We start from the raw sequence: 57,671 nt of genomic DNA on the forward strand, positions 1-57,671 counted from the left end.
GTTATAAGAGCGAACCCGGGGAACTGAAACATCTAAGTACCCGGAGGAAAGGAAATCAACAGATACTCCGCTAGTAGTGGCGAGCGAACGCGGACCAGCCGAGCCATGAGAATGACCAGAATGATCTGGAAAGATCAGCCAGAGCGGGTGACAGCCCCGTATGGGAAGTTCAATTGGACGTATTAAGTAGGGCGGGACACGTGTAATCCTGTCTGAAGATCGGGGGACCACCCTCGAAGGCTAAGTACTCCTTACTGACCGATAGCGAACCAGTACCGTGAGGGAAAGGTGAAAAGCACCCCGACGAGGGGAGTGAAACAGTTTCTGAAACCGGACGCCTACAAGCAGTCGGAGGAGCCTTGAGCTCTGACGGCGTACCTTTTGTATAATGGGTCAACGACTTGGTCTATCGAGCAAGCTTAAGCCGTTAGGTGTAGGCGTAGCGAAAGCGAGTCTTAACAGGGCGAATGAGTTCGATGGATCAGACCCGAAACCAGATGATCTAGCCATGTGCAGGCTGAAGGTGAGGTAACACTCACTGGAGGGCCGAACCGACACCCGTTGAAAAGGGTCCGGATGACGTGTGGCTAGGGGTGAAAGGCCAATCAAATCTGGAGATAGCTGGTTCTCCGCGAAAGCTATTTAGGTAGCGCGTCGATTGTATTCTCCCGGGGGTAGAGCACTGCATGGATGATGGGGGCCCACAGCCTTACTGAGTCTAAGCAAACTCCGAATACCGGGAAGAACTGATCGGCAGACACACGGCGGGTGCTAACGTCCGTCGTGGAGAGGGAAACAACCCTGACCAACAGCTAAGGCCCCCAATTCATGGCTAAGTGGGAAAGCATGTGAGACTTCCAAAACAACCAGGAGGTTGGCTTAGAAGCAGCCATCCTTTAAAGATAGCGTAACAGCTCACTGGTCTAGTCAAGAGGTCTTGCGGCGAAGATGTAACGGGGCTCAAGCCATGAGCCGAAGCTTTGGATGCACAGTGATGTGCGTGGTAGCGGAGCGTTCTGTGATATAGAACGCTGCCTCCTTATCTCCTTCGGGAGTATTGGAGGCAATGTTCTGACTGTGAAGCCGGGCTGTAAGGCATCCGGTGGAGTGATCAGAAGTGAGAATGTTGACATGAGTAGCGACAAACAGGGTGAGAGACCCTGTCGCCGAAAGTCCAAGGGTTCCTGCTTAAAGCTAATCTGAGCAGGGTAAGCCGGCCCCTAAGGCGAGGCCGAAAGGCGTAGTCGATGGGAACCAGGTTAATATTCCTGGGCCATGTGGTGGTGACGGATTGCGAGGGTTGTTCACACTTATCGGATTGTGTGGGCCGCTTAGCAGTTCCTGGAAATAGCCCCACTATCGGACCGTACCCGAAACCGACACAGGTGGACTGGTAGAGAATACCAAGGCGCTTGAGAGAACCACGTTTAAGGAACTCGGCAAAATGCCTCCGTAAGTTCGCGAGAAGGAGGCCCCATTCTCACGCAAGTGAGGGTGGGGGGCACAAACTAGGGGGTGGCGACTGTTTACTTAAAACACAGGGCTGTGCGAAGCCGTAAGGCGACGTATACAGTCTGACGCCTGCCCGGTGCCGGAAGGTTAAAAGGAGGAGTGCAAGCTCCGAATTGAAGCCCCGGTAAACGGCGGCCGTAACTATAACGGTCCTAAGGTAGCGAAATTCCTTGTCGGGTAAGTTCCGACCTGCACGAATGGCGTAACGATCTCCCCGCTGTCTCAAACGTGGACTCAGCGAAATTGAACTGTGTGTCAAGATGCACACTACCCGCGGTTAGACGGAAAGACCCCATGAACCTTTACTATAGCTTCGCACTGGCATCAGGCATGTGATGTGCAGGATAGGTGGTAGGCTTTGAAACGGGGACGCCAGTCTTCGTGGAGCCATCCTTGAGATACCACCCTTCGCCTGCTTGATGTCTAACCGCGGTCCCTTATCGGGATCCGGGACCCTGCGTGGTGGGTAGTTTGACTGGGGCGGTCGCCTCCCAAAGTGTAACGGAGGCGCGCGAAGGTTGGCTCAGACCGGTCGGAAATCGGTCGTTGAGTGCAATGGCAGAAGCCAGCCTGACTGCAAGACTGACAAGTCGAGCAGAGACGAAAGTCGGCCATAGTGATCCGGTGGTCCCGAGTGGAAGGGCCATCGCTCAACGGATAAAAGGTACTCTGGGGATAACAGGCTGATGGTGCCCAAGAGTCCATATCGACGGCACCGTTTGGCACCTCGATGTCGGCTCATCTCATCCTGGGGCTGGAGCAGGTCCCAAGGGTACGGCTGTTCGCCGTTTAAAGAGGTACGTGAGCTGGGTTTAGAACGTCGTGAGACAGTTCGGTCCCTATCTGCCGTGGGTGTAGGATACTTGAGAAGAGTTGCCCCTAGTACGAGAGGACCGGGGTGAACGGACCACTGGTGGACCAGTTATCGTGCCAACGGTAGTGCTGGGTAGCTATGTCCGGACAGGATAACCGCTGAAAGCATCTAAGCGGGAAGCCCCCTTCAAAACTAGGTATCCCTTGAGGGCCGTGGAAGACCACCACGTCGATAGGCTGGAGATGTAAGCGCGGCAACGCGTTCAGTTGACCAGTACTAATTGCCCGATTGGCTTGATTTGATCCGGTAGAAGCCAGACCTCTGGCTCCGATCATAATCAAAAGCTGCATAGCAACTTGACTTGAACTTCATCGCTTCTTCCTCGGTTTGGTGGTCATAGCACGAGCAAAACACCCGGCTCCATTCCGAACCCGGCCGTTAAGTGCCGTCGCGCCAATGGTACTGCGTCTTAAGACGTGGGAGAGTAGGTCACCGCCAAACCTAGAAAGAAGCGATAAAACTTCATCTCTCAAACAACGATGACAAACAAAATCCCGATCGCAAAAACATAAAGCCCTCGGGAAACAAACGCGGGATGGAGCAGCCCGCAATCGCTACAAACTCTCCTCGAGAGTTTGCCTAACGCGATCGCCTCGTCAGGCTCATAACCTGACAAAAAGGGCAAACGCTCAACGGACGCGGGATGGAGCAGCCCGGTAGCTCGTCAGGCTCATAACCTGAAGGTCGTAGGTTCAAATCCTACTCCCGCAACCAACGAATTCGACACCCCGCCCAAACCAAGGCGGGGTTTGTCATTTGTGCCATCCCCCAATCCCAGGATCGCACCCAGTTCCCCATAAAGCTCAATCACATGGCCGCCGGGTGCGTCCGCGTCCGGGTGCAGAACAACCTGCTCGATGAGGCCACGCAGGATTGTCGTCGCCTCGCTGCGGCTATCGCTGTCATTGAGCGCAGCTGTCAGATCTTCCACTTTGCTGCGATAGATCTCCGCAACAGCCGGATGGATGATGACGGGATCGGGCGTTGGCGTCGTGGCGAGCTTGTGCCGGAGCTCGGACTTCTCGGACTCTAACGCGTCCATTCGTTCCTTCATGCTCGGGTGGAACATACCGGCGGTGATCGCATTCACGAGATTGGTGATCTCGGCGTCAACTTGTGTAAGGCGCTGTTCCGAAGTCTTGCGAGTGTGCTCTGCTGAGCGTTGCTCCTTGCGCATCTCCTGTTGGAACTCCGCGACAAATTCCGCGATCAGGTCCGGATGCAAAAGATGTGCCTTGAGCCCTTCGAGAACGCGTGCTTCGATCTCTTCCCGACGGATCAGCGCACGGTTGGCGCAGGTTCCCCGGTTGCGGGCGGCGGAGCAGCCATATTTGACCTTGTTGACGAGAATATAGTTCGCGCCGCAGCAGCCGCATTTGAGCAGGCCCGAGAAAAGATGCGTAGGCCGCCTCGCGGCACCGAACGCGTTCGGGCGATCATCGGCTTTGATGGCGGCTCGGACGCCCTCTTGGATCTCTTTCACGCGCCCCCATAGATCGTCATCGATGATCCGCAGATCTGGAACGTCCTCGATGACCCATTGTTGGGGTGGATTAGGCCGTGCCTGCCGCTTCCCTGTCAAAGGATCCTTGATGAACCGTTGCCGGTTCCAGACACGTCGACCGATATAGAGTTCGTTATTGAGGATCCCGGTGCCCCGTTTGCGGTTGCCCGAGATCGTCGAGAATGACCAGGTTCCAGCGGTTTTGCCCTTCGCGGCACGCGGGGCAGAGACGTTGCGCTCATTCAATTCGAATGCGATCGCCCGAGCACTCTCTCCAGAAGCAAAGCGTTCGAAGATATGGCGCACGATGGCAGCCTCGGTCGGCTCGATTACGAGATCGCCCGTGCTCAGAGAGCCATCGGGCAGAGCGTTTCGATCGAGGCGATAGCCGAAGCTGAGGCCTCCCGCTGACTTGCCTTGCCTGACGCGTCCCTCGAGGCCGCGATGGGTCTTCTGGGCGAGCTGGCGCAGAAACAGTGCTGACATCGTTCCGCCAAGGCCGATGTGCATCTCATTGATCTCGCCTTCGGCTTTCGTGTGTATTGCCACGCCGAGAAAGCGCATGCGCTTGTGCAGTCCTGCGATATGTTCTTGGTCGCGCGAAAGGCGGTCGAGGCTTTCCGCAACCAAGATATCGAAACGATCCTGCATTGCTACTTGTTGCAGTTGCTGGAATTGCGGCCTTAGATGAGAGGCCCCGCTCATGGCCTCATCTGAAAAAACCTCAACGACCGTCCAGCCATGTTCCTCGCAAAATCGCCGACAAAGCCGGATCTGGTCGGTGATCGAGGCAGGGGACTGCAAGTCTGATGAATAGCGTGCATAGACGGCTGCACGAAGCGGATCGGATCTGAACATTTATCATTTCTCCGGCTCGGGGGTGGGATACTCCCGTGTCGCTTGCCGCGCGAGAAGACGTGCAATTTCGATGAGTGACGGATGCGGCGAAGAGTGGGGATCAAGCGCAGAAGTCCCACTCGCGGTCGCTTCCCGCTTGATCACCGGTTCTTTTCGCTTCTCCCGTCGTCCCAAAATCTTGATCCATCTGAGCATACTGCCGATGGGAGTAGTCTACTTCGTCGGGAGGAAAGAAGCGCATGGATACCATCTCCCTGCGAGCTAGGAATGTGGATAACCTACTCGAAAGTAGGGAATTTACACTCTTGGCAAGGAACGCGTGAAGCTGCTGGCAGGCGGTGGCATATGACTGCCGAGCGGCTCGATAGACGAAAGTTTTTCCAAGAGTGCGTTTTGCGGGATTTAGCCACGACTAGGACGTCGTCCAATTTATTCAGGTCGCCAGGCGATCGTGCGGTCGAAACGACCGGGTCAGCCCATCTTCTCCAAGCTCACGTTTTTCCATGAGGCAAGCAGCCAGCGCCTCGACTGCTGACGCATTCTCACGGACCAAACCGCATGCGCGTTGCCATGCGGTGTCCAGCCGCTGCCGGACGCGCGAACGAAGCGCGGACGGGCTCCCAACGGTGAGGACATCGTCTGGGCTCCACAGTAACCCTTCGCTCCCCATTCCGTATCTATGCTCAATGGCGGTGCAGAGTTCGGTTGCGAGCGCGAGGTCCGATCGGCTCCCACCTCCGGATCCGTTCGACACTGCGCCGAGAAGGACATGCTCTGCGGCTCGGCCGGCGAGGAGTGCTACGACCTGGTCTTCGATGTCATTTAGCACCATCGAAACAGGAGCAGGCGCACGCTCGATAAAGCCATGACGTGGCGAAACTTGGATCCTGCGAACTGAGCCGGGACGAAGAAGATCGGCGACAACAGCGTGCCCAGCCTCGTGCATGGCGATACGCTTCAGGTCTCCTGATGTCTCTTCGCCATGCCCCAGAAACGTCCGCAGCATCGGTGCATCGAGCATTCGGCCATTGTGCCTAGCTTCGGATTTTGCCGCCCGGATCGCAGCGTCGAGCGAGGCAGGCGTGTGTCCAACGGCGACGCGCGCGATTTCTGCGAAATCCGCGTCGGTTAACATTCCAGCCAGCGCGTCACGTAGCATGGCTTCCAGAAACTGACGATCAGGTAGCGGCACCTCGAGCGACACGTCGAACCGTCCCGGCCTCAAGATCGCTGGATCAATGCGGGCAGGGTAGTTGCAGGCACCGACTAGCAGGACGCCTGGTTCGCGGGAGAGCGCATCGACTTCTTCAAGGAATGCGTTGATGACCTGGTCGCGATAGTTTCTGTTGCGCGGATCACGATCCTCACGACTGCCCACGGCGTCGATCTCGTCGATGAACATGACGCAAGGCGCCGCCGCGCGCGCTTCGGCAAAACTTTTCCGCATAGCGGCCAGCATGTGACCGAGGTGTCCTTCGGCTTGCCATTCCGCGAAACTGGTCTGCACCAAGGCGACGCCGGCGCTTTTGCCCATCGCTTGGGCAATCCAAGTCTTGCCGGTCCCGGGTGCGCCATGAAGGAGAAGCGAGCGTGTAAGTTCCGACCAGTCGACCTCTCCTGCCTTCCAGGCAGCGAGATCTCGCACCATCCGCCACGCTTCCGCGTGAACCGGAGTGCGTTTTGCCATGGCCTCAAGATCAGGTAGGACCCTTCCCGAGAAAGACTTTCCTGCGCGGTTCTCGGTGAAGCCTGCGAACCGCTCAGCGACCGCGTGGGGTGTCAGTGCACGTAGTGCAATCAACCACTGCTCGCGACTGAATTTGGCCATCGCTTCGGGCGAGGGCAGAGTGGCGCGAATTGCCTCTTCGTCGATCGCTTCCATGTCCCCGCGGCTCGCACGAAGCAGAAACATCAAAACATCCGCGTCAGGCGGTAATAGCGTGACCTGTTTGCAGGGCGGACGCAGGTAGGCATTGGGCAAATCGCGGGAGGCGATATGGGCAATGAAGAGCGGCGCACGAAGCGCGAGCCGCTCCGGGAGGAGTGCGGCCCCAACACCGCTTTCCGCGAAGAGAAGCGTTTGGTGCGGCGAGCCGCGAACGACTCTTTCGAGTGCCCAACCCGGTTGCAACATCGCGTCTTCAATGACGGACGTCAGGAATTTGATGTCATCCGTGTGGAGGCCGTGGAGAACGGTGATCGCTCCTTGAGCGAGTTGCTCGCGGAACTCGGTCTCGCTCCCGAATGCGGCCGCAAGTTGCAGAGCGATCAAGAGTTCGTTCGTCGGGATCGCGATGTCGTTCGATTGGTCGTCATGCTCGCCGCTTGGCTCGGCGGCTCTGGCGTCTTGGCGGCTGGCATCGCCGTTCGAGGCCCCTTGGTGGGCGGCAGATGAGCGAGATGAAGCATCTCTTCTTGGGGATTTTCTCACGGTCTCCCAGTCCTCAGCAGACACTGGCCCATTGGGTTCTTCCGCGAAACTGGACTCCCATTCTCCAGGATTTCCGCATGCGCTGTCTGTGGTCAGCGCATGGCGCAACCGAAGCCGGGCAATGACGTTTTCCGCAAAGGGTGCCCAAGGCGGCGCGGGGGTGATTTTGGTTCTCTTCATAAGGCGGCTCCAGGCAGAGAGGAGATGCACCCCGGCAAGAGCCGGGGTGGGAAAGGGAAGAAAGCTAGCTGGAGGTTCTTAGACCTTATCCCCGCCGCCGACCTGCGCGAGCACGACTGCATCGAGAAGGCTCTCGATCTCCGGGCGGGCCCAGGGACGATATACTTCGCCAGTCGTATTCAGGAGATGCCCGAACTCCGTTTGCGGCACGACCGCTTCGGTAAGGTGACGCGTAAGGGTGCCGTGCATTGTCTTCTCTGCGGAGCAGGCAACGCTTCCGGATTTCATTTCGACCTGTCGCAGGATCGTCACCAAAGCATCTTTGGGAATGCCGAGCTGATAGCGGTGGCGGCGCTCGGGGTCATTGCTGTAGCCCAACTTCAACACATGATCCTCGCCGTGTCGGATATCGAGGAGATAAATGACGGAAGATCGCGCAGACCAGGATGCGCCGCAGGCACCACAATCGACATGTCCACTCTGCATGTTGGCGCGTGCAACCCGTTGTTCATGGCCGCATTCGTGCCGATACATGCGGTAATTCGGGTCATTCGCAAGATCCGCGCCGAGCCGCTCCCAACCTCTCTCGATCGCTTCGTCTTCTTCGCGCGCGAGGTGGCAAATCTCGCAGCGCGCTTCCACTTCGCCTCGAGCAGCCCGTCCGACGAACTCGAACTGTCGGCGCAAGGTGTGGCCACAGCTTGCTCCATAGAAACCGTAACTGGCGTCGGTGATGTCGTAGCCGAGGAAATTGAGACCGGCCAACTTCGCTGCTTCGCGTCGCCGAGCATCCTCACACGCTGTGCAGGCGACACTTGCGGTGCGCAGGGTGAAGAGCTTCTGTGCAACATGCGCTCCGCATTCCTCACATTCGAGGACTACGTGATAGCGATCGCGCACTCGGCGATCGATGCGAAAGCCCTTATCCATCGCGATCTCGATCCACTCGTCATGGATTTCGCCGGAAACCTCCTGCCACGCTTCGGCTGGAGCGGAACGCGAACGGCGCGGAATATAGAGACGGGGGTGGTTCCCGGGTGGGATGACAAAGGGCGACTGCGGGGTGGGGGGAGAAACGTTATGAGTCATCGTGACCTCTGAATTAAGCGCATAGGGACACGCGCTGCGTCCAAGAGATGGCGCAGGTCGGTCGCTCTGGGCAGTGATGGAAGAGAAGGGCGCTTAGGCGAGCGAGAGGATGAACGAAGCGTTCTGGTCGAACAGCTCGGTCTTCAGAGGCTGGTGGCGCTCAGGCGCTTTGACGTCACCGTTGAGAGTGGTATTGGCTTGAATAGTCATTGTCTGGTCTCCACGAAAGATCAGGGATTGGCGGTCCTCGTCGATGTTGCAACCATTGGCGAGGACCAGTTTCGGCGTATAGCATTTGTATATACTCCGAATTTTAGAATGTAAAGAGGATGTATATACAAAAATGTCGCGAGAGCCGAAGACCAAACAAGTTAATCTCCGGATCACTCCGACCTTGAAGGATGCGGCGGATCGCGCTGCAGTGGATGATCAACGATCGCTCACATCGTTGATTGAGAAGCTTTTGACGGACTATCTCAAAGAGAATGGCTACTTGCCCAAGTAACGTGAAAGGGCGCGTTGCGCGCAGCGGAAGCTGTGCCGTCTGCAACTTAGATTTCGGCCTTCGGCGTCTTCTCTTCTACCGATCGTTCAGGATCGTTCTGTCCACCATCGACCTCAACGAGCTCGCCCAGCTACGTATGGTCTGGGTTTCCCGCCGTCTGTGGCAGAGAGCGTCCGCCAGCAAGCTCCAAACGGTGGTCTGGTGAGCGCGGCAGGTCGTGAGCAAGGCTGCGAGGCGGGGGTGCTGCTTTCACCAAAACGCACCGTGATCGGCAAGCCGGGTAGGGCTTAGAGCCCCGGCCCCCTGTCGGTCTCGGGCGGCGCCTTATCCGGGCCGCCGCCCATCGCCGTGACGACGCGTTGCAACAGGTCTGCGAAGCGGATGACCATCTTCTGGACAGGGCTGCGTTCGCCAGGCTCTGTAGCTGCGATCTCTTGCAGAAACTTCGGGGCCCGATGGAGGAACTGATCCGGTTCATTCATCTCAAGAAACCGCCCATCCTCGACCATGCCCAGCATGTCGCGCATCGTCCCGAGACCGTCCTCCGACTCCTGAAGCTTCCGCGTCGCGACCTGCTCGCGGCGTTCTGCGGCGCGCTCCCGCTCGGCAACTTCGTTCTCTCGCGCCACGACCTTCTGCTTTCGCTGCGCGAGCTTTTCTCTCTCCGTTTCGACCCAGTCCAAATTCTCATTCAGTTCGCCGACCCGCTCGCCCAACGCCTCTTCAGCTTTCTCCAACGTTTCCGCTTTTTCCTTGTTCGAAAGATCCAATTCCCGCTGTGCGGCTTCAACCTCCGCAATATGGCGTGCATGCGCCTTGCGCTCCGCATATTGCACTGTAGAGAGCCGCTCGTTCCGGGGGCCGTGGCGCAGCAGGCCACAGGGTTTGCCGACGGCCTCGTAATAGTCGTCCTGAAAGGACGCCATCGCGGCCTCATAGGCTGCCTTTTCAGAGTTCTTCTCAGTTTTGTTTTTGCGCGCCTTGAGCAGGTGACGGTCATTCTCGAAGGTCCAAGTCGCGAGTGCCTCGGAGTTTTGCCGCTCGATCTCGGCGCAGCGCTCCTGCCACGCAGCGATCTGCTCCTCATAGTGGCTCATGCGCCGGGCCTGAGTCACACGGTTCTTCGACGGCTTCGGGCGCTTGGGTTTCAACGGCCGCGACAAGGGCTCCGGACGGGGCAGGGAGGTGAGTGCCTCAGCAGGACCATGGGCGGTGCGCCATGCTGCGGCTGCGACCTTGCCCACATGCAGCTTGTTCGCGCTGAGTTTCGGATCTGTCAGATTGATGGCGAGGACATGGATATGGACATATTTCTCGTCGAGATGCATCACCGCCGAGGCGGAGAGGCCTTCAGGCATTCTTGCCCGGAAATCCCTCAGCAGGCGATCGGCCCATGTCTCGATCTCGGCGGTGATCTGTTCCGAGCCGCTAAGATACTCAGCTGAGGTGATCGGGTGGGAATGGATCTCGGTATAGAGCGTCGGTGCGTCCGTCTTCAGCCCCCGCTCGTAGCTGCCACCGCCTTTCTTGCGCACGGTTTCCCGGATCTCGGTCCGATGCGCATCATGGAGACGACGCAGCTCAGCCGGGGCGATCAAGCCGAAGCCAGTCAGGATCTGAGGCGGGCGGGGCGTCGCGATGTGGCTGGAATATCGCTGGTCTCGCAGCGCCTCGCCGAAGACCTGATTAAGGTCGTTGTAGTGATCCTTCGTTCTCTGAACCAAGGTCGGCTTGAGGCTGTAAGTCTGAATATGGACGAACTGGTAGGCCACGGCGCACCTCTTCAATTGCGATCATGGCTGCTCATTTATACAGGCTCAGCGAAAATCCGAAACGGAATCCGGTCATCTTGAAGCGAAGGTGGGGATAACCTAGGATGCTGATAACGTTTGCGAAATTCTATTTCGAAAACGGCCCCGGTGGGGGCTAGATACAGCGACAGACTGTAGGTAGCTAAAGCTACCGTCGTCTGCCCCTTACGCCGGGGAGGCGCTCCGTCGGGTCGAAATCCGCTGGCGCAGGATCTCGACCCAACTGCGCGGATGGCACGCCATCCTTGCCAAAGCGTCGCACCAGCGCGCGACGAGATGCAAACGGCCCGCCCGGGGCACGCCGCAGACGAGGCGATGTGCTGGGATGGGATCGGTGTGCTGGGACCTATTCGGGGCGGGGTGGCTCGAGAGGGGGGCGGTCAGAGCCCCATCGCGATGCCCTCGCACTCGCGCCGGATCTCGAGCAAGGCCGGCAACCCGCCTTCGATCGCGACATCGACCGGCCGCGCGCCCACGAAGAGCGCCCCGGCATTGGCCCGCGTCATCCAGGCACGTGCGATCGGCTCCTCGAAATAGGTGCCGAGTGCCTTGTAGATCCCGAGAAGTGCCGAGAGCCGCAGCACCTGATCTTCGGTGAGGCTAATGGTCTCATCAGGATCGCGCGCTTTGGCCATGTCCGCCTCGCTCAGCCCGACGAGCGCGGCGGCCTCCGGCGCGGACAGCCCCCATTGCGCGATGATGCGACCATAGGCCTTGAGCCCGACAGCTGCCCTCTGATCTGCGGTGAACTCGGTCATGGGGGGGAACTCTCTCGGTAAGCGTGTTGTCGCCTGTGGAATGCGGCGCGGTCTGCGGCAGGTTCGTTGAGCCGCAGTCTGGACCGATCTCCGATCTCACGCAAACTTTGCCGATGCCGCGCCGGTGGTAGCGGCGCGTTTGTGCGCTCAGTCTCCGGCCAACGCATCCAGCCGCGAGATCCGCCAGTCGCCCTCGTGGCCGCGCTTCAGATAGGCCGCGACCAGCTGGAACCCGCTCTGCGGCCAACCGCGTGGCGTGTCGATCAGCAGCAGCTCCGCGATCCCGAAGCCGTGGTCCCGAAGATCCCGCAGCCGGGCCTTGGTCGTGATGTTCACGATCGGCACCAGCCAGACGATATGATCGGCCACCATCATCGCGTGTTGCGTAAACGCTCGGATCTTCGACCAGGGCGGGTTGGTGATGATCCAGTCGACCGCTGTCTCCCAGTCGAGGAAGTCACGCCCGTCTTCCACCTCGCACCAGGAGCGGTCGAGATGCTCGGGCAGTTGATCGTAGAATGCCCCCGCACCCCGCGCCGGATCGAGCATATGTCCCGAGATCCGATCGGCGAAATGCGCGATGATCGTGGCGGCGAGGGCAGGGGGCGTCATCACGCGATCCCGCTCCGGTGCGTTCCGCATGGGCACGAGCCCGGGCTTGCTGGCACGCGGTAGCTCTCTGACCGCTGTTCGAAGACCCAGCACGCCTAAGACCCGTAGCAACGTCTCGATCCGCCCCGTCAGATCGCGTTCTAGCACATGGATGGTCGGCCGCGAGCACCCGACCCGAATAGCCAGCGCGCTCTGGCTCAGACCGGCGGCGCGCCGCCGCTCCGCCAGCGCCGGGCCGACAGCTGCACTGTCCACCCAAGACCAGCGCAGTTCGAGAACCGGCAACACCCGCGCAAGCGAGCCGATCGCGCCGCGGCCGGTCTCTAGATTGCGCAAGGCCGGGATGCTGATGCCCGCTGATGAGGCGACAGCGGCTTGAGTGTGGCCGAGTGCGCGGCGGCGGGCGCGTAGAGGGAGGGCGGGGAGTGTCAAACTATGTTTCTGAAAGTGACGTTGGAAATGAAACGATGGTTTTACATGGATCGATTGCCGTTCGCCAGATCGTAAGACGTTGGTGACGAGTCGGATACGATAGCCGTTGGTGAGTAGAACTGCAGCGCGAGGCTGTTCTCGGCCCGAACCGGACGTTAGTGCCAAGTGTAGCGAAAGTCCGGTGTCAGACCGTGGTGAAAGTCGAAAGTGACTTCGAATACTGCCTTAAGCCTGTATCAAGCAGGCGATAGGCATCGGGCTGCAAGATTGGTGAGCGTGAGGGAGGGGCGGGCGCTCCTCTGTCTTTTTGCGCACGCCCGCCCCCAATTCTAAGGCTCAAACCGTTTCACTCCGCTGGATGTGGAAACGCACTCTCCGCAAGACGTCCGCTCAACCGGGTCAGCGCCAGACCGCCCAGCACGACGACCGCGCCGAGGAAGGGCGTGACCGACAGGCCGAGCTGGTCGACCGCGAGACCGCCGATCCAGGCGCCGCCCGCGATGCCGAGGTTGAAGGCGCCGATATTGAGGCCCGAGGCCACATCGACCGCCCCCGGCGCAACGCTGCGCGCGATATCGACAACATAGGCCTGCAGGGGCGGCACGTTGCCGAAGGCGAAACCACCCCAGAACAGCACCACCGCGATGGCGGCCCAGGGCGTGGCGAGGCTCAGCCCCAGCAGCGCGAATTGCCGCAAACCCGCGATCTGGCGACCTTCGTGGGCGTCGTCGAGGCGGGCGGTTTCGCCGAAGCCGCCCGGCGCTGGGGCGTGGCGCCCTCAACGCTGAGCCGCGCGGTGAGCCGGATTGGAGGAGCAGCTTTCGGTGGTCCTTCTGCGCCGCACGACGCGGGCGCTGGAACTGACCCCGGAGGGGCGCGATCTGCTCGAAGCCGCGCGCGAGATCGTCGACCGGACCGAGGCGCTGGCCGATCTCGCGACGCAAGGGGGCACACCGCGCGGGCCGCTTCGGATCAACGCGCCGGTGCCTTGGGTGCTGCATGTGCTCGCCCCCGCTCTGCCCGATTTCACCGCGCGCTATCCCGAAATCGAGATCAGCATCGAGATGACCGACAGCGTCGTCGACCTGATTGGCGCACAGGCCGATGTCGCGATCCGGATGGGCACGCTGGGCGACAGCGAGTTGCTACGCCGTCCCCTGGGCCATGCGGTGTGGCGGCTCGTGGCCGCGCCGGATTATCTCGCGCGCATGGGCAGGCCCGAGGCGCCGCAAGATCTGACGCGGCTGCGGCAGGTGCGCTTCCAAAGCCCCGCCCATATAAACGAGCTGCGTTTCGATGACGACGCCGAGCCGATCACGCTCGCGCCTTCGATCACCGCCGGGAATGGCGAGGCGGCCCGCGCGCTCGTCTGCGCCGGTCTCGGGATCGCGCGGTTTTCCGATTTCATGGTGGCGCGCGACATTGCCGAGGGGCGGCTGGTCGAGCTGTTTCCGGGCAGGCTCAGCGTCGAGCCGCTGCCGGTTCAGGCCGTCTACATGACCCGCGCGGCCGGGCTTCGAAGACTTGGGGCATTTCTCGACTGGCTGAATGAGGTCTGCGGAACGCGATAACGGGATCAATCCGCAGAGCGCTTGAATAAGCCTGCCAATAATGCCTATCCACTTCCCGGCCCTAAGCCGCCGATCACCCGGGCAGCCATTGATGACCTGCATCTTCTCGAAAGCGGACACTCACATCCGCTTCCGGCACTCCACGAAACGCCCAACTTTTGCCAGCTTCGCCGTCGATATCTTAACCACACCGCAAGGAGGAGTGACGACATGTCAAACGAAGCAACGAAAAAATGGGCTGACGAACAGCGCAGACAAGAGGAGATCAATAGACGAAAGAATGCTCCAAAGTGCCTGCATTGCGGCGGCCCCGCCCCGCACGGGGCAGTGCTTTGCGATGCGTGCGACTGAGCGAGACTGACCACCTCGGCCCTGAGCCGACCTTGGCATCACGGTCCGAATGCTGCTGTGCGGCCCCTCGATGCAGCCGTTCACGCGTCGAGCAGCACTTTTCGATTAAAACGTCGGTGTGCGAGACGAAGCCGACGGTCGCGCCCTTGTCGTCTGGTTGTTGTCCGAGATGCATTATTGGCGCGACCGTTCAGCCGGGAAGCCCGTCGATCCCCTCGATGGAGGCCAGGTCGTTGTCCCAGGTCGCGCGACTGGAACAGCAGATATGCGCGTTGGGTCGTATGTCGATCCGGCTGTCAAGCGATCCTGCTGGCACCACAAGCAAATCAACCTCCGGTTGGGAAACAGGCAGCGCGGCTCCGCAGTCGGAGCAAAAGCTCTTCACGTGGCGTGAACCGGGGAGCCGGAACGTCTTGATGTTTTCCTCACCTGAGATCCATGTAATTTTGGCCGTGGACGAAAACAGGTTTGCCGAGTGGGCCGACCCGCTGTCCTTGCGGCAACGGGCGCAGTGACACAGGAAAAAGCTCTCGAACTTTCCGGATATGCGGAATTTCACGGCGCCGCACAGGCATTGTCCGATGGCTGGATTGTCGTCCATTCACACACCTCCCGACAGGCACGCCCCGCAGCCAGTCGAATGCATTTTCGTTACCTCCCTTTATCCGCGTATTGGATCACGGTCAAAAGGGGCTCGAACCGGTCATAGAGCGCTGCGGGGATCAGCCCACCTGGGCGAGGCGATCATCTGGCGAGGACGGCCAGAAGACGTCGTTCGTGCGTCTTGCCGCATTTTTGGGTTGGATAGCGCCACAAGTCGGACCTTCCTGCAATTCGCAGCTCGCACGACATCAGGTTCGGCGCAACGATGCTGTGCGCACAGAGCCGTTCGACGGCTCATAGCCGATGAAAACGCATTCACACATGCCATTAGAGGGATGCACAGTCGGCGCAAAGGTGTCTGGCCGACTGTGCTATCGTGTCTCAGAACTTGATGCTCCAGTTCGCGGCGATCCACGCATCTGCCGCTTCACCTTTGGTGGTGCCGTTAGCAATGATGCTGAGCTTCGATCCACCAAGATCCGCAGAAATACCCAGGCCTGCGCGCAGCCAGTCCTGTTGGTAATCCGGCGCACCCAGGTCGAAGGCGCCGATGCCGATCACTTCGCCCGTCACGTTAGAGCCGCTGTCCTGAAAACGGTGGACCCCTTCAAGCGTCCCAAGCAGGTTGATCCGGTTGGACAAAGGCACTTCCGCATCGAAACCGAGCCGAAGTTCCGTTGCCTCCTCGCAGAGCCGGTTGAAGGTGGCCGGGAATGCGCCCCCGCTTTCGCTATATGCGCCAAGACATGACTTGGAGTGCGAAAGCTCGCCATAGGGAGAGATCATCGGCACGATGTTCTCGTATTGGAGGCGTGCGCGGATTCCGTAGGCTTCGACATCCGTTTTGCCTCGAGACGTGTCGAGCGCGCCGCCGCCCACGAGATAGCCGCGCGTAAGCTCGGCCGTGCCCCACAGACCCGAGGCCGTGAACGCCGCCCAAAGCCCGCGGTCGTCCGTGCCGCTCAACTGGCGCAGAGCTTCGAGCTTGACATAGGTGGCGCGGGTTTCGGTTTTCCCGCCAAGGATCGCGTCTTGATCATTGGCAATCGTGCCGACCACGCCGTTCAGCTGAAACGCGCCGAAGTTATGGCCAAAGCCGACCTCACCAAGACCAAAGCGACCGTCCTTGCCGTCGATCTGGTCCGTTCCCCAATCGCCGCCCGTCCAGAAGATGGAGCGCCCCTGTTCGACACGTCGGTCAAGCGGACGCGAGCCTGCGCCATTGACGATGACACCGAGGCTGCGGGTCGTCGTCGTATTTGCGGCACCGGTCGTCGCGAGGCTGGAACCCAGGCTGGAAACCGTAATGATGCCCACGCCGCCGCCGGTATTGCCGCCTCCGGTATTGCCTCCGCCGGTATCGCCTCCGCCAGTGTCGCCTCCGCCAGTGTCGCCGCCGCCGGTATTGCCTCCGCCAGTGTCGCCGCTGCCGGTATCACCGCCGCCGGTGTCGCCGCCGCCGGTGTCACCTCCGCCGGTGTCGCCAGAGCCGGGCAGGGCGGCAGAGCCTGTTCCGTTACCACGGGCGATATAGGTCTCGCTGTCGCGGGTGATCCCGACGACGACCGATCCGTCCGCATTGGTCGAGACTGCCGTCAGCGTGATTTCGGAGCGGCCGGGAACTGATGCGTCAATCGTCGCGCCACTGTCGCGTAGCCAGTCCTCGACAGTCTGCATCCCGCCGTCTTCGGTCCAGCGGAAGCCATGGGTGCGGCTGTCGAAGCCATTCACCAAGCCGACGATGACGTCGCCATTGCCGGACACACCGAGCGCTTCGGAGATGTCCGCCGCCTGGGCCGCCTCTACCTCGGGCAGCGTGCCCAGCAAGGCCATGGTGCCGTCGGTCCAGCGCACGGCGCGATGACCATAGACGCCGCCCGGCTGCATCGCGCCGACGATCACGCGCCCGTCCCACGACACGTCGCTGGCGTAACCTGTATCGAGCGCGTAGGGGTTGTTGCCTGCCGGGATCGACAACTGTTCCATCCCCGTTGCCTCGGTCCAGCGGAACGGTTTCAGGGCGCTGGCGCCAAAGGAGCCCTCGGGGGCGCCGGTTGCCTGTCCGACAATCACGCTGCCATCCCAAGACGCGCCACGCGCCCAGTCATTTCCGGAAGAGGTGCGTCCGGGTAGAAAACCAAGGCTGACCATGCCGGTTTCTTGCGTCCATCGAAAAGCCGTTTCGCTGCCATTTAGCGCGCGGTCATAGCCGACGACGGTGCGGCCGTCGCCGGAAACGGCGCGGGCATCGGACTGGCCGAACGTGGCCGTCCGATCCACGGTGCCAAGATCCTGATACCCTTCCGCAGCCGTCCATCGATAGGCGCGCTGAACCCCTGGATGATTTGAAATGCCGCCTGCGGCCTTGCCGACGATAACGGATCCGTCTGCCGAAATGTCGTTCGCCGTGAAGTAGTAATAGGCCTCGGAGGGGGTCGTGGCGGCGGCATTTCCCGCAGGCCCGACGCCGCCCGTCTCGGTCCATTCGAACCCGGCGTAGATGGCGTTCGAGTAGTTGCGGTAAACGGTTCCCACGAACGCGTTGCCGTCCGCTGTCATCCCGCCCACGACGGCCTCGTGGGTCAACCTGTAGCTGTAGTTCTCGTCCCGTGGATCAGGCGTGTCCCCGTAGTAGGCGCGCGTATCCTCCGCCGGGGTGATGGTTTCGAGTTGCGTGTTCACGTCTGCAAACGCCGGATTGCAGAAAGGAAGACACACGGACAGAAGCGCCGAAGTCCCCATGAACCGGCGCCGTTTACCGATGGTTGTCATTTTATTTCGTCCCGTATTCAAATCCCTTGCTAAGGCGACACTAAGTTTGTTTGGTTGGTGTGGGTATCACTTGAACAGGTGAGAAGCCTCTGGCGAGCTTGTCTTTTTCAAGTGCAACTTCATGAGGCGCGGACGGCGGAGAACGACTTGGCACGACGATTTACGCCGGTCAGGATTTTGATCGGCACTGCGGTTCTGTGCGCTTTGATCGCGGCGCTCACGGTTTTCGTGGCTCTGGCGCAGCCATGGATGGGCCTGCGCCTTTCAGCTGAGCCGGAAACGGGAGCCGAGGCGCGTGCGGTGATGATCCGGGCCATCGCCCCGGACGGACCGGCGTCACAGGTTCTTCCACCAAGTCTCGTCGGGGCGCCCCTCGTGGCGCTTTCGGGCATGCCACTGGTTGCCTTCGACATGGTCGAGGAGCCGGACGTGGCGGAGGACTTCGTCGCGATGCGGATGTTCCTCGACCGCCAGCAGAAGCTGAACACGCTTATCCGCGCACCGCAGGTCATTCTTGAAACCGGCGGAGACGATGCGGCGCGTTTCACCGTCGTGCCCCGGTCAAGCCGCCCGATCACCAGCCTTCCGCCCGTGTTCTGGGTGCAGATCCTGTCGGGCATGGTCAGCGCGATGATCGGGGTCTGGGTGCTGAGCCTGCGCCGGGGCCAGTTGCCCGCGCGGCTGCTTGCCATCGCGGGGGGCGGGGTCATGCTGTCCGCCTTTGCGGCGGCGCTTTATTCGACACGGGAACTGGCCCTTCCGGGGGCCCTGTTCCGGTGGCTTGGCGCCCTCAACCACGCCGGGGCCCTGATGTTCGGGGTTGCGATGCTGTCTTTGCTGCTCGTCTACCCGGTCAGGCTGGTGTCCATGCGGCTGTTGTGGGGGCTTACCGTCGTCTTCGCCGGGGTCTGGGTGGTGGAGACGGCACGCGCCCTCCCGCTTGGACCAGCAGAACTTTTTCATCTTCCGGCGGTTCTGCTGATGCTGGCCATCCTGCTGGCGGGCATCGCTCAATTCGTAAAGACCGCCGGAGACCCGGCCGCGCGGGCTGCCGTGCGTTGGTTCGCACTGTCGGTCGGAGCGGGGGCGGGGGGCTTCGTCCTGTTTATTCTCGTGCCGCCCCTGTTCTCCGCCGAACCGGTCGTGTCGCAAGGCTATGCCTTTGCCCTCTTCGCGCTTCTATTCATGGGCGTCGCGGCAGGCGTGGCCCGGTATCAGCTTTTCGATCTCGATCGCGTGACGTTTCGGTTGGTGTTCTATTTCGGTGCCGTGGCGCTTTTGGTGACGATCGATGCGTTGCTGATCTACGTTGTCTCGCTTAGCCGTCCGGCGGCCTTCGCGCTGTCGCTGGCGGCGATTGCGTGGATCTATCTACCGTTGCGCGAAAGGCTCGCGGTCTGGCTTGCGCCAAAAAGCCGGGTGCCACGCGATGCAATCTTCAACAGGATCGTGGACGTGGCGCTCGCGCCCCACGAGCTGCGGCAGGGCAAATGGCAACAGGTTCTGCGCGACTGCTTCGCACCGCTTGAAATCGCCATAGATACCAGCCCGGAACAATCGCATCCGCGGCTGCTCGATGAAGGCGTCTCGCTGATCATTCCGGGGATCTCCGAGCTTGCTCCGCTGCGCCTGTCCTATGCAAGGACCGGACGCGCCCTTTTCAATCTGGAAGACCAGCGTTTCGCCACCGAAATCCACACCATGCTGGCCCATGCGATCAGCAGCCGGAATGCCTATAGCAGCGGAATGCAAGACGAACGCATCCGCATCGCGCGTGACTTGCACGACAATCTCGGGGCGCAATTGCTTTCGGCGCTGCACAGCAAGACGGACCAGCGCAAGGATACGCTTATTCGAGACACGATTGCCGACATGCGCGACATCGTGAAGAACGCGGCGCGCGGCGGCCTGAGCATCGGGGATCTGCTCGCGGATTTGCGGCTGGAAACCTCTGAGCGTCTGGAATTTGCCAATATCCAGCTGACATGGAACGCGACCTGTGACGACGAGGCCGCCTTTGTCGCCTCCGTCGCGGCGCATGGCTTTCGGTCTGTTCTGCGGGAGTTGGTGAGCAATGCCCTACGCCATTCGAAGGGCCGCAGCCTCGATGTGCGACTTGCGTATCGAAACGGCACACTTCGGTTCACGGTGCGCGATGATGGGGTCGGCCTGCCGGCCAAGACGCCGGATCAGGGCCACGGGCTTGCCAATATCCACGCTCGGATCCTGGCCCTGGGGGGGCATATCGCTTTCGAGGATGCGGCACCGGGGCTCAAGGCTTCGGGGCAGCTCGAACTTGTGGGGGAGATTTGAATCATGCGCGCTCTGATCCTTGAAGATTTGGCGGAGGCGCGGACGTGGCTGCACGACATCGCACAGGCCGCCTTTCCCGGCCCGCTTAAGATCGACCTCGCCGCAACCTGCCAGGCGGGGTTGTCGGCGGCAGTTCAGAATGACTATGATCTGGCCCTGATCGACCTGAAGCTGCCTGACGGGAGCGGCATTGACGTGTTGCGCGCCCTGCGGGCTCGGTCCACGCGGGGGCTCTATGTCGTCACCACCGTTCTGGGAGGTGACGAAAACATCGTTGCGGCGCTCTCTGCGGGGGCGGATGGCTACATTCTCAAGGAACAACCCGCCGAGCTGGTCATCCTCCAGCTGTCGCAACTGTCTCAGGGCATTCCGGCGCTTTCGCCGCCGGTAGCACGTCGCATCATCGAGCATTTTCGACGCACGGGTCCAGCTGTCGGCGACGAAGAAGTCTTGACGGCGCGCGAAAGAGAGGTTCTTGGCCTCATTGGGCGTGGCATGCGCAATTCCGATGTTTCGGCCCTGTTGGGCTTGTCCGGCAATACGGTCGCCACCCACATCAAGTCCATTTACAAGAAACTCGGCATTTCCTCTCGGGCGGAGGCGGCGTGGCATGCGACGATGCTCGGCTTGACCAGTGGCGTTCCGGGCGAGAGTTGAGCTTTTGATCTGCTCTCGTGGGTCTATGCGCGAAGAGTGTTCCGGGCAGCGAAGTCTATTTTATGAAATCACGTTTACAGAGTTTGGCTGGCTCGGCTGATATCTCTCGACCTGAGCGATCGGCAGGGCTGCCCATCAAATCTCTGACTTGAAATGGCTGGGATGGAGCTCCGCGCCCAACGCCTTGCCGCGGCGCGACGCAATTTCGGGAAATGGTTCGAGTTGAACGTCCTCTTTCGATCTGGCGGCTAAAGCGGTTTGCGTCTGCAGCGAACGACCGGAATCCGCCCTCTCTGTCAGGGCGCCCTATCGGGCGTCTCGGTCGGCCCCGAGAGGAGCTCGCTCCCTCGAGGCCATTCAGTCCGAGGATCTTCGCGAGGCGCCCCCAAGGGTCAGAACTTCAGTCTCGTCGCGCTTAATTGCAAGACTTGGGACGTGACTAACTGAGTTCGTTCAGCCCCAATCAGACAAGAAGAGGGCCTTCCCGGCCCAATCTTTCTACGAGATCGGCGGGTCTCGCCGCGGAGGGATCCGAGCCCCGCAGGCCCGGCAATAGGCGGCCCGTTCAGCACGTCGAATCTCCACGGGCTGGTGGCAACGCGGGCAGAGGATACTCTGAGAGGCATTCTCGTCCTCACGAGGCCTGAACCTGCTGGCGAGATCTCCGCCCCACAAGAGCACAGCCATGCACAGATAGGTAAACCCTGTTACGGCGACGGCAATAGCGTGTGGAACCTGAAGATGCCCCAAAAAAGAGGAGAGCCCAAGGCCCGCGAGGGAGGCGAGACCCAAGATGGTCCCCGCCGCTGCAAGCACTCGTAAGATTGACATCCGTCCTCCAAGGAAATCCTGACGTAGTCGACACTCATCAAGTCACGCTAGTTCTTCTCTACTTTTGCGCGAGAAGCTTTCCGCCCGCCGAAGGCTTAGGTCAAGCACACATGTTCGAGGCCGATTGCCGCTGTGCTCAAGACAAAAGAACGGGGGACGCGGCAGGTCGCGCGCCTCTCAGGCGTCTCGGAACTGTCGGAAGGTCGCCCAATTTCTCAATGTCGTTAAACATTTCGCATCCACCTCCGTGGCGCGGCGACCCTCGCATGAGGCGCGCTACTCCGAAGCCTCCAGCATATCTTTGAGCTTGTCGACCCGACCCTGGCTAATCGAGACAGCATCGGGAAACGCGATCTCTGCATCACGCTTCAGCGCCGCGCCCAGATCGAAGGCATCTGCCTTGCTGACTTTCTTCAGCTCGTCCCACGAAACTGGTATCGCGACCGGCGCTCCGGGCCGTGCGCGCAGCGAATAGGGCGCGATTGCCGTGGCTCCCTCGCCGTTGCGCAGCCAGTCGACAAAAATCCGCCCCTTCCGCTTCGCCTTCGACATTTCGGCGGTGTAGCGCTTGGGCGACCGCGCCACGAGCAGATGCGAGAAGACCTGCGCGAAAAGCTTCACCGTGTCCCACCCCGCGCTGCGCCGAAGCTGGACGGTGACATGAATACCTTTGCCACCGGACAGAAGCGGCCAGCTTGGCATGTCAAGTTCGCCCAGAAAATCGCGGATTTCGAAGGCAGCATCCTTGACCCCGGCGAAATCCAGCCCCTCGTCGGGATCGAGATCGAAGACCAGACGGTCGGGCCGCTCCAGCCGGTCGACGCGGCTGCCCCAGATATGGAACTCGATCGTGCCCATCTGCGCCGCCGCGACCAGACCTTCCGCCTTTCGGATCACCATGTATTGCGCGGTTTTGCCGTCGCTCTCCGTGATCTCGACATTCTCGATCCCGTCAGGAAAGCCGCGCCCCGCGTGTTTCTGGAAGAAGCGCTCGCCGCCCAGACCTTCCGGCAGCCGCAGCAGCGACACCTGGTGCTCGGCAAGATGCGGAAGGATGCGATCGGCCATTGCCTCGTAGTAGCGCGCCACGTCCAGCTTGGTATAGCCCCCGCCTTCGAAGACCACTCGATCGGACGAGGAAATCCCGATCCCCGCAACGTTCGGGCGCTCCTCAGAGGCTACGTCATTGTCCAGCCGCACCGTGCGCGCTGGCTTGTCCTCGCGCAGCCCGAGGAAGACCGCGTGCCGCAGCCGGTCGCCCTCGGTGCGCTCGGCATAGCGAATTTCGGCGACCAGCTCGGGCGTGATCCAGTGCATGCCCTTGCCCTCCGACGCCTCGACATTGGTGGGCGCGGTCTTGCGGGCAAGCGGTTTCATCGCCTTGGCCAACGCCTCGGCCTGATTCTCGTCGAAGCCGGTGCCGACCTTGCCGACATAGCGCCAGCCGTCGCCCTCGGCGGCCCCCAGCGCCAGCGAGGCGAAGGGCCGACCGCGCTTGTCGCTTTCCTGCCAGCCAAGGATGACGAACTCGTCGCGGCGCTCGCATTTGACCTTCATCCACGCCTTAGAGCGCGCGCCGCGATAGGGCGCGTCAATGCGCTTTGCGATCAGCCCCTCGCCGCCCGCCTTGCAGATTGTGTTGAATGCGTCCTCGGGATCTTTCGAGATCACCGGAGAGAGCTGCGCGGGCCCAAGCGCGGGGAGCGGCTTCATCACATCTTCCAAAACCTCGCGGCGTTCGGAGAGCGGCGCCTTGCGCAGGTCGTTACCGTCGCGCGACAGGATGTCGAAGCCGTAGAAGCGGAACGGTCCACCTGCGGTGATCGCCTTTTGCAGCTCCGAAAACCCGTCGAGCCCTGCGCCTGCGACGATCTCGCCGTCGATCAGGGCGCTGTCGCAGTCGACCTCGGCCAGCGCGGGCAGCAGGCCGTTGAAGCGATCCGTCCAATCCTTGCCGTTGCGGGTAAAGACGCGCGGACCGCCTTTGCCAAGCGCGATCAGCGCGCGGTAGCCGTCGAATTTCAGCTCGTGCCACCACCCGTCGCCTGCGACCATCTTGTCGGAGAGCGTCGCGAGCTGCGGTTTGGAGAAGCCGGGGCGCTTGCCCGCCTGTGTCTCGACGGGCGGCTTGTCAGCGGCGATTTCGCGCATCATGCGCTGGCTCAGGACAGAGCGGCGATAGCGCGCCACCGGATCGCGCGCGCCGCTCGCCGCGTCCTCCGCCTTCGTGAGCAGCCAGTTTTCGCGTTTGCTTTCGGTTTTCATGCGGATCAGGTGCCACTCGCCGGTGAGCCGTGCGCCATGCAGGCGCAAATGCAGATGCCCTTTCTTGAGCGCTTTGCCGACCGGGATCAGCGGCTGCCAATGCCCCAGATCCCAGAGCATCACCGTGCCCGCGCCGTAGTTGTCCTTCGGGATCGTGCCCTCGAAGGTGAGGTAATCCAGCGGGTGATCCTCGGTCCGCACCGCGAGCCGCTTTTCACCCGGATCGAAAGACGGTCCCTTGGTGATCGCCCAGGACAGCAGCACGTCCTCCCATTCGAGGCGCAGATCGAAATGGGTGCGGGTCGCGTCGTGTTTTTGGATCGAATAGCGCGGCGCGAGATGGCCCGAGGCAGTGCCGCCATCGGGCTCTGGCGTCTGCGAGAAGTCGCGCATCTCGAGATAACGGTCGAGGCTTCCCATCACGCGGACTTCTTGGTTGAAGACTTCGCGCCGGAGGATCTGCTGGATTTCGACGCGGACGACTTCGAACCGGAGGTTTTCGATGACGATTTCCGACCCGTCGATTTGCCGCCGGACTTCGAGCCGGATTTGCCGCCGCCATCGGCCTTGAGGCTGTCCTGCAGCGCGGACATCAGGTCGACCACGTTATCGCCGCCTCTGCTGCTGTCGTCCTCTCCCGTCTTGGCGCGGGGCGTCTTCTTCGACTTGCGCTTGCGGTCGATCAGATCGCGCAGCGCCGCATCGTAGTGATCGGTGAAGGCGGAGGCGTCGAAACTGTCGGTCTTGCGGTCTATCAGCTGCGTGGCGACCTCCAACAGCTCCTTGTCCGCCGGCTCGTCCTCGATGTCGGAAAACAGCGGATCGGCCTCGCGAATTTCATCGGCGTAATGCAGCGTCTCCAGCAGGATACCGTCGCCGCAGGGTCGCAGTGCGCAGAGATATTCCTTGCCGCGCATCACCAGTTGCCCAAGCCCGACCTTCTTCGATTGCCGTAGCGCATCGCGCACCACCCGGTAGGCATCCTGCGCGAGATCGTCGGTCGGCACGACGTAATAGGGTCGATCGTAATAGAGCGGCGGGATTTCGGACGCGTCGACGAACTGCACGAGTTCGAGCGTCTTCTTGGTCTCGAGCTTGATCGCGTCGATCTCCTCGGGTTCGAGCAGCAGATACTCGTCATCGCCGATCTCGTAGCCCTTGAGGATCTCGTCGGCATCTATGGGTCCGATACCGGAGACGGTTTTCTCGTAATGGACGCGCTTGCCGGAGGGGCCGTGGATTTGCCGGAACGAGAGCCGCGCGCCCGTTTTGGTCGCGGAGTGGATTTCGACGGGGATGCTGACCAGCGACAGTCGCAGCTGGCCTTTCCAGATCGCGCGTGAGGCCATGGGCGGCTCCTTATGCTTGACCTCGGGGGAACGCCCTCTGCCGCGCCAGGTTCCGGTGGGCGACGAACGCTTGGATTGGGTGGCGTTGGGGCGGGGGGCAGACTTAGTGCGAGGTGCGAAGAGGGGCCCTTTCTGACATGCTCGAAACCACCAACCCCTCACCCTTTAAGGATCAAGCGGAACCTCCCTCCAAACTTGAGAGGTGTCACCCGATCGCGAGAGCTGGGCTCTGTCCGCTTTGTTTGATGAGCGCTATGTTAGCTATGTCGGCAAGATGCTGATTTCGGTCGCACCCTCGACGAGAAGGGCATTCCCATCTTCTGGGTTACGGGTGCAAAGGTTTTCCATCAATAACATGCGCATTGCATGCCGATGGAATGCAGGCCCCAAGCTTTTCGTCTGATGGACTCAACGAGAACACGCCGAACGGCATTCGTATCCTGCGCGAACCCGACGAGATGGATTATGCGCTTTGCTCCCAAATGGAAGACATGCCCTACGCGACGACGTGCCGCGTGATCGACAAGCTCGCCCCCTCGCATACGAAAACGAAAGGCGCAGCCCGGGTGGCCGAGGTTGAGAGAGCGCAGCGCGCCTTTCTCTTGCCTGCGGCAGAGTGATCGGTAGAAGGTCCGGAAAGAAGCAACGGTGCAGTCTTCGTGGCTACGCCGTTGTTTGTTTGAAGCGGGTGAGCGCTCTTAGGCTTGGCTGCAGAACGCGATTGCATCGGCGATGTTCTGCGCGGCGCGCCGCCCCAACGCTTCGGCATTTTCCAGCCCCTGCACGAAGGGGTTGTGTTTCAGCACTACCGGGATCGCCACGCAGGTTATCGTTCCGGCTGGTTGATGCGGGCCGCCGACCAGTAGGGTCTCCGGATCGAGATCGGCCGCATCGCGGAGCGTCGGGAACATCAACTCGGTGAGGTCGGCAGGCCTTTGGCCGCGCGCATCGATCAAGTGCTCGACCGTGATCGTGCCAGAAGCACCGGTGATTTTTACCGTCTGTCCCTCCGCCGCGATCGTATAGTCCTCCCCAAGCCGCACGAGTTCGAGCACGCCAGCGTCGTGCAGCGCAAGCATGCGTTCGATTGAGCGATGCGGCACCGATGCATACACATCGGAGAAAACCGGAAACAAATCACGATCGAACAGTGCGCGGTCTTCCGGTGTCAGATGCTGAACGATGCCCTGATAAACTTCATGTGCTGCCAACAAGGCGACGCGCCATGGTTCGCTGATCTTTGCGGCGCGGTTCGCCTTCGCGAGACCCAAATCGGAACGCACATCCTCCCAAGAGTTTTTTGACAGCCGATCGGCAAAATGGCGCTGCGCAAACCCTTCAAGCTGCGCGGGGCGCGTGCGTGCGGCATATGCGGGATCCAGTGCCTCCAGTTCTTTCGCAAGAACCGATTGGCAATTGATTAGGAAGTTGTCGTGCTTAGCGAGCTCTGAAAGCGCTTCGTGGGTAAACAGCGAAAGTGGCGGAAGCGGGTGAGGGTAATACCAGTCTGCATCGGGTAAGACACCACGGCGCGACATCATTACCATCGTGAACCCGGCGTCGGGAGTGTGGGGGACCCAGCGCACCTCGTTCTCATCCTCTTCAAATCGCCCGTGGAAAGACGCCAGGGCGACAGCGGCATCAATCGCAGAAAGAGAACTGCCAAGGAGTCCTACTGCGCTGCCAATGAAGCGTCGCAACGATTCCGCGGGCCACGGCGAATGGAGCTGAACTCCCGAGTTATCAGTCCGATCGCGCCATTGGTGCCCGGTCGCCAGGATGACGTGGTTGAAACTTTCCGTGCCTCTTTCGTGCGGTGTCTCCCACTTCACACGCGTCCCGAGCTTGGTCGGCTCTACGTCCAAGACAGTATGGCGCGAGCGGACCTCTACACTATGTCCGCGGCCACGCGCTTTCGCTATGAGAGCTGCTATTTGAGCGATAAAGTAGCGGCCGAGGACGAGGCGAGGATAGAAGGCCTCTGGCCCAATTTCCGCACGAGTGATCCCGAATTCTGCGAGTGTTGCCGCATTGCTATTCAGTAAAAACACTTCCAGGCTCTCCACCACGGGCGGGATCTCTCGACTGCCTATATTGGCGAGCATCTGCGGGTGGTTAACCCCATTTCGATAGGGCATCCCGGACCCGATCTCGCGCTCGCGCTCAAAGATATGGATTGTGAGCGGGGAGGAGATCTCAATCAGGTGCTTGAGCGCGTAAATGGCTGTAGCTCCGCTCCCGACAAGCGCGACCGATTGTGGCGCATTTGCGCTTTTGCGGGAGGAGAGACCGGCCGCCGGGCTGGCTATCGGCGTGCCATGTAATGGGCGCGGAGTGGGGCGTCTCACGATCCGACCTTTCGAAAGACTTCGCAGGGCTAACAAGTTTGAAAAAGTAGGAGTTTCTGCGCGATTGGCCGCGCATTATCGAAACAAGCATCGATAGGGTTGGTTCCTCCCGAGACAACTTTTAGGTCTCTTTCTTGCAGATCTATCCGTCATTACCCGGAGCAACCTTCGCTCTGGAAAGAAACCTCCGATGCACGTTGCTACTATCTTTCGTATTCGACATCGCATCTCCGCGCCGTCCATGCTTGCGTTGGAGGCGCACTCCCACAACTTCGCAAAAAGCCCTGTCGCGCGTAGGCATAAGGTGACGTCTTTGCTTCAAGCGACAGTCATTCGCCTGGAGGTATGGTGTCGCGTCAAATTTCGGCGGCCGATTTCCGTGACCTTCAGACGGTCAGCGTCCCTCTCGATCGTCGTTTCGTAGGCATTTTGCCAGAACCGAACGCTGACCTGCCGCCGATCTCAAGGCCACCCCCGGAGGCCATTGCCGCCGCCATCTGAAAAGCCGCATCGACGATCTCCGGTCCTGCAACTTCATACCGCCACGCTTAACCCCGGGCAGGGAGGCAGCAGCGGGTTACGGTCGTTGAAGCTTTCTAAGAAACCGAGTTTCGCATCGGCATGCACCGCTCGTTAAGGCCCTTCGATCGTATATCATTCGGGCAGCTACCCCGTTCACGCGCCTGTGTTATCCTGTTCATTAAGGCCTGGGGAGGCAAACATTGGAGGGGATATGAATACGCACAATAGGGCGGATTTTAGCGGGGTGTCTCGAGCTGCGCCACGGCGCAAGAGTGATGCGTGCATTTGTTTAGTAGGGCAGCGAGAGATTTTCGGCGATGCGATCATCCGGACGATAGAGAGCGAAGTGCCGGAGGTCTCGGTGGACCGCGTAGACTATCTGGAGGAAATCTCTCAACGCATTGATGAGAATGGCCGCCTTGCGAATGGCGAAAGGGTTTGCGCTTTGATCGTGGATGAAGGCAACGCCGCGGGACTAAGAGCGTTCATCGCGGCGCGCGGAGAAGCCCTTTCGCGCATGCGTGTCGCGATTGCCTACAGCGAGGACACGCCCGAAATGGAGGCAATGGATTTCCTTCGATCGGGCGCCTTGCTCAAGCAGGTGAGTTTCCTTCCGATGAGCATCAATATCACGACTTGGATGCTGACATTGCGCCTCATTCTGTCGGGGGGGCAGTTTGTCCCGCCAGCGCTTCTTGAGACCGGATTGACGGTCTCGAAAACGAGCTCGAAAAAGCTTGCCGAGCCGGGCTTTGATCTGGTGGCTGCGACGGGCATGATCGAAACCCTGACGCGGCGCGAACGGGAGGTCTTGCAACTCTTGGCATCCGGTCAGCAAAACAAGATCATCGCGGATCGACTTCGGGTCTCCGAGCACACCGCGAAAATCCATATCCATCGGATCATCAACAAGCTCGGCGTGAGTAACCGCACAGCGGCGGCCGTCTGGTATCACCGTCACGAGGCAGCAGCCGCTATTCAGTGAAAAAGTATCAAACACCCCGCCACGCCGAATTGGCGGGCGGGGTTTAGGTATGGTTTTGCGAGTTGTCTGTTCAGGCTACTTGCGCGGCAAGCTCGCGCGGAGCGCAGCACGCACATTGCCATCGGCAAATCGTTGCAAGTTCGTCGAGGTCGAAAGCAACAACCTCGATGGCACCGCCTGGCTGATATTTGTGCGATGACCTGAAACACGTCGCTATACACCTTTCTTATTTCCTGCGTCCGTCGGCAGACAGCCTCAATAGAGCGCTTACTCTTGGACAGGATCTGGCGTGAATTACGAGACGCGTTGCACCTAATGATCGTGTTGGTTGAGATCATTTCTTTGCCAATAGACTAGCGTATGTGGCTTGCCGCCGGGGCTACGCGAGGGCCCTGGTATTTGTAGAAGGCCATCCATTCCCGTTGGTCGCTTACGTCTCCGATCCGATCTCCCAAGCGTTTAGGTAGCTGTAATTGTATTTCAGGATTCGCCAAAGATGCTCGATGAAGACGTTGTCGAGGAACCGGCCTTCACGATCCATCAAGATGTGCACGCCGGATTGACGCTGCCCGCAGAAAGGATGCTCTGTGACCTCATCCTCACCTAAGGTGATCCATTATGCCGGAGGTGCTAAGTAGACATTCGTGAACAATGCAGCGAATGGCTGCTTTCCGCCCTTCCTGCTTCGGCGCAGTGAACGGCCGAGGCTGTGTGGAAACTGAAGTCCATGGTATATTTCCGCAAGGCAGCGGGAGGCACGGATGGCGGGTTTCATTGATGGCATCGACCGGGAGCAAGCCACGCTTTTCCCCGAGCGTCTCGAAGATTGGATTGGGGAGGATCATCTGGTCCGTGTCGTCGACCTCTTCGTCGATGAGCTCGATCTTCTCGCGCTCGGGTTCGGACGCTGTGTGCCTGCTCGAACCGGTCGCCCGGGCTACCATCCATCCGTCCTCCTGAAGCTCTTCATCTATGGCTACCTGAACCGGATCCCGTCCAGCCGCCGCCTGGAACGCGAAGCCGGTCGCAATGTCGAGCTGATGTGGCTAACCGGTCGCTTGGTGCCCGACCACAAGACCATCTCCGACTTCCGGCGGGACAATGGCCCGGCCATCCGCAGGACCTGCGCACAGTTTGTGGAACTATGCCGCCGGATTGGCGTGCTGAAGGGGGATTGCGTTGCCATCGACGGCAGCAAGTTCAAGGCAGTGAATAACCGCGACCACAACTTCACGAAGAACAAGATCGCCAGCCGTCTGGCACATCTCGAGCGCGATGTTGAGCGCTACATCGATGAGATGGTGCGCATAGACCGTCAGGAGGAGGGTAAGGCCCGGGCCGAAAAGGTTGCCCATCTCGCCCGTCGCTATGGCCGCATCCGGCAGGAGATCGCGCGGGTGAAGTCAATGGAGAAGGCTTTGGCCGATGCGCCCGACGTGCAGATATCGCTGACCGATCCCGATGCCCGCGCCATGTCGACCAGCGCCCGGCACAGCGGCATGGTCGGCTACAATGTGCAGACAGCGGTCGATACCGAGACGCATCTGGTCGTGGTGCACGACGTTACCAATCAAGGTTTCGATCGAGACCAGCTCAGCCCAATGGCGACCGCCGCCAAGGAAGCCCTGCGGCGCGACGACCTGCACGCCGTCGCCGACAAGGGATATTTCAGTGGGGCTCAAATCCTGGCTTGCCATCAAGCGGGGATCACCACGACCGTGTCGCGCCCGGAAACCTCGGGCAACCGGGCCAAAGGTATGTATGTGAAGGCCGATTTTGCCTATGACCCGGCACGCGATGTCTAAACCTGCCCCGCGGGTGAAGAGTTGACCTACCGCTACACGCGCGAGGAAGACGGGCTGCAGGTCGGTCGCTACTGGACCAATGCCTGTCAGCATTGTCCGGTCCGGCACCGCTGCACCAGTGGTAAGGAACGCCGGATCACGCGATGGGAGCATGAGCATCTGGTCGATGCGATGCGCGAAAGGCTGAGCGGGGACGCGGACCCGATGACCCTGCGCCGCTGCACGGTCGAACACCCGTTCGGCACGATCAAGGCTTGGATGGGGCACACCCATTTCCTGACGCGGAGGCTGAAGAATGTCAGCACCGAAATGGCGCTCAATGTTTTGGCCTATAATATCAAGCGAGTGATCGCGCTGATTGGCCTCCGGCGCCTGATGCAGGCCATTCCGGCCTGATCGGGCAGCCGCCCCGGGCTCAGTCGTCATGCTCTGCCCAGCAAGGGCTCACCAGGCCGCGATGCGCGCGAAGGAATGGTCGAAGGCCGCGAAAAACGAGCCGTGCGGAAAACTTGCATCAGAAAGCCCTCGTCGACGGGTTTCCACACAGCCTCGGCCCATTCCCGCCCTTTGGGGCAGAAGAATGTTCTCGCCTTCAGCCGACTCGGATTTGTCCTCACATTTGAATGATCCGGCGATATCTCCATTGATTGAACATTTCTCGCAGATATCGATGCTAACATCGTTATTATCGGCGGGTCTCACCATGGCAATCACGTCACCGCTCGTTTTCGAACCGTGAATCACGCAACAGACCTGAAATCAATGGGTCCTGACCCTAATCATGAGGCATATCCCTTTCTCTTCGGAGAACTGACGGCGCGTGAACACTGCCATGATATGCCGCCCCTCATGGGCCATCACCGACTTTCAGCTATATCTCTTCACTGGGTCAATACATCCGGTTCAATGCGCGGTGGCCATGGTCCGGCGAAACCGCTTGATCGCCACCACGAAGAACGCCGCGCTCAGCACTGACATGATCACCATGTTGGGCCAGACGATCGAAAGCCCTGCGCCGCGATAGAGGATTGCCTGCGAGAACGCGACGAAATGGGTCGAGGGGGATATCTGCATCACGTTCTGCAACCAGACCGGCATCGATTCCATCGGCGTCGTGCTGCCGGACAGGAGGTTCATGACGACCAGAACGGGCAAGGCCAGAAGTCCGAACTGGGGCATCGACGTGGTAAAGGTCGCCAGCAGGATGCCCAGCCCCGTGACCGACACGAGATAGAGCGCCGCCCCCAGAATGAAGAGCGGGATCGAGCCCGCAACCGGCACGCCCAAAAGCAGCTGCACTACCAGAAAGATCGACAGGATCGCCGCGACAATGATCGCAAGGCCGTTGGCCCAGATCTTGGCGACCATGATCTCTGAGGGCGTGACGGGCATGACCAGAAGATGCTCTATCGTGCCATGCTCGCGCTCGCGGATCAGCGCGGCGCCGGTCAGGAGAACCGACAGGATGGTGATATTGTTGATGACCTGCATCACCGAGGAAAACCAGACCGTGTTGCGGTTGGGATTGAACAAGGTGCGCACCACAAGATTGATGGGAAGCGCGCTGGTGCTGTCATCGCCGGAGACGAATTTCGTGACCTCTGCGAGGATGATCTCTTGCAGGAAGACCGAGCCATTGCCCGCCTGCACCATTGCCGTGGCATCGACATCGAGCAGGATTTCCGGCTGGAATCCGGCCAGAACATCGGCTTCGAAATGGGGCGGAATTGTCAGGACGAAGACATATTTTCCGCGATCCATCACCTCTTGGACCTGATTGGCCGATATCTCTTCTGGCGGATTGAATTCCGGGGGAAGAATCGCGCTCAGGATACGTCCGCTAAGGGCGGAGCGGTCCTGATCGACATAGGCGACCGAGGCATGGAGCACTTCGAGTTTGGCGCCCGTCGCCACCGAGTAGACCGCGAAGCTGAAGATATAGACGATCAGCACGATCAGCACGGGGTCGGCGCGCAGGCTGCTGAGCTCTTTCAGACCGAGCCGGAAGACATTGCTGAGCCAAGTTTTCATCTCAGCGCTCCTGCTTTCGAAGGGCCAGGATCGCCACGGCGACGAAGAACAGCGCGAACCCCGCCAGCATGAGGAGGTTCTGCCATAGCTCAGCGAAGCCCAGGGCCTTAGTGAATGTGCCGACGCTGATCTGCTGATACCAGGCCGACGGGAAGGCGAGACCGATGAGCCTCCCGCTGCCCGAGAGCGACGAGACGGGCACCAACAGCCCCGAGAAGTTGACCGCAGGAATGATTGAGATCACGGCTGCGGCGAAGGTCGCGGCCACCTGCGTGCGCGTGAAAGCGGAGATCAGCACGCCAAAGCCAGTCGCCGCCATTACGTAGAGCAACGTCCCGAGCAGGAGGGTGCCGACAGAGCCCTTGGGCGTCACGCCGAATACGCCATAAGCCATCATCATCAGCGTGACGAAACTGAGCAGCGCGATCACGACATAGGGGAGTTGCTTGCCCAGAATGAATTCGGTCCGCGTCACCGGGGTGGAGCGGAAATTGGCGATCGAGCCGGTCTCTTTTTCGCGCACCACCCCCATCGCCGACATCATCGAGGGGATCAGGATCAGCATCAGCATGATCACCGAGGGGATCATCGCATAGACGCTTTCGAAGGACTGGTTGTAGTGAAACCGGGTCTCGATGCTGGCGGCCGATGTGTCAATCACGCGTCCATAAGTGCGCTCGATTTGATCTGACATGTAAGAGGCCGCAAGGCCCGAGAGATAGCCGCGCGCGGTTTCGGCACGGAAGGGCATCGCGCCATCGATCAGGACCCGCACCTCGGGATCTTCGCCCTGCAAAAGGTCTTTGCCGAAATCGGGCGGGATCTCGATGCCGATGACGATCTCCGCGTTCTTCAGGCGGGCGTTCAGATTGTTGGCGCTGGTCGCGGGGGGCTGTTCGGAAAACCAGCGCGAGCCGGAGAAACTTTCCATCAGCTCGCGGCTCTCGGCGCTCTGGTCCTGATCGAACACTGCGTAGGGCAGGTCCTGAACATCGAAGGAAATGCCGTATCCGAAGGTCAGCATCAGGATGAGCGGGCCGAAAAACGCGAAGCTCAAGCGGATCTTGTCGCGCAGCAGTTCGAGGCTTTCGCGCCGCGTAAAGGCCCATAGCCGGGCAGGGTCGAATATGCGATTTCGCGATGCGGCGCCTTGGGTCTCGGCATGGAAGGCGGGGGGCTGGGGTGCGTGATCGGAACTCGTATCGGCCTCGCGCAGATAGCTGACGAAGGCGTCTTCCAGATTGTCCGTGCCCTTGCTCCGCGCCAGATCCTTCGGGGAGCCCACCGCCAGAACCCGCCCCGCATGCATCAGCGAGATCCGGTCACAGCGTTCCGCCTCATTCATGAAATGCGTCGAGACAAAGATCGTGACGCCGTGATTGCGCGACAGGTCGATCAGGTATTGCCAGAAACTGTCGCGTGCCACCGGATCGACGCCCGATGTCGGCTCGTCGAGGATGAGCACCTCTGGCGAATGGATCAGCGCCACGGCGAGTTGAAGGCGTTGACGAATGCCCAGCGGCAGACCATCGGGGCTCTTCTCGGCCTCTTCCGAGAGGTCGAAAGTCTCGAGCATGTCGCGAACCCGCTGGGCGCGGGTTTCCACGGGCAGCTGGTAAAGCTCGGCGTGAAGTTCGAGGTTCCTGCGGACACTGAGCTCAGTGTAGAGCGAGAAGGATTGCGACATGTAACCAACACGTCGCCGTGTCGCCATGTCGCCAGTATCCAGCTCTTCGCCAAAAAGCAGCGCCTTGCCTTCGCTGCTCGGCTGCAGGCCGGTGAGCATCTTCATGGTCGTGGTCTTGCCGCATCCATTCGAACCAAGGAAGCCGAAGATCTCGCCGCGCTCGATCTTGAAATCCACATGATCGACGGCGGTGAAGTCTCCGAAACGGCATGTGAGGCCCTGCGCCTCGATTGCGGGCGGGCCGTCAGTGAGCGTGCGCGGGGGCACGATCACCTCGTGATGGCCTGCGCGTTCGGCTTCGGGCAGAAGCTTGATGAAAGCCTGCTCCAGCGTAGCTTCGCCAGCCTGTGCACGGATCTCTGCGGGTGCTCCGGTGGCGATAACCTGACCGTTCGACATCGCCGCAAGCCAGTCGAAACGCTCTGCCTCGTCCATGTAGGCTGTGGCGACGATCACGCTCATCGTGGGGCGCACGCTGCGGATGCGTTCGATGAGTTCCCAGAATTGCTGGCGTGAGAGAGGATCGACGCCAGTGGTCGGCTCGTCGAGGATCATCAGGTCGGGATCGTGGATCAGTGCAGAGCAAAGCGAAAGCTTTTGCTTCATCCCGCCCGAGAGCTTACCCGCGGCCCGGTCGGGAAACGGGGCGAGGCCCGTCGACTGCAACAGATCGTCGATGCGTGCGCGCCGTTCGTCTTCGGGCTGCCCGAAGAGGCGGCCAAAGAAATCGAGGTTCTCGCGCACGCTCAGCGTCGGGTAGAGATTGCGCCCCAGACCTTGTGGCATGTAGGCGATGCGGTGATTGCAACTCCGCAAATGGGCGTGGTCGCGAATATCGCCGCCCAGCACCGTTGCCTCGCCTGTCTGCAGCTTGCGGACCCCGGCGACCAGGGCCAGCAGCGAGGATTTACCCACCCCGTCCGGCCCGATCAGCCCAGCCATGCAACCCGCCGGAATATCAAGGCTTACATTGTCCAGCGCGCAAGTGGTGCCGTAGCGGTGGGTGATGCCCGACAGGCTTGCGACCAGAGCGCGCGTCATTGTGGCAGCTTCACCTGAAGTGTCTCGGGCCACTGCGCGGTATCATCCACACGCACATAGCCGATCCCGGCCACGCCCGCCTTCGCCTGTTGCTGATATTTTTCCAGCAGCTCGGGGGAGATCGACAGTTTTACGCGGAACATCAGCTGTTCGCGTTCATCCGAAGTCTCGACCGATTTCGGCGTGAATTGCGCTGTGCTGGCGACGAAAGTCACCGTTGCGGGGATGACGTATTCGGGGATCGGATCGAGGATCAGCCGTGCTTGCGCCCCGATCGACAGCCGCCCGGCATCGGCCGCGGGCAGAAAGATCGTCATGTAGATATCGGTCAGATCGGCGAGCGTTACGACAGTGCCACCCGCGGCGACGATCTCGCCGCTCTTGATCAGGATATATTGCACGCGCCCGTCATGGGGCGCCTTGAGCTCCATGTCGGACTGGACGCTCTTGAGTTGCTCGACCGAGGCATTCGCAGCTGCGATCGTTGCGCTGGCGAGATCGATGCCCGCAGCAGCCGAGGCGACCGCGGCCTGCGCGGTGGTCAGGGAGTTGCGCACGGTATCGAGCTGCTCCTGTGTCGCGTGGCCGTTCGCGGCCAGCTTCGCCGTGCGGTCGAATTCGCTCTGGACATACTGCTCTTCGGAGAGGCGCTGCCTCGACAGGGCCTCTGCCTGGATCTTCTGTTGTTGGGCCTGAAGCACGGCGGCCTCGGCGGCGCGGAGCTGGGCGTCGATCTCCGCGGAATCCATCCGGGCGACCGTCTCTCCCGCCTTCACCCAATTCCCTTCAGAGACGAGAACTTCGGAAATCCGGCCCGCCATCTTGGCGGAAACATCGATACGCTCGGCCTCGATGCGCCCGTTGCTCATCGCAAAGCCTGCGGGCAGGGCAGGGGTCTTCGTTTCCATCCAGTAGTAATATCCGCCCCCTGCGATCACCAGTATGGCCGCGAGGATGAGATATACAGGTTTCCATCGCATGGGGTCGGTCTCCAGTTCTCGCGGGGCGCAACCGGGCGAAGGGTCGCCGGGCGGTCATCCTGCAGGGCAGCGCTTTTCTGCGCTGCGGCGAAGCATATGCCTTTGGCATAGCAGTAGCGAGTTATTGAAGTCAACGAGAGCGAGACGGCATAACGGCCATGCGCAGGCGTCACGATCGTCCAAGCTTGCCGGACCGTTTCTGATACACCGCTATATCTTTGCAGTGCAAAGCGGGTGAATGCGGATTTTCGCCTTTGCGGTTCCCGGTTTTCGACCTTTTGCTATAGTCGGCACTTCGCAAAAAATACAATAAATCCCTCACACATCACAAAAACCTGTTGATCGAAGTCAAAGTGCGAAGCAAGCTTGTGAACGATATGGTTCACTTTGGGGCACGGAAGAGATTGCCCCGGCATAAGGAGATGACACATGAACAAAACGATCGCGAACAAGGCAGTGCTGGCGCTGTTCGTATCCTTCGCGCTGGGCGCGCTGGCGGCATGCGACCAGACGCAAGAGGCTGCGGCGGTTGCTGGTGCGGACAACGTTCCCAACATGACTGCCCATATCGAAAACCCGATGTAAGGGCCTCCGCGTCCTGGAACCAGAATTGGCCTCGTTCTCTTGCGCCCGTTGACATCTCTCGCCGGTTCTAGTGCAAGGCGCAATTGGGTGCGTGTCCGGGGCATGGCGCGGCGCGGGGCTTTTTAGATCAACTGCAAGCTTCTCATTTTGTGTGATTTTGTCTGACCGTTTTTTCAGGTCCGCTTTCCATACTGAGGACACCATCAAGTGAACCCGCGTGCCGGGTATGCCATGTCCAAGGAGAAGCGCAGATGAAGGACACAGAAGTTGAATGTGAGGTCACAGACAAGCGCAAGCGGCGCGAGATTCGGGCGACGGATGCCGAATGGGCCGGGATCAAGAACTCAGCTTCGGCGGCTGATCTCTCAATCTCCGACTATGTCTGTCGATGCGCTCTCGCGGTAGACAACTCCCCGCGCGGCAAGCCGTCGCCTGCAATCATAATCAGGATCGAATGGGCGCTCTGTGAGCTCAACGATATCCTTCGCGGCATTGCGCGGGAATTGGTCTCGACGGGCAAGATTGCACCGAAGGCTCTGAATGTTCTCATACAATGCGAAGGCATGCTGATCAAAATTGAAAGCGCGCTGCACAAAGGCGGGCCGTCGCGATGATCATCGGTTGGACGACATTCAAGGGGCACAGCCTCGGCGACTATCAGCGGCTGGTCAATTATTTCGCCGCAGAAACGGCCGAAAAGCGGGTGAACACCTCGTTCATTTTGGTGCGGCGGCATCCGTCACCGGAGCTGCTGCGCGGCACTCCTGCGCAGGTCTTGACCACGCTTGAGGCCCTGGACCATAAGCACCGCCTCTCGGCCTTCACGCTTACATTCTCGGAGACCGATATCTCGGTCCAGGCGTTCAATGCGGGCGATCCGGATGTGCGCGACACGGTGCGGCGCATTGTCGATCTGGCCCTGGAGGTCGCGTTTCCCGCTGTGCCCTACAACCGCCGGCCCGCAGCTCTTGTAACGACGCATACGCATGCAGGAAGGCTCGAGTTGAACTTCGCGCTCCCGCGATGCGTGATCCGCGCGGATGGCCGGGTGCGTGCGCACAATCCTTCCCCACCGGGCGAGCGCGCGCATGACCTTTGGTGGGCTTTCGTCGACACCGTCAACGCGCATTTCGGCTTCGATGACCCCGGGAATCTGGATCATGCCCGGCTCATCAAGCTGCCGAATGACATCGTCAAGCAGCTTGCTGAAGCGCGGCGAAACCTGCGGAGTTCTCCCTACGAAGTTCTGGAAGGGTTCATCCCCGCAGTCATCAACGAAGCGTCGAGCATTCTCGCCGAGCGCGGGGCTCTGACCCGCCAGGATTTGAAAAAGGCGATCATGCCAGTCGTAAAAAACATCGGCCTGACGTTCAAGGAAAGCTCGGACTTCGGAACAACCTTTGTCTTTCGCTCCGAGGGGATTGAACGGCCGGTGACCTTTCGGGGCCCGCTGATGAGCGCGGAATGCGATGAAACCGTCTCACGCTGGCCGAGCTGGAACGAAGAACGCCAGAAGATATTGAGAGCCGCCCCTGAGAGGCTCGCCTCGCGCTGGCTCGAGATGGCAGACGATGTTTCCAAGCGGCACAAATTCGCGAAGCCCGACAGCTTCGAAGGGCTATCTGAATTTCTCGCGCCCGCGCCCAAGCCAGCGTCCCGCGCTTTTCGTCAGAAGGACAGGGGGCTACGGCCGATGGCCGGCCTCCTCCATCGTCTTGTAACCGGGTGTCTGATGGGCGGGCTCGTCGCGCGTCTCGTCACCGCACTGCCCGAGAACATCTTTACTAAACCCCGCAAAAAATTGGAGGCCCTCAATGGCCGATACACAAAGCAACTCGAACCAAGTGAAACGTCAGGACATCCTGGATCTGATCGAGTCGAACCGACGTATCGCGGAACTCATTCCAGATCTCCAGGCGCTCCTGGCAATCGAGAAGGAGCGCGGGGTGGTCGAGCGACTGGATCAGATGATCGAGGATCTCGGCGCGATCTCGCAGCAGCTCGTGAAAGCCGCGAGTATGATGGGCGACGCGATCGAAGCGTTTCGCAAGGAAGCGCAGAAACGCGAAAAGCGCGAGCAGGAGATCGTCGATCTGATGGCCCTCGTTCACGAACGCTTGCGGCGTTTGGGCTGAATGAACTGGACGCAAGTATCAAAGCGCTGCTCGAACGCCTCGGAGCGACTCAGGGACAAGGGGGCGGAAAGTTTGAAGACGCGCTGGAGCCGGCAGAGATCGGCGCGCCCGAGGAGAACGACGAAATTCTCCCCTACGGGCCGTGAACGCTTCGGGCGTCACAAGCTCAATAGACGATCGGCAACCTCTCGATCGCGTATTGCAGCAATTCGATTTCGCTTGTTACTCGTCCCTACGCTTGAGTAGGAACTCTTGTGCGGCAGTGTTTCAAGCCTACGAAATTAATCCTTTTAGTTGAACGCACGAATGCATCGTAGAGTTCGGCGGTTGCGCCCTCCCGCAACCAAATCTTCTAAAGCATATCAAACGCTTAGCCTCGCTCCCCGCGAGGCTCTTTGCGTTGCGATAAACACAGTGGAAGCAACAGAGCGCGCCAATGAAAAAGGCGGCCATGGGGCCGCCCTTTCCGATATCCGCAAAGCTTCGGCTCGGTTCACGAGGCCAGAAGCGCTTTCAGCTTGTCGTCGATGAACTTGACGTCGTCGGGGTTGGTGCCGGGGCCGCCGGCGAAATGGCCCCAGATCGACGGCACCGGCACGAATTCGGCGTTGGGCATGTTGGCGACCTCGATCTCGCTGTCTTCGGGCGGGAAATAGAGGTCGGTCTGGCCGGGCATGACATAGGCTTTCGCCTTGATCGCGCCGAGTGCCGCTTTGAAGTCGCCGTTATACAGCTCGTTCGCGCTGATATCGCCATTCTGCCAGGTCCAGGCCATCGTCAGCAGGTTGTTGGCGTCTTTCGGCAGGAAGAACCCTTCCCAGAACCCGATCAGGAAATCCTCGAGCGAGGCGTAGCCGAGGGACTTCAGGTCGAGCTCTTCTCGATAGAAGCTCTGTGAGAAGCCCCAGCCTGCGTAGACGCGGCCAACTGCGCGCAGGCCTTTTTCGGGCTTAGAGGTGTAGCGCCCGTTTTCCCACGCGGCGTCGGCCCGCAGCGCCGCCTTCACCCCTTCGAGGAAGACATAGTTGTGGCGTGAACATTTCGCCGACCCGCAGAACGGGGCGATCAGATCCATCATCTCGGGATACATCGCCCCCCAGTGGAAGGTCTGCAGCGCGCCCATCGACCAGCCTGTCACCATGCGGATCTTCTCGATGCCGAACTTCTCGGTCACCAGACGATGCTGCGCCTTGACGTTGTCATAGGCGGTCACGTTCGGGAAACGGTCCGCGTTATAGGGCTCCGGCGTGTTCGAGGGCGAGGTGGAGAGCCCGTTGCCGAACATGTTCGGAATGATGATGAAGTATTTCTCGGGGTCGAGCGCCATACCGGGCCCGATCAGCCATTCATTGTCGTAATGCTGCCCGGAATACCACGTCGGGTAGACGATCACGTTGTCCTTGGCCGCGTTCAGCTTTCCGAAGGTCTTGTAGGCGAGGCGGGCGTTGGGCACGGCTAGGCCGCATTGGAACTCGAAGGTGCCAAGCTCGAAGATTTCATAATCAAGGGTCATGGTTTTTCCTCATGTCAAACATGGTTTTTCCTCATGTCAAAATGGAGCGACGCCCTATCTCAGGCGACGCTCCGGAAGATCGTTGCGGATCAGGCAGTCGCGGTTTTCCCGCTCAGCGTGGAGATCAGGTAGTAAGCGACGCCGCCGACAAGTCCGGCCGAGATGGCGGTCGACAGATGGGGCAGATACCACTCGACGACGAAGGCCACCGCGGAGCCACAGGCCCAGGCGATGAAGGCCGTGCCGCGCCAATCGCGGTCGATCTCGGAGTTCTTCCGCACGAGGAACTGATCCACGAGGATGATCGCGCCGATCGGCGGCACGAGGATCCCCAGCAGCGACAGCCACTGGATGAAGAAGGCCCAGACATTGGTAGCCGCGATCACGATGCCGATGGCACCGAGGATCACCGCGAAAAGACGCATGTGGCTGCGCAGGATGCGCGACCAGCCGGTGGCGGCGTTATAGAGGCAGTGGGCACAGACCGAGCCAAGGTTCACGTAGAGGAACAGGAAGGCGAGGACGCTCAGCCAAGTCATCTGCATGTTGTTCATGTAGCCGAACATGTTGTCGGTGCCGAAGGGGTTGGCATCCGGAACGGCCAGGGCTGCGGTCATGATGCCGCCGACCAGCATCGCGGCGAGGTTGGCGAAGGGGAAGGCGCTGAAGGTCGCGACCCAGGAGCTTTTCGTGTCCTTGGCCCAGCGGTTGAAGTCGGCGCTCACGGTGCCGGCGTCGATGAAGAGCGCGATGACCACGGTCAGGCCGACGCCCATCGACATCGTCGCGACGCCATTATTGCCCGGGTAGGACATGATCGCGTCCCAGCTGGTCGTCGAAGCCGCGTCGCCGACGACGAAGAGACCCAGAATGACGAAGAGCGGCACCGAGATCATGCCGATCAGGTGCAGGCCTTTCACGCCCACGAAGGTGACGCCGATGTAGAGCGCACCGGCGATGAGCGTCATGACGACGTAGTTCAGGTCATAGGTGGAACTGACGAGCGCGCCGGTGATCCCGGTTTGCACCGCGTACCAGCCGAGTAGAAGCGTCGAGAGCAGGCCGGAGGCGAAGACATAGCCCTTCCGGCCGAAGACGATGCTGGCGAGCAGGGCGAAGTTCATCCCTTTCGTCGCGCCGAGCTGACCGAGCAGACCGACATAGACCAGCATGATCAGGTTGCCGATGATCATCGCCGTCAGTGCCGAGCTGAACCCCATGCCGAGCACGAGGATCGAGCCGGTCATCGCGCCGGTGATGATCATCGGGAAACCCATCCAGACCATCGTGACGGAGAACATGCTCCGCCGGGCTTTTGCCGGAACCGGTTCATGTTCGTATTCATCGCCGAGCGCGTGATCGATCTCTTCTTCGATATGTTCGAGCGCTTCTGGCTCTAGATGCTTTTCCGTCGTGGTCATGATGTTCCTCGTTGTTGGACTGTTTCTGATGTTCTTGTTTTTGCAGGCATGCGAAGGCCGGGCGCTTGCCGTGGGCAAACGCTGACGAAAGTCTCGCCGGGGCGGAGTGGATAAGGGGTCGATCAGTTCGGCAGCTTGATCCTGCCGTCGTTTGTGACCGGTTATACTGATCTCAGAGTTTTTGGGCGCGTGCGCCGATCGGGTTAGGGCTCTGTGGTCTCTCCATTTGGGGCGGCAAATCGCCGGGCCGAAAACGCAAAAGCCCCTCACGAATCCATTCACATGGTTCGTAAGGGGCTTTCATTGCCAGATGCGGCGCTCTTCGTTGAACGCTACGTCAACACGATGGCGTGATTCGTTTCAATATGCAAATGTTTTGATGTAACGATGTAAGGCGCTGAAAATAATGCGAAAAAAATTTCATCGCATGATTTCAGATGCGTTTTGCAATGCGTCGAGCTTGCCGCCACGTCAGTCATTTGCTATTCGATTCGTATGTGACCGTTCCCCCGGACTCCGCATTCGCGGGAGTTCTCGTTGAAAGATATGGAACCGTATTAATGGCTTTTGACAACGAGCCGGTCGCAGTTGGCCTCCTTTTTTCCCAAACCGGTGTAACGTCGGTGATCGAGCGCACGCAGCGTCAGGCTGCACTGCTGGCGATCGAAGAAATCAACAATGCAGGCGGTATCGATGGTCGTGAACTTCTGATCGAAGACAGCGACCCGGCTTCCGATCCGTTGCGCTTCAAGAGCGAGGCGGAGCGCCTCATCGATGTCGGCGCAAAGACCATCTTCGGCTGCTACATGTCCTCCGCGCGCAAGGCCGTTTTGCCTGTGGTCGAGCAACGCCGCGCGCTGCTGTTCTACCCCACGCTCTACGAAGGTTTCGAGTTTTCGAGCAGCTGCGTCTATTCGGGCGCTGCCCCGAACCAGAACTCGCGTTGGCTGGCGGATTATCTCACCCAGACTTATGGCGACCGGTTTGTCTTCGTCGGGTCGAACTACGTTTTCCCCTATGAATCCAATCGGATCATGCGGGATCTGCTGATGCATCGCGGGGCGAAGGTCGTCGACGAAATCTACATCCCCCTGCGCCATAACGAGGAATATATCGAGCGGGCGATCTCGCGCATCAAGGCTGCGGGGCCTGCGGTCGTGTTCTCGACGGTCGTGGGCGAAGGGTCGGTCCGCTTCTACCAAGCCTACGACCGCGCGGGCTTCGATCGCAGCAAACAGCCCATCGCAAGCCTGACCTCGGGCGAGCCCGAACTGCTCGCGGTCGGCAAGGATGCCTCGATCGGCAACGTGACGGCCGCGCCCTATTTCAGCGTGCTCGATACCGAGGCGAACCGTCGCTTCGTCACCGCTTATGCGCGCCGGTTCGGGCCGGATCAGCCGATTTCGGCGGGGACGGAAGCCGCCTATTTCCAAGTCTATCTCTTCGCGGAAGCCGTGCGCCGGTCCGGGGCGACCGATCGCGATAGCGTCTTGCGCACCTTGCCGAATTTCAGCTTCGAGGCGCCGCAGGGCCCCGTGCAGGTCGAAGGGGACACCCATCACACGAGCCTCTGGCCCCGGGTTGCCGTCGTCGGCGAAAGCGGGGCTTTCGAGATCGTGCGCGAAGCGCAGGCACCGGTGCGGCCCGACCCTTATCTCGTTGAATATGATGAAGACTTGCAGATGACGTCTCCGCAATTCGGAGCCGGAGGGGGCGGAAGCTGATGCCCCGGCTGCGTCTCAAGGATTTGCGCGACCTCTCGGTCATCGTCGTCCACCCGCCGGACGCAGATGGCAAGGCGCTCATGGATCAGCTCAAACGCATCGGCTGCCGCGCGGAACTGATGTGGCCCCCCGCCAAGGCGCTGCCGAGCGGGACGGATGTCGTTTTCGCAGGCGTCTTCTTCGAGAGCCAGAGTGCCCTGAGCAGCATGCTGCGGAAGTCCGAGAAACCCGGTCCGACGGTGATCGGCATCGTGAATTACGAGAACCCGGCGATGATCGAACTGGTGCTCGACATCAACGCATTCGCGGTGATTTCGAAGCCGGTCCGGACTTTCGGTATGCTGACAAATCTTGTCGTCGCACGCTCCAATTGGATGCAGGCGGCGGATTTCCACGACAAGATCGGCAAGCTCGAAAAGAAGATTTCCGGTCAGAAGAAGATCTCGAAGGCGAAGTCTATCCTCATGGAAATGCACAAGATTTCCGAGAGGGAAGCCTATGGCACCATTCGTGCGCAGGCGATGGGTAAGCGGATTTCCGTAGAGGAAATGGCGGTCGCGATCATCAACGCAAACGAATTGTTGTCATCAAGACCGGATGATGTATAGTCGAATCAGATCGATGGCCAATGATGTCCATCGGTTCGGCACAGAAAGCCCGCTGAAGACACTGTAGTGTCTTCGCGGGCTTTTTTGGTTTTCAGGATGGTGCAAAGGCCGCGCCATCGCTGCGGGCGTACCAGAGCGCACGCAACCCCGCCCTCGTGGCGGCGCTGAATGGCAACGATGCCAATCGCTCCGAACACCCGGAGCCCCCTTCGCCAAAATGATCCGGACCCCCGCGGCCCGGTCACGGCACCTCACACAATCGGTCACATACCAAACGCTCGTGCACGGGAGTCCTCCCTGCGCATTCACGGCCTGAAAAATCAAAACAAAACCTCAACACGGGAGACAGAAATGAAAACGAACCGGAGAAACTTCCTAAAACACACGACCGCTTTCGGCGCCGCAGCCGCGCTCGGCCCGTCGATGATCGCGAGCCCTGCCCGCGCCTCGGGTGAAATTGAAGTGGGTGTCCTGTTCTCGCTTACCGGCGGCCTTTCGATCATCGAGAAATCGCTCGCCGACGCCACGATGATGGCGATCGACGAGATCAACGCCGCAGGCGGCGTGAACGGGATGATGATCAAGCCAATCCTCGAAGACGGCGCATCCGATCCGAAGACCTATAACGAGAAGGCCTCGAAGCTGGTGATCCGCGATCGCCTGCAGACCGTGTTCGGCTCCTACACCTCGGCGAGCCGCAAGGCCGTTCTGCCGGTCTTCGAGAAGCGCAACAGCCTCTACTTCTACCCGACCTATTACGAAGGCTTCGAGTGCTCCAAGAACGTGGTCTACACGGGCGCGGTGCCGAACCAGCAGCTGTCGAACTTCATCCCGTGGATCACCAACACGCTAGGCAAGAAGAAGTTCTTCATCGTCGGCTCGAACTACATTTACCCGCGCGAGATGGCGAAAGTGTCGAAGATCCTCATCGAGCAGAATGGCGGCGAGTGGGTCGCGGACGAATATCTCGAGCTCGGCCATTCCGAATGGGGCGCGATGGTCTCCAAGATCAAGGAAAGCGGCTGCGACGTGGTTCTGTCGAATGTCGTGGGCGACTCGGTCGTGGCCTTCTACCGCGAGTTCAAGAACCAGGGCCTCACCCACGACAAACTGCCGATCTGCGCGACCGTCACCTCGGAAATCGAGATCGCCGCGATGGGTCCGGAATTCGCCGAAGGCAGCTACACCTCCTTCCCGTATTTCCAGGCCATCGACACCGATCGCAACCGCGATTTCATCGAGCGCTACCGCAAATATGTCAACGATCCCAAAGCTGTGACGCACCACGCGCTCGAGAGCAGCTACTTCCAGGTCTATCTTTGGAAGCAGGCGGTCGAGAAGGCTGGCGACATCTCGGCAGATGCGGTGCGCGAAGGCATCAAGGGTCAGGTCTTCGAGGCCCCGAACGGCACCGTCACCGTCGATCCGGAAAACCTGCACACCTATCTCACGCCGCGCATCGCGCAGTGGGGCGCCGATGGTCAGGGCACGATCGTCAACGCCTATGACGCGCCGACCAAGCCGCTGCCCTACGTCGCTTACGGCGAGACGGCAGAGAACCTGTTCTGCACCGGCGCCGGTCTCGACACCACCAAGCTGTGACGCAAACCGGGCACCGGGCTGATGTCCGGTGCCCATCCGAGCGAGGCGGAATTCCCTATGTCTGACATCATCTTCATCGGCCTGTCCCTGTCTTCGATCCTGCTGCTGATCGCGCTTGGCCTGTCGATCACCTACGGCGCGATGGGCGTCATCAACATGGCGCATGGCGAGCTGGTCATGATCGGGGCCTATACGGCGGTGCTCGCCGGGCTCCATCTCGGGCTCAACCTGTTCTTCGCGCTGCCTCTGGCCTTCGTGACCTCCGGGCTCGTGGGACTCGTGATCGAGCGATTGGTGATCCGAAGGCTCTACGGACGGATCATCGACACGCTGCTCGCGACTTGGGGCGTGGCAATCCTGCTGCAACAGCTGATCCGCCTCGAATTCGGCCTGAGCTTCTTCGGCATCCATATCGACGGGCTCGGCCCGGGGCTTCAGAACATGACGGTCCCGGCCTTCCTCACCCAGCCGATCGACGTGGCGGGCATGACGATCCAGCCCTATCGCACATTCATCATCGTCGTGACGCTGATGCTCGCGGGGCTGACCTGGTGGCTGATGTATCGCACCCCGATGGGCGTGCAGGTGCGCGCGATCATGCGCAATCCCCAGATCGCGGCGGCCTGCGGCATCGACGTGCGCCGCGTCTCGGCGCTGACCTTCGCCTATGGCTCGGGCCTTGCCGGGATCGCCGGCGTGCTGCTCGCGGGCTTCAAAACGGTCATGCCCGAAATGGGCGCATCCGTCGTGGTCGATGGCTTCCTCGTCGTCGTCGTCGGAGGGGTCGGCAGCCTTCTCGGAACGATCCTCGCCGCGGGCATTCTCGGACAGATCAACGGCATCGTCGCCTTGGCGTCCAACGACATCATCGCCCGCGCCGTCGTCTTCGCGGTGGTCATCGCCCTGATCCTGTGGCGCCCGCGCGGCCTGTTCTCCTTCAAGTCGAGGTAAGCGATGTCCAGCGAAACGTCTTCCACACTTCCCAGCTCCACGAGCCGCCTTCAGCGTCATGCCGACTGGGCCGTCTATGCCCTCTTCATCGTGATGGTTCTCGGCGCACCCCTGGTGATCGACGATGTGTTCTGGCTCAACCGCATCGCCAAATATCTCGTCTTCGGCATGCTCGGCATCGCGATCGCGCTGTCCTGGGGCTACGCCGGGATCCTCAATCTGGGGCAGGGGCTCTTCTTCGGCCTCGGCGCCTATATGACGGCGATGTCGCTCAAGCTGATGAGCGCTACGAGCCTGCAGCAGGGCTCGGACAAACCGGTGCCGGACTTCATGCTCTGGAATGCAGAGCCTGGGGCCGTCACCGATCTGTGCTGCATCAACAAGGGCTCGTTCCTCTGGATCCCGTTCCAGTCGCAATGGTTCGGCATGGCGATGTCGATCGTGATCCCGCTGATCGTCGCCTTCGTGCTGTCCTCGTCGATCTTCCGGCTGCGCGTCTCGGGCGTCTATGTCGCGATCATCACGCTGGCGCTCGTGCTTCTGGTGCGGCTGCTGCTCATCGACGCGCAGCCGATCACCAACGGGTTCAACGGGCTGACCGATCTGGGCTGGCTGACCATCGGCGGGTTCGAATTCGACCCCTATATGGTCGAGACCTATTACGTGGTCGCCGTCTCGCTCACGGTGGTTTTGCTGTTGGGTCGCTGGCTTGTCTCGACACGGGCCGGGCTGATCCTGCAGTCGACGCGCGATGATCCGACCCGGGCGCGCTATCTCGGCTACGACGTCGCGGCCTATCAGATCTTCTTCTTCACGATCTCGGCCGGGATCGCGGGCTTCGCGGGGCTTCTCTATGTGGTCGCCGCCGAATTCGCCTCGCCGAGCTTCATGGATATCGGCTTCTCGATCTCGATGGTCGTCTGGGCCGCGGTGGGCGGGCGCAACTCGCTGCTCGGCGCCTGTATCGGGGCGATCCTGATCAACACGGTCGAGGCCACGGTCAGCGAGACCGAAATCTTCAAGGAAGCGTGGAAGCTGATCATCGGCGGGATCTTCGTCCTCGTCGTTCTCTACCTGCCGAACGGGCTTGCAGGCATCGCGCGCGATCTTCTGGGGCGGTTCGAACGCCGCCGGAAGGGCACGCCCGCAGAGACGGCCCCGAAAGCCGCGGAATAGGAGGGACGGACATGAATGAAGCACTCACGATAGACGGGCTGACGGTGGATTTCGGCGGGTTCAAGGCCGTGGACGGGTTCACCACCGTGGTTCAGAAAGGCGAGTTGCGGGTCATCCTAGGCCCCAACGGCGCCGGGAAGACCACGCTGATGGATCTCGTCAGCGGCAAAACCGCCTCCACCCAAGGCAGCGTCCATCTCTTTGGCGAGAACATCACCAACCGCCCCGAGCACATCATCGCGCGGCACGGGATCGGGCGGAAGTTCCAGATCCCGAGCGTCTTCCGCGATCTGACCGTGCGGCAGAACCTCGAAGTCGCGGCCTCGGGAGAGCCCGGCGTGTTCCGCAACCTTCGCCTGCACATGGTGGCGGAGGACCGGGCGCGGGTCGAGGACGTGATCGCGATGACGCGGCTCGAGCCGGTGCTCGATACGGTCGCGGGCGAGTTGTCCCACGGCCAGATGCAATGGCTGGAACTGGGGATGCTGATCACGCAGCAGGCGAAGGTGATCCTTCTCGATGAACCCACCGCGGGCATGACCCATGCGGAGACCTTCCGCACCGCCGAAATCATCAACGAAATGAAGGGCAGCCACACGATCCTCGTGGTCGAGCATGACATGGCTTTCGTGCGCAAGATCGCCGAGCGGATCACGGTCATGCACATGGGCAAGCTGCTCGCGGAGGGGCCGATGGAAAAGATCGAGACCGATCCAAAGGTGCGCGAAGCCTATCTCGGTTCGGGAGGGATTCACTGATGCTTTCTCTGAGCAACCTCGACAGCTTCTACGGTCGCAGCCAGGCGTTGCACGACGTCTCGATGAGCGCGCCGAGCGGCACGATCCTCGCCGTTCTGGGCCGCAACGGCGTGGGCAAGACCACGCTTCTGCGCTCCATCCTCGGGCTGACCGACCGCCAGAGCGGCGACGTCGTGCTCGACGGGCAGAACATCTCCGCCGACGCCACCTACCGACGCGCGCGGGCGGGGATCGCCTATGTGCCGCAGGGCCGGATGATCATCCCCGATTTCACGATCCGCGAGAACATCCTGATGGGCGGCTTCGCGGCCCAGGGTCCGCGCGCCATTCCCGAAATCGTCCCGAAGATCTTCCCCTATCTGATGGAAAATCTCGACCGGCCCGGCGGCGTGCTTTCGGGCGGTCAGCAACAGCAGCTTGCGATCGCCCGCGCGCTCGCAAGCGGCCCCAAGGTCCTCCTGATGGACGAGCCGACCGAGGGCATCCAGCCCAATATCGTCGAGCAGATCGAGGACATCATCATCCGCCTCAATGCCGAACTCGGACTGACGATCCTCCTTGTCGAGCAAAACGTGAAATTCGCGCGCCGTGCCGCGCAGAACTTCACGATGCTCGAGAACGGTCGCGTCGTGGCCGATGGCGCGATCGCGGATCTCACCGAGGAAACGGTCACCAAGCACATGGCGATCTGACCCCATAAACCCGCCTTCCCGGATCAACCGGAAAGGCATTCGACAACTCCACCAACAGCAGAGGTAACAACATGTATCATGGAGATATTTCGAGCAGCGCCGATACCGTGGGCGTCGCCGTCGTCAACTACAAGATGCCGCGTCTTCACACGAAGGCCGAGGTTCTCGAGAACTGCCACAAGATCGCCGACATGGTGAAAGGCATGAAGAAGGGCCTGCCGGGCATGGATCTGGTGATCTTCCCCGAATACTCGACCCACGGCATCATGTATGACGAGACCGAGATGTACGAGACCGCCTCGTCGGTGCCGGGCGAAGAGACCGAAATCTTCGCCGCCGCCTGCCGCGAGGCCAATGTCTGGGGCGTGTTCTCGCTGACCGGCGAGCGCCACGAAGAGCACCCGAAGAAAGCGCCCTACAACACGCTCATCTTGATGAACAACGAGGGCGAGATCGTTCAGAAATACCGCAAGATCATGCCCTGGGTTCCGATCGAAGGCTGGTATCCGGGCAACTGCACCTATGTCTCGGAAGGCCCGAAGGGCATGAAGATGAGCCTGATCATCTGTGATGACGGCAACTATCCCGAGATCTGGCGCGACTGCGCGATGAAGGGCGCCGAGCTGATCATCCGCTGCCAGGGCTACATGTATCCGGCCAAGGACCAGCAGGTGATCATGGCCAAGGCGATGGCCTGGGCGAACAACTCCTATGTCGCGGTCGCCAATGCGGCGGGCTTCGACGGCGTCTATTCCTATTTCGGCCACTCGGCCATCGTCGGCTTCGACGGGCGCACGCTGGGCGAATGCGGCGAAGAGGAATACGGCATCCAATACGGCCAACTCTCGGTCTCGGCGATCCGCGATGCGCGCAAGAACATGCAGAGCCAGAACCACCTCTTCAAGCTCGTGCACCGTGGCTATACCGGCATGATCAACTCGGGTGACGACACCAACGGTCTCGCCGAGTGCCCCTACGACTTCTACACCAAATGGGCGGAAGATCCGGAAGGCACGCGCGAGATGGTCGAGGCGATGACCCGCTCGACCGTCGGCACCGAGGAATGCCCGATCGACGGTATCCCCAACGAAAAGTCCGACCCCACTCACCGGTGAGGCAGGCGAGCAGGGCCGGCGGAGACATCCGCCGGCCAATCAAACGCGAGGATCTTCTATGACGATCGATCAGTACCGGCTTGACGAAGAGCCGACCTACCACCCGAGCGGCGACGAGGTGGCCTTCTACGAATCCGCCTATGCGGCGCGGTTGCCGGTGATGCTCAAGGGGCCGACCGGCTGCGGCAAGACCCGCTTTGTCGAGCATATGGCCTGGCGTCTGGGCAAGCCGCTCATCACGGTGTCTTGCCACGAGGACATGACCGCTTCGGATCTTGTCGGGCGCTTCCTGCTCGGCCCCGAGGGCACGCATTGGCAGGACGGGCCGCTCACGATGGCGGTGCGTCACGGGGCGATCTGCTATCTCGACGAGGTGGTCGAGGCGCGTCAGGACACGACGGTGGTGATCCATTCGCTGACCGATGATCGCCGGATATTGCCGCTCGAGAAAAAGGGCGAACTGGTCCATGCGCATCCCGATTTCCAGCTCGTGATCTCCTACAATCCCGGCTACCAGAGCGTTCTCAAAGACCTCAAGGAATCCACGAAGCAACGCTTCAGCGCGGTCGATTTCACCTATCCGATGGCCTCGGTCGAGGCTTCCATCGTGGCGTCCGAGGCGGATATCGCTGCCGACATCGCCGACAAGCTGGTGAAGATCGCCGAGAAGTCGCGGCATCTGCGCGGGCAGGGGCTCGAGGAAGGGGCCTCCACGCGGATGCTCATCCATGCCGGTCGCCTTATCAAGACGGGCATGACGCTGACCGACGCCTGCAAACATGCGATCATCGTTCCCATCACGGATGACCCGGACATGCGCGGCGCGCTCGATGCGGTCGTCGATGCCTGTGCCTGACAGCATGAATGTCGAAGCCACCCCTGACCTGCCGGGCGCGATCCGCAGCGCCTTCTCGGCGCCCGAGATAGCCGACTGGCTGCGGGCGCGCGAACGGCTGCGGGGCGCGGGATACGGGCGGACGGTCCCCCGCGCCTATGAGCGCAGTTCGCTGGCTCTTGCGCCGAAACTCGGGGCGGCGCCGACGATCGCCTTGGCAAAGCTCGTGTCCCATGTCGCGATCCGGGTCTCGCCCCGCGCGGCGGAGCGCGTCTGCACTACGGCGGACACGGTCGCGCAGAGATACGAGCCGCAGGAATTTACCGCGTGGCTCGCGCTGATGACGCGGATTACCACGCAAGCGCCGGAATCCGTCTACCCCTTTCTGGACAATATGGAGCGGCTCGTCGGGCGGCTCTCCGAACAGGCGCTCGAGGACTGGGTCGCGACCGGATTGCGTCTGGCGGGGCGCGATGCCGACAAGCGAAACGCCTATTTCTCCTTGCAGACCGCCGAGGCGCAGCGCGCGCTCGAACACGAAAGCGGCGAGCGGAGCTTCTACGATCACGAGCGCCGGTTGCGGGCCTATCTCACGGCGATTTCCGGCACGACCCCGCCGCTGCGTGTCGCGCCCACGGGCATGGGAGAGAAAGCCGCGCGGCGGGTGTCCTTCGCGAGCAATGTCATTCTCGTGCCGCCCAGTTTGCCCGGCTATCGCGGCGAGACGGAGCCCCTGTTTCGCGCCGCGCTCGCCCATATCGGGGCGCATATCAACTTCACCAAAACCCGCTTTGATATCGGGCAGCTCAAGCCGCTGCAGATGGCGGTCGTGTCCCTGATCGAGGATGCGCGGGTCGAGGAACTGGCGGCGCAGGAAATGCCCGGATTGCGCAGGCTCTGGCAAGGTTTTCACGTCGCCCAACCCGGCGGTCTTCCGACCGCGCCCAGCCTGTTCGCGCGGCTGGCGCGGGCACTGATCGATCCTGAGTTCGACGACCCCGACGGATGGGTTCAAAAAGGCCGCCGGATGTTCATGGAGGCGCGCGAGCGCTGGGACGATCCGGCGATCAGCCGCGAGATCGGCAACCTGCTGGGCAACGATCTCGGGCAGCTTCGCGTGCAGTTCAATGCGAAGGATTACGTGGTTCAGCCCGCCTATCGCGACGACAATCTCGGGCTCTGGGCTCTCGACGAACCACCCCCGGAAGAGGCGCAGACCCTGGAGGTTCAGGTCGACACCGTGCAACTGCGTCGCTCCGAGCCGACCCCGGGCGCGGGCAAGCAATCGCAACAGCAGGAGCAGACCGAAAGCGACAGGGTCGAGAAAGTCGCCCCCGTCACCGAGGCGGCCGAAGAGGGGCGGGCGGTCGCCTCCTATCCCGAATACGACTACGAGATCGGCCGGGAACGCGCGAACTGGACGGTGGTCAAGGAATACCCCGCGACGCCGGGAAATCGCCGCTTCTGGCAGGAGTTGCAGGACGCGCAGGGGCCGCTTCTGTCGCGCATCACCGGCCTCGTGCGCTCGGCGCAGATCGGGCGCGCGCGCCGGGAGAAGCGGCAGGCGGAGGGAGAAGTTCTCGATCTCGACGCCTGTATCGAGGCGGCGACGGCTCTGCGTGCTGGCGAGTTTCCCGATCATCGCCTCTACGAGCGGCAGGCCCCGCCGACGCGCGATCTCGCGGTCAGCCTGCTCCTTGATATCTCGCAATCGACGGCCGATCTCGTCCCCGGAACACAGCACCGCATTCTGGACATGGAGCGCGATGCGACGGCGGTTCTCGCCCATGCGATGAACGAAATCGGCGACCCTTTCGCGATCAACGCCTTCTGCTCGGCCGGGCGCGAAGACGTGCGCGTCGTTGCGGTGAAACGGTTCTCGGACGCGTTGGATGAAGAGACGGGTTCGGCGCTGTCGGGCCTGAAGCCGGGCTATTCGACGCGGCTCGGGGCCGCCCTGCGCCATGCCGGGAAGGACCTCGCGCAGGTGCCGCGGCATCGTCGTCTGCTGCTGTTGATCACCGACGGGGAGCCCTCGGATATCGACTCGCCCGATCCCGACTATCTTGTCCGCGACGCGCAGCGCGCCGTTCGCAGCCTGAGCGCGCTGGGGATCGATGTCTTCTGCGTGGGGCTCGGGCCGCGAAACAAGGAGCAAGAGGCCGCGATTTTCGGGCGCAACGGGTTCATCCAGATCGACGAGCTGAGCACGCTGCCGGACAAGCTTTTGTCGCTCTATCTCCGGCTGACCCGGTAACGGGGCGCTGACCCCGGCGCTTCTGAGAGCATATGAAAAAGGCCCGCATCGCTGCGGGCCTTTTGCAAATCATACCATCACTTGCGCGGCTTCTTCGGACCGCCGGGCTTGGGCTTCCCGCCTTTGCCCGGATGCGGTCCTTTGCCGGGGCCTGCATATTTCGCGCGGGGCTTTTTGCCCTTCGGGGCGGCACCGCCTTCGGGCTTGGGCTTGCGCTTCTTCGGCGGGATGTCCGCGAGGGCTGCGAACACGGCCTCGTCGTCGGGGCTCCAGCCGCTGGTCTTCGCGCTCTCCTCCGGGGCGTCGTCGCGCGGTGCCTTGGGCGGGCCTTTGCGATGGGGCGCCTTGGCCGGACGCTCGCCACGGTCGCCGCGATCCGGTTTGCCATGCGGCTTGTCTGCGCGGCGTTTTTTCGGCGGCGGACCAAAATCGGGTTCGCCGTTCAGGGCACGAGCCTTGATCTCATCGGAGAGCTCGCCATCGGGACCAAGCGAGGCCGCGAATTTCGCGACGCTCTTCTCGGCGATCTCGACGAAGGTCTCGTCATCGCGCACGCGGATCGCACCGATCGAGGATTTGTCGAGATCGGCATGGCGGCGCAGCAAGGGCAGCAGCCAGCGCGGCTCGGCCCGGTCATTGCGCCCGACCGAGAGCGTGAACCAACGGCTCGGGCCGAATTCCTGACGTTCCGATTGCCCCTTGGTGTCCGGCGGCAGAAGGTCTTCGGGCGGGGCGTTGCGCGATTGCTGCAGCCGCAGGAAGGCGGCGGCGACAGCCTCGGCCCCGTGCCGGTCGAGCAGCTTGCGCGCAAACGCCGCCTGATCCTCGCTGACCGGCTCGCGCCAATCGGGATCGGTCAGCAGACGCTCTTCATCGCGCGCGATGATCGACTCGGCAGACGGCGGGACGCTCCATTCGGCGTTGATCTTCGCGAATTTCAGCAGACGTTCGGCACGTTTGACCATGCGCGGCGGCACGATCAGCGCGGACATGCCCTTGCGCCCGGCACGGCCCGTCCGGCCCGACCGGTGCAGCAGGCTTTCGGGGTTCTGCGGCAGATCGGCATGGATCACGAGGCTCAGGTTCGGCAGGTCGATCCCGCGCGCGGCCACATCGGTCGCCACGCAGACGCGCGCGCGCCCGTCGCGCATCGCCTGCAGCGCGTGGCTGCGTTCGGCCTGCGACAGCTCGCCCGACAGCGTCACGACCGAGAGGCCGCGATTGCCGAGACGTGCGCTGAGATGGTTCACCGCGGCACGGGTGTTGGCGAAAACGATGGCGCTTTCGTCATGGTGGAAGCGCAGCAGGTTGAAGATCGCATGATCGCTATCCGAGGCCGCAACCTTCAGCGCCTTGTAGGCGATGTCGGAGTGCTGCTGCGCGGTGTTGATCGTCGAAATGCGCTGCGCGTCGTTTTGGAACTGCTCGGCCAGCTTCGCGATCATCGGCGACACGGTGGCCGAGAACAGCAGCGTGCGCCGCTCTTCCGTGGCGGAGCCGAGGATGAATTCGAGGTCTTCGCGGAAGCCCAGATCGAGCATCTCATCGGCCTCGTCGAGCACGACGGCGCGAATATCGCTGAGATCGAGCGCGCCGCGGCGGATATGGTCGCTCAGGCGACCGGGCGTGCCGACCACGATATGCGTGCCGCGTTCGAGGGCGCGGCGTTCCTGGCGCGGATCCATGCCGCCGACGCAGGAGCTGACGATGGCGCCGGTCTTGGCGTAGAGCCAGCGCAATTCCTGCATGACCTGAAAGGCGAGTTCCCGCGTGGGGGCCACGACGAGTGCAAGCGGCGTGCCAGCCGGGCCGAAGCTTTCGGCCTCGCCCAGGAGGGTCGGCGCGATCGCGAGACCGAAGCCGACCGTTTTACCCGAGCCGGTCTGGGCAGAGACCAGCAGGTCCTTGCCCTCCAGCGCGGGATCGGTCACCGCGTCCTGCACGGGAGTGAGAGTGTCGTAGCCGCGCTCGGCGAGCGCTGCGGAAAGGGAGGGGATCATCGGAAAGTCGTCCAAGCAATGACGTAAGGGACGGGCGGCTCTGCTCTGGCAGCCCGTGCGGAAGGCGCCTGCATAACGGTCCCTGCGGCAAATGTATATTGCCTATTTGGGGAATCCGCCCGCTATGGGCAATAATTCTTGGTCAGGCGAGGACTTGCAGCACCACCGCGGAGCCGTAGATCGCGACCAGCAGGAGGCTCTCGATCCCGATCCGCGCTGGCCCGTCCTTTTGGCGCAGGATCAACCCGCCGAGCAGCACGCCCGTCATCATCAGCCCTGTCGCCAGCCAGTAGAGGTCCGACATCGAGACCGCGTGATACAGCGAGCCGTCGCGATAGGCCCCGTCCGAGAAGACGAGGAACAGCGTGTCGAAAGTGTTGCCGCCAATGATTCCGCCGATCGCCAGTTGCAATGCACCGCGACGGACCGCCGTCAGCGTCGTCACCAGTTCGGGCAGCGAGGTCACGACAGCTGTCAGCAGCGCGCCCACCAGCGACGAACTGAGACTGAAGCGGGTGACGAATTCCTGCCCGGCTTGCGAAATGACCCATCCGCTGAGGCCCATGATGACCACGAGGCCCATGAAGACGATAATCGGCCCGCGCGGCGAGCGGTTCGCCTCCTCTTCGTCTTCGGGTTCGTCATGGCGCGTCTCGCGAGTCTCGACCGGTTTCCACATCGGCGTCTCCGACACCTGGGTCGCGAGTTTCGTGCCGCCGAGATAGGCGAGGAACAGCACCACCGAGGCCGGGCTGATCCCCCAGATCGCGAAGTCGGGCGCGGCGGTCGCGGCGAGCGGGATCGACAGCAGCACGATCAGCATCACCGCCTGAAAAAGGTTCGCGGGCTCTGCCGCGGAATGTTCGAGATTGGCGCGTCGGTGCAGCATGTCGGCGAGCGCCAGAAAGAAGGTCTGCGCGGCGATCCCGCCCACGGCATTGGAAAAGGCGAAGCTCGCATCGCCCTGTGCGGCGACCGAAACCGAGACGACGATCCCCGACAGCGACGTCGCAGCCCCCAGCACGATCCCGCCCGCCAGCGCTTCGCCCATCCGCGTGCGATCCGCGATTACATCGGCCAGCCCGGTCGCCTTGATGGAGGAGATAACGACGATCAGCCCGGCGAGGGTGAAGACGCCGAGCAGAAGCGGGGTCGAAAGTGAGGCGATCATGAAGGCTCCGGGGACACTGTTCGAAAGGCAACCGCGCTGCGCGCTCACGGTTCCGTTAAGAGGGCGACGGGTGGCGCCTCTGCAAAGGGCTGGGGGGAGTCGACATGCCCGAAAGAGACGTTAGTGTCGGCGCCAATCAGCGCGCGGGAGGACAAGCATGTTTATCGGATTGGATCTGGGCACATCGGGGCTGAAGGGGCTCTTGATCGACGAGGCGCAGCGCGTGGTTGCCGAGGCGACGCATCCGCTCAGCGTTTCGCGCCCCCACGAGGGCTGGTCGGAACAGGATCCTGCCGAATGGATCGCGGCGATGGAGGCGGTGCTCGGCGCGCTCGCGCAGCACGATCTGTCGGCGGTGCGCGGGATCGGGCTTTCGGGCCATATGCATGGCGCGACGCTGCTGGATGCGCAGGACGAGGTATTGCGGCCCTGCATCCTGTGGAACGACACC

At 61.2% G+C, this 57,671-nt stretch carries 38 protein-coding genes, 1 tRNA gene, 2 rRNA genes and 1 pseudogene (2 of these 42 running past the window's edge); 23 read left to right on the plus strand and 19 right to left on the minus strand.

What is annotated here, in order from left to right; translation table 11 throughout:
• The 3 genes from ACZ7GB_RS13780 to ACZ7GB_RS13790 form a co-directional block, all read left to right on the plus strand.
• Positions 1–2,627: ribosomal RNA gene (locus tag ACZ7GB_RS13780) — 23S ribosomal RNA — on the plus strand; it begins 205 nt to the left of the window's first position.
• An 85-nt stretch (positions 2,628–2,712) separates the two neighbouring features.
• Positions 2,713–2,827 (plus strand): 5S ribosomal RNA (gene rrf / locus ACZ7GB_RS13785).
• A gap of 196 nt (positions 2,828–3,023) precedes the next feature.
• Positions 3,024–3,100, plus strand: a tRNA-Met gene (locus ACZ7GB_RS13790).
• Here ACZ7GB_RS13790 and ACZ7GB_RS13795 read toward each other — a convergent pair.
• From ACZ7GB_RS13795 to ACZ7GB_RS13825, 7 genes are all read right to left on the minus strand, one after another.
• Positions 3,057–4,748 carry a recombinase family protein gene (locus ACZ7GB_RS13795; RefSeq protein WP_472159373.1) on the minus strand — a complete coding sequence of 564 codons (1,692 nt, stop codon included), beginning with the start codon at positions 4,746–4,748 and terminating at the stop codon, positions 3,057–3,059. The genes ACZ7GB_RS13790 and ACZ7GB_RS13795 overlap by 44 nt on opposite strands.
• Before the next feature lie 433 nt (positions 4,749–5,181).
• Complete coding sequence (locus ACZ7GB_RS13800) at positions 5,182–7,359, minus strand: AAA family ATPase (RefSeq protein ID WP_472159114.1); 2,178 nt, start codon at positions 7,357–7,359, stop codon at positions 5,182–5,184.
• Between the two features lie 78 nt (positions 7,360–7,437).
• Positions 7,438–8,448 (minus strand): hypothetical protein, encoded by a 1,011-nt coding sequence (locus tag ACZ7GB_RS13805; RefSeq protein WP_472159115.1) that lies wholly within the window; start codon positions 8,446–8,448, stop codon positions 7,438–7,440.
• Positions 8,449–9,240: 792 nt separating this feature from the next.
• Positions 9,241–10,725: a plasmid recombination protein gene (locus ACZ7GB_RS13810; protein WP_472159117.1), complete on the minus strand. Its 1,485-nt coding sequence runs from the start codon at positions 10,723–10,725 to the stop codon at positions 9,241–9,243.
• Positions 10,726–11,144: 419 nt separating this feature from the next.
• Positions 11,145–11,522 (minus strand): antitoxin Xre-like helix-turn-helix domain-containing protein, encoded by a 378-nt coding sequence (locus ACZ7GB_RS13815; RefSeq protein WP_472159118.1) that lies wholly within the window; start codon positions 11,520–11,522, stop codon positions 11,145–11,147.
• A 147-nt stretch (positions 11,523–11,669) separates the two neighbouring features.
• On the minus strand, positions 11,670–12,470 hold the full coding sequence (locus ACZ7GB_RS13820; protein ID WP_240496874.1) for a helix-turn-helix domain-containing protein: 801 nt from the start codon (positions 12,468–12,470) through the stop codon (positions 11,670–11,672).
• A 442-nt stretch (positions 12,471–12,912) separates the two neighbouring features.
• A complete protein-coding gene (locus tag ACZ7GB_RS13825; RefSeq protein ID WP_472159120.1) occupies positions 12,913–13,263 on the minus strand; it encodes an MFS transporter in 351 nt (116 codons plus the stop codon).
• Between the two features lie 127 nt (positions 13,264–13,390).
• On the opposite strand from ACZ7GB_RS13825, the gene ACZ7GB_RS13830 reads away from it, so the two are divergent.
• Positions 13,391–14,137, plus strand: a complete 747-nt coding sequence (locus ACZ7GB_RS13830; protein ID WP_472159121.1) for a substrate binding domain-containing protein — start codon at positions 13,391–13,393, stop codon at positions 14,135–14,137.
• A gap of 541 nt (positions 14,138–14,678) precedes the next feature.
• Here the strand turns inward: ACZ7GB_RS13830 and ACZ7GB_RS13835 are convergent.
• Positions 14,679–15,089 (minus strand): GFA family protein, encoded by a 411-nt coding sequence (locus ACZ7GB_RS13835; protein WP_472159123.1) that lies wholly within the window; start codon positions 15,087–15,089, stop codon positions 14,679–14,681.
• Between the two features lie 383 nt (positions 15,090–15,472).
• Positions 15,473–17,863: a hypothetical protein gene (locus tag ACZ7GB_RS13840; RefSeq protein ID WP_472159124.1), complete on the minus strand. Its 2,391-nt coding sequence runs from the start codon at positions 17,861–17,863 to the stop codon at positions 15,473–15,475.
• 147 nt (positions 17,864–18,010) lie between these two features.
• Here ACZ7GB_RS13840 and ACZ7GB_RS13845 point away from each other — a divergent pair, with 147 nt between their 5' ends.
• Entirely contained in the window at positions 18,011–20,176 is a 2,166-nt protein-coding gene (locus tag ACZ7GB_RS13845; RefSeq protein WP_472159126.1) for an ATP-binding protein, read from the plus strand.
• A 3-nt stretch (positions 20,177–20,179) separates the two neighbouring features.
• Positions 20,180–20,833, plus strand: a complete 654-nt coding sequence (locus ACZ7GB_RS13850) for a LuxR C-terminal-related transcriptional regulator (protein ID WP_472159128.1) — start codon at positions 20,180–20,182, stop codon at positions 20,831–20,833.
• A 1,107-nt stretch (positions 20,834–21,940) separates the two neighbouring features.
• Here the strand turns inward: ACZ7GB_RS13850 and ligD are convergent.
• Positions 21,941–24,349: a DNA ligase D gene (gene ligD, locus ACZ7GB_RS13855; protein WP_472159130.1), complete on the minus strand. Its 2,409-nt coding sequence runs from the start codon at positions 24,347–24,349 to the stop codon at positions 21,941–21,943.
• A complete protein-coding gene (gene ku, locus ACZ7GB_RS13860; RefSeq protein WP_472159131.1) occupies positions 24,349–25,278 on the minus strand; it encodes a non-homologous end joining protein Ku in 930 nt (309 codons plus the stop codon). Before ku ends, ligD begins: the two co-directional genes overlap by 1 nt.
• A gap of 377 nt (positions 25,279–25,655) precedes the next feature.
• Between ku and ACZ7GB_RS13865 the strand changes: the two genes are divergently transcribed.
• The gene (locus tag ACZ7GB_RS13865) at positions 25,656–25,898 is read left to right on the plus strand and encodes a hypothetical protein (protein ID WP_472159133.1); all 243 of its coding nucleotides are present in this window, start codon (positions 25,656–25,658) and stop codon (positions 25,896–25,898) included.
• A gap of 78 nt (positions 25,899–25,976) precedes the next feature.
• On the opposite strand, the gene ACZ7GB_RS13870 is transcribed toward ACZ7GB_RS13865, so the two are convergent.
• Positions 25,977–27,626, minus strand: a complete 1,650-nt coding sequence (locus tag ACZ7GB_RS13870; RefSeq protein WP_472159134.1) for an FAD/NAD(P)-binding protein — start codon at positions 27,624–27,626, stop codon at positions 25,977–25,979.
• Positions 27,627–28,359: 733 nt separating this feature from the next.
• On the opposite strand from ACZ7GB_RS13870, the gene ACZ7GB_RS13875 reads away from it, so the two are divergent.
• The gene (locus tag ACZ7GB_RS13875; RefSeq protein WP_472159136.1) at positions 28,360–29,133 is read left to right on the plus strand and encodes a helix-turn-helix transcriptional regulator; all 774 of its coding nucleotides are present in this window, start codon (positions 28,360–28,362) and stop codon (positions 29,131–29,133) included.
• Between the two features lie 761 nt (positions 29,134–29,894).
• Positions 29,895–31,334: pseudogene (locus ACZ7GB_RS13880) on the plus strand (IS1182-like element ISPse1 family transposase).
• Positions 31,335–31,841: 507 nt separating this feature from the next.
• Here ACZ7GB_RS13880 and ACZ7GB_RS13885 read toward each other — a convergent pair.
• From ACZ7GB_RS13885 to ACZ7GB_RS13895, 3 genes are read right to left on the minus strand one after another with little or no spacing between them, the layout of a single operon-like run.
• Positions 31,842–32,969 carry an ABC transporter permease gene (locus ACZ7GB_RS13885; protein WP_472159137.1) on the minus strand — a complete coding sequence of 376 codons (1,128 nt, stop codon included), beginning with the start codon at positions 32,967–32,969 and terminating at the stop codon, positions 31,842–31,844.
• A 1-nt stretch (position 32,970) separates the two neighbouring features.
• Complete coding sequence (gene rbbA / locus ACZ7GB_RS13890; protein ID WP_472159138.1) at positions 32,971–35,697, minus strand: ribosome-associated ATPase/putative transporter RbbA; 2,727 nt, start codon at positions 35,695–35,697, stop codon at positions 32,971–32,973.
• Positions 35,694–36,677 (minus strand): HlyD family secretion protein, encoded by a 984-nt coding sequence (locus tag ACZ7GB_RS13895; RefSeq protein ID WP_472159140.1) that lies wholly within the window; start codon positions 36,675–36,677, stop codon positions 35,694–35,696. Before ACZ7GB_RS13895 ends, rbbA begins: the two co-directional genes overlap by 4 nt.
• A gap of 429 nt (positions 36,678–37,106) precedes the next feature.
• Between ACZ7GB_RS13895 and ACZ7GB_RS13900 the strand changes: the two genes are divergently transcribed.
• From ACZ7GB_RS13900 to ACZ7GB_RS13910, 3 genes are all read left to right on the plus strand, one after another.
• Positions 37,107–37,262 (plus strand): hypothetical protein, encoded by a 156-nt coding sequence (locus tag ACZ7GB_RS13900; protein WP_273069962.1) that lies wholly within the window; start codon positions 37,107–37,109, stop codon positions 37,260–37,262.
• A gap of 251 nt (positions 37,263–37,513) precedes the next feature.
• On the plus strand, positions 37,514–37,876 hold the full coding sequence (locus ACZ7GB_RS13905; RefSeq protein ID WP_472159142.1) for a plasmid mobilization protein: 363 nt from the start codon (positions 37,514–37,516) through the stop codon (positions 37,874–37,876).
• Positions 37,873–39,543: a hypothetical protein gene (locus ACZ7GB_RS13910; protein ID WP_472159143.1), complete on the plus strand. Its 1,671-nt coding sequence runs from the start codon at positions 37,873–37,875 to the stop codon at positions 39,541–39,543. The genes ACZ7GB_RS13905 and ACZ7GB_RS13910 overlap by 4 nt, the downstream gene beginning before the upstream one ends.
• A 347-nt stretch (positions 39,544–39,890) precedes the next feature.
• On the opposite strand, the gene ACZ7GB_RS13915 is transcribed toward ACZ7GB_RS13910, so the two are convergent.
• Together ACZ7GB_RS13915 and ACZ7GB_RS13920 are read right to left on the minus strand one after the other, a co-directional pair.
• Positions 39,891–40,910 carry an alpha/beta fold hydrolase gene (locus ACZ7GB_RS13915; protein WP_472159145.1) on the minus strand — a complete coding sequence of 340 codons (1,020 nt, stop codon included), beginning with the start codon at positions 40,908–40,910 and terminating at the stop codon, positions 39,891–39,893.
• An 89-nt stretch (positions 40,911–40,999) separates the two neighbouring features.
• Positions 41,000–42,331, minus strand: coding sequence for a purine-cytosine permease family protein (locus tag ACZ7GB_RS13920; protein WP_078544958.1), 1,332 nt, complete (start codon positions 42,329–42,331; stop codon positions 41,000–41,002).
• Positions 42,332–42,891: 560 nt separating this feature from the next.
• On the opposite strand from ACZ7GB_RS13920, the gene ACZ7GB_RS13925 reads away from it, so the two are divergent.
• From ACZ7GB_RS13925 to ACZ7GB_RS13970, 10 genes are all read left to right on the plus strand, one after another.
• Positions 42,892–44,055 (plus strand): transporter substrate-binding domain-containing protein, encoded by a 1,164-nt coding sequence (locus ACZ7GB_RS13925; protein ID WP_078522107.1) that lies wholly within the window; start codon positions 42,892–42,894, stop codon positions 44,053–44,055.
• The gene (locus tag ACZ7GB_RS13930) at positions 44,055–44,663 is read left to right on the plus strand and encodes an ANTAR domain-containing response regulator (RefSeq protein WP_078522106.1); all 609 of its coding nucleotides are present in this window, start codon (positions 44,055–44,057) and stop codon (positions 44,661–44,663) included. The genes ACZ7GB_RS13925 and ACZ7GB_RS13930 overlap by 1 nt, the downstream gene beginning before the upstream one ends.
• 351 nt (positions 44,664–45,014) lie before the next feature.
• Positions 45,015–46,265, plus strand: coding sequence for a transporter substrate-binding protein (locus ACZ7GB_RS13935; protein WP_078602193.1), 1,251 nt, complete (start codon positions 45,015–45,017; stop codon positions 46,263–46,265).
• Between the two features lie 57 nt (positions 46,266–46,322).
• A complete protein-coding gene (gene urtB / locus ACZ7GB_RS13940) occupies positions 46,323–47,216 on the plus strand; it encodes an urea ABC transporter permease subunit UrtB (RefSeq protein ID WP_078522104.1) in 894 nt (297 codons plus the stop codon).
• A gap of 3 nt (positions 47,217–47,219) precedes the next feature.
• On the plus strand, positions 47,220–48,392 hold the full coding sequence (gene urtC, locus ACZ7GB_RS13945) for an urea ABC transporter permease subunit UrtC (RefSeq protein ID WP_152845015.1): 1,173 nt from the start codon (positions 47,220–47,222) through the stop codon (positions 48,390–48,392).
• An 11-nt stretch (positions 48,393–48,403) separates the two neighbouring features.
• Positions 48,404–49,150: an urea ABC transporter ATP-binding protein UrtD gene (gene urtD, locus ACZ7GB_RS13950; protein WP_078522102.1), complete on the plus strand. Its 747-nt coding sequence runs from the start codon at positions 48,404–48,406 to the stop codon at positions 49,148–49,150.
• Positions 49,150–49,842: an urea ABC transporter ATP-binding subunit UrtE gene (gene urtE, locus ACZ7GB_RS13955; protein WP_078540369.1), complete on the plus strand. Its 693-nt coding sequence runs from the start codon at positions 49,150–49,152 to the stop codon at positions 49,840–49,842. The genes urtD and urtE overlap by 1 nt, the downstream gene beginning before the upstream one ends.
• A 71-nt stretch (positions 49,843–49,913) precedes the next feature.
• Complete coding sequence (locus tag ACZ7GB_RS13960) at positions 49,914–50,957, plus strand: aliphatic amidase (protein WP_078522100.1); 1,044 nt, start codon at positions 49,914–49,916, stop codon at positions 50,955–50,957.
• A gap of 58 nt (positions 50,958–51,015) precedes the next feature.
• Positions 51,016–51,813 carry a CbbQ/NirQ/NorQ/GpvN family protein gene (locus ACZ7GB_RS13965; protein WP_078602191.1) on the plus strand — a complete coding sequence of 266 codons (798 nt, stop codon included), beginning with the start codon at positions 51,016–51,018 and terminating at the stop codon, positions 51,811–51,813.
• A complete protein-coding gene (locus ACZ7GB_RS13970; protein WP_472159149.1) occupies positions 51,800–54,049 on the plus strand; it encodes a nitric oxide reductase activation protein NorD in 2,250 nt (749 codons plus the stop codon). Before ACZ7GB_RS13965 ends, ACZ7GB_RS13970 begins: the two co-directional genes overlap by 14 nt.
• 77 nt (positions 54,050–54,126) lie before the next feature.
• Here the strand turns inward: ACZ7GB_RS13970 and ACZ7GB_RS13975 are convergent, their stop codons facing one another.
• Together ACZ7GB_RS13975 and ACZ7GB_RS13980 are read right to left on the minus strand one after the other, a co-directional pair.
• Positions 54,127–56,049 carry a DEAD/DEAH box helicase gene (locus tag ACZ7GB_RS13975; protein WP_472159150.1) on the minus strand — a complete coding sequence of 641 codons (1,923 nt, stop codon included), beginning with the start codon at positions 56,047–56,049 and terminating at the stop codon, positions 54,127–54,129.
• A 142-nt stretch (positions 56,050–56,191) separates the two neighbouring features.
• Positions 56,192–57,220, minus strand: coding sequence for a sodium:calcium antiporter (locus ACZ7GB_RS13980; protein WP_472159152.1), 1,029 nt, complete (start codon positions 57,218–57,220; stop codon positions 56,192–56,194).
• Positions 57,221–57,377: 157 nt separating this feature from the next.
• Here ACZ7GB_RS13980 and xylB point away from each other — a divergent pair, with 157 nt between their 5' ends.
• Positions 57,378–57,671, plus strand: the start of a protein-coding gene (xylB, locus tag ACZ7GB_RS13985) for a xylulokinase (RefSeq protein WP_472159153.1). Its footprint extends 1,143 nt past the window's final position; the window shows 294 of its 1,437 coding nt (coding positions 1–294); the start codon lies at positions 57,378–57,380; its stop codon lies beyond the right edge, outside the window.

This window comes from Thioclava sp. PTB-PU3-1 (genome assembly GCF_055666785.1).

Coding starts and splice junctions, on each gene's coding strand:
- ACZ7GB_RS13795 (WP_472159373.1), bottom strand. CDS start 4,748: ATGTTCAGATCCGATCCGCTTCGTGCAGCCGTCTATGCACGCTATTCA.
- ACZ7GB_RS13800 (WP_472159114.1), bottom strand. CDS start 7,359: ATGAAGAGAACCAAAATCACCCCCGCGCCGCCTTGGGCACCCTTTGCG.
- ACZ7GB_RS13805 (WP_472159115.1), bottom strand. CDS start 8,448: ATGACTCATAACGTTTCTCCCCCCACCCCGCAGTCGCCCTTTGTCATC.
- ACZ7GB_RS13815 (WP_472159118.1), bottom strand. CDS start 11,522: ATGACCGAGTTCACCGCAGATCAGAGGGCAGCTGTCGGGCTCAAGGCC.
- ACZ7GB_RS13835 (WP_472159123.1), bottom strand. CDS start 15,089: ATGGACGACAATCCAGCCATCGGACAATGCCTGTGCGGCGCCGTGAAA.
- ACZ7GB_RS13840 (WP_472159124.1), bottom strand. CDS start 17,863: ATGACAACCATCGGTAAACGGCGCCGGTTCATGGGGACTTCGGCGCTT.
- ACZ7GB_RS13850 (WP_472159128.1), top strand. CDS start 20,180: ATGCGCGCTCTGATCCTTGAAGATTTGGCGGAGGCGCGGACGTGGCTG.
- ligD (WP_472159130.1), bottom strand. CDS start 24,349: ATGGGAAGCCTCGACCGTTATCTCGAGATGCGCGACTTCTCGCAGACG.
- ku (WP_472159131.1), bottom strand. CDS start 25,278: ATGGCCTCACGCGCGATCTGGAAAGGCCAGCTGCGACTGTCGCTGGTC.
- ACZ7GB_RS13865 (WP_472159133.1), top strand. CDS start 25,656: ATGCAGGCCCCAAGCTTTTCGTCTGATGGACTCAACGAGAACACGCCG.
- ACZ7GB_RS13875 (WP_472159136.1), top strand. CDS start 28,360: ATGAATACGCACAATAGGGCGGATTTTAGCGGGGTGTCTCGAGCTGCG.
- ACZ7GB_RS13885 (WP_472159137.1), bottom strand. CDS start 32,969: ATGAAAACTTGGCTCAGCAATGTCTTCCGGCTCGGTCTGAAAGAGCTC.
- rbbA (WP_472159138.1), bottom strand. CDS start 35,697: ATGACGCGCGCTCTGGTCGCAAGCCTGTCGGGCATCACCCACCGCTAC.
- ACZ7GB_RS13895 (WP_472159140.1), bottom strand. CDS start 36,677: ATGCGATGGAAACCTGTATATCTCATCCTCGCGGCCATACTGGTGATC.
- ACZ7GB_RS13900 (WP_273069962.1), top strand. CDS start 37,107: ATGAACAAAACGATCGCGAACAAGGCAGTGCTGGCGCTGTTCGTATCC.
- ACZ7GB_RS13905 (WP_472159142.1), top strand. CDS start 37,514: ATGAAGGACACAGAAGTTGAATGTGAGGTCACAGACAAGCGCAAGCGG.
- ACZ7GB_RS13910 (WP_472159143.1), top strand. CDS start 37,873: ATGATCATCGGTTGGACGACATTCAAGGGGCACAGCCTCGGCGACTAT.
- ACZ7GB_RS13915 (WP_472159145.1), bottom strand. CDS start 40,910: ATGACCCTTGATTATGAAATCTTCGAGCTTGGCACCTTCGAGTTCCAA.
- ACZ7GB_RS13920 (WP_078544958.1), bottom strand. CDS start 42,331: ATGACCACGACGGAAAAGCATCTAGAGCCAGAAGCGCTCGAACATATC.
- ACZ7GB_RS13925 (WP_078522107.1), top strand. CDS start 42,892: ATGGCTTTTGACAACGAGCCGGTCGCAGTTGGCCTCCTTTTTTCCCAA.
- ACZ7GB_RS13930 (WP_078522106.1), top strand. CDS start 44,055: ATGCCCCGGCTGCGTCTCAAGGATTTGCGCGACCTCTCGGTCATCGTC.
- ACZ7GB_RS13935 (WP_078602193.1), top strand. CDS start 45,015: ATGAAAACGAACCGGAGAAACTTCCTAAAACACACGACCGCTTTCGGC.
- urtB (WP_078522104.1), top strand. CDS start 46,323: ATGTCTGACATCATCTTCATCGGCCTGTCCCTGTCTTCGATCCTGCTG.
- urtC (WP_152845015.1), top strand. CDS start 47,220: ATGTCCAGCGAAACGTCTTCCACACTTCCCAGCTCCACGAGCCGCCTT.
- urtD (WP_078522102.1), top strand. CDS start 48,404: ATGAATGAAGCACTCACGATAGACGGGCTGACGGTGGATTTCGGCGGG.
- urtE (WP_078540369.1), top strand. CDS start 49,150: ATGCTTTCTCTGAGCAACCTCGACAGCTTCTACGGTCGCAGCCAGGCG.
- ACZ7GB_RS13960 (WP_078522100.1), top strand. CDS start 49,914: ATGTATCATGGAGATATTTCGAGCAGCGCCGATACCGTGGGCGTCGCC.
- ACZ7GB_RS13965 (WP_078602191.1), top strand. CDS start 51,016: ATGACGATCGATCAGTACCGGCTTGACGAAGAGCCGACCTACCACCCG.
- ACZ7GB_RS13970 (WP_472159149.1), top strand. CDS start 51,800: ATGCCTGTGCCTGACAGCATGAATGTCGAAGCCACCCCTGACCTGCCG.
- ACZ7GB_RS13975 (WP_472159150.1), bottom strand. CDS start 56,049: ATGATCCCCTCCCTTTCCGCAGCGCTCGCCGAGCGCGGCTACGACACT.
- ACZ7GB_RS13980 (WP_472159152.1), bottom strand. CDS start 57,220: ATGATCGCCTCACTTTCGACCCCGCTTCTGCTCGGCGTCTTCACCCTC.